52 protein-coding genes (2 of these 52 running past the window's edge) are annotated in these 56706 nt (G+C 67.7%); 11 read left to right on the top strand and 41 right to left on the bottom strand.

Annotated features, from left to right (window positions below; genetic code table 11):
• A protein-coding gene (locus Q1K09_RS00220; RefSeq protein ID WP_300342194.1) for an extracellular solute-binding protein crosses the window boundary here: on the bottom strand, positions 1-835 show its 5' portion. It extends 467 nt beyond the left edge of the window; 835 of the gene's 1302 nt are visible here — the first part of the coding sequence; the start codon lies at positions 833-835; the stop codon falls past the left edge of the window.
• Positions 836-873: 38 nt separating this feature from the next.
• The gene (locus tag Q1K09_RS00225; protein WP_300342196.1) at positions 874-2430 is read right to left on the bottom strand and encodes an alpha-L-arabinofuranosidase C-terminal domain-containing protein; all 1557 of its coding nucleotides are present in this window, start codon (positions 2428-2430) and stop codon (positions 874-876) included.
• 112 nt (positions 2431-2542) lie between these two features.
• Between Q1K09_RS00225 and Q1K09_RS00230 the strand changes: the two genes are divergently transcribed.
• The gene (locus Q1K09_RS00230) at positions 2543-4702 is read left to right on the top strand and encodes a beta-galactosidase (protein WP_300342198.1); all 2160 of its coding nucleotides are present in this window, start codon (positions 2543-2545) and stop codon (positions 4700-4702) included.
• Between the two features lie 4 nt (positions 4703-4706).
• On the opposite strand, the gene mmsB is transcribed toward Q1K09_RS00230, so the two are convergent.
• The 9 genes from mmsB to Q1K09_RS00275 form a co-directional block, all read right to left on the bottom strand.
• A complete protein-coding gene (gene mmsB, locus Q1K09_RS00235; RefSeq protein ID WP_300342200.1) occupies positions 4707-5888 on the bottom strand; it encodes a multiple monosaccharide ABC transporter permease in 1182 nt (393 codons plus the stop codon).
• Positions 5889-5901: 13 nt separating this feature from the next.
• On the bottom strand, positions 5902-7449 hold the full coding sequence (mmsA, locus tag Q1K09_RS00240) for a multiple monosaccharide ABC transporter ATP-binding protein (protein WP_300342202.1): 1548 nt from the start codon (positions 7447-7449) through the stop codon (positions 5902-5904).
• A 28-nt stretch (positions 7450-7477) separates the two neighbouring features.
• Positions 7478-8626, bottom strand: coding sequence for a multiple monosaccharide ABC transporter substrate-binding protein (chvE, locus tag Q1K09_RS00245; RefSeq protein ID WP_300342204.1), 1149 nt, complete (start codon positions 8624-8626; stop codon positions 7478-7480).
• Positions 8627-8681: 55 nt separating this feature from the next.
• Positions 8682-10199, bottom strand: a complete 1518-nt coding sequence (gene araA / locus Q1K09_RS00250; protein WP_300342206.1) for an L-arabinose isomerase — start codon at positions 10197-10199, stop codon at positions 8682-8684.
• Positions 10196-10918 carry an L-ribulose-5-phosphate 4-epimerase gene (locus tag Q1K09_RS00255; RefSeq protein WP_300342208.1) on the bottom strand — a complete coding sequence of 241 codons (723 nt, stop codon included), beginning with the start codon at positions 10916-10918 and terminating at the stop codon, positions 10196-10198. The genes araA and Q1K09_RS00255 overlap by 4 nt, the downstream gene beginning before the upstream one ends.
• The gene (gene araB, locus Q1K09_RS00260) at positions 10915-12621 is read right to left on the bottom strand and encodes a ribulokinase (RefSeq protein WP_300342210.1); all 1707 of its coding nucleotides are present in this window, start codon (positions 12619-12621) and stop codon (positions 10915-10917) included. Before araB ends, Q1K09_RS00255 begins: the two co-directional genes overlap by 4 nt.
• Before the next feature lie 124 nt (positions 12622-12745).
• Positions 12746-13732, bottom strand: coding sequence for a LacI family DNA-binding transcriptional regulator (locus Q1K09_RS00265; RefSeq protein WP_300342398.1), 987 nt, complete (start codon positions 13730-13732; stop codon positions 12746-12748).
• A gap of 34 nt (positions 13733-13766) precedes the next feature.
• Positions 13767-14258, bottom strand: coding sequence for a DUF3817 domain-containing protein (locus Q1K09_RS00270; RefSeq protein WP_300342211.1), 492 nt, complete (start codon positions 14256-14258; stop codon positions 13767-13769).
• Positions 14245-15078, bottom strand: coding sequence for an SURF1 family protein (locus tag Q1K09_RS00275; RefSeq protein WP_300342213.1), 834 nt, complete (start codon positions 15076-15078; stop codon positions 14245-14247). Before Q1K09_RS00275 ends, Q1K09_RS00270 begins: the two co-directional genes overlap by 14 nt.
• Positions 15079-15172: 94 nt before the next feature.
• Here Q1K09_RS00275 and Q1K09_RS00280 point away from each other — a divergent pair, with 94 nt between their 5' ends.
• Positions 15173-15817: a VOC family protein gene (locus Q1K09_RS00280; RefSeq protein WP_300342215.1), complete on the top strand. Its 645-nt coding sequence runs from the start codon at positions 15173-15175 to the stop codon at positions 15815-15817.
• 36 nt (positions 15818-15853) lie between these two features.
• Here Q1K09_RS00280 and panD read toward each other — a convergent pair whose 3' ends face one another.
• From panD to Q1K09_RS00295, 3 genes are all read right to left on the bottom strand, one after another.
• On the bottom strand, positions 15854-16276 hold the full coding sequence (panD, locus tag Q1K09_RS00285; protein WP_300342217.1) for an aspartate 1-decarboxylase: 423 nt from the start codon (positions 16274-16276) through the stop codon (positions 15854-15856).
• 44 nt (positions 16277-16320) lie between these two features.
• Positions 16321-17685, bottom strand: coding sequence for a DUF1461 domain-containing protein (locus tag Q1K09_RS00290; protein WP_300342219.1), 1365 nt, complete (start codon positions 17683-17685; stop codon positions 16321-16323).
• A gap of 106 nt (positions 17686-17791) precedes the next feature.
• Positions 17792-18781, bottom strand: a complete 990-nt coding sequence (locus Q1K09_RS00295) for a stage II sporulation protein M (RefSeq protein ID WP_300342221.1) — start codon at positions 18779-18781, stop codon at positions 17792-17794.
• Positions 18782-18854: 73 nt separating this feature from the next.
• Between Q1K09_RS00295 and Q1K09_RS00300 the strand changes: the two genes are divergently transcribed.
• Entirely contained in the window at positions 18855-19670 is an 816-nt protein-coding gene (locus Q1K09_RS00300; protein WP_300342223.1) for an RDD family protein, read from the top strand.
• 122 nt (positions 19671-19792) lie between these two features.
• On the opposite strand, the gene ahcY is transcribed toward Q1K09_RS00300, so the two are convergent.
• The 6 genes from ahcY to Q1K09_RS00330 all read right to left on the bottom strand — a co-directional run bounded on the left by ahcY (position 19793) and on the right by Q1K09_RS00330 (position 27985).
• Positions 19793-21274: an adenosylhomocysteinase gene (gene ahcY / locus Q1K09_RS00305; protein WP_300342225.1), complete on the bottom strand. Its 1482-nt coding sequence runs from the start codon at positions 21272-21274 to the stop codon at positions 19793-19795.
• Between the two features lie 14 nt (positions 21275-21288).
• A complete protein-coding gene (locus Q1K09_RS00310; protein WP_300342227.1) occupies positions 21289-21489 on the bottom strand; it encodes a Trm112 family protein in 201 nt (66 codons plus the stop codon).
• A 100-nt stretch (positions 21490-21589) separates the two neighbouring features.
• Positions 21590-21979 carry a DUF3499 domain-containing protein gene (locus Q1K09_RS00315; RefSeq protein WP_300342229.1) on the bottom strand — a complete coding sequence of 130 codons (390 nt, stop codon included), beginning with the start codon at positions 21977-21979 and terminating at the stop codon, positions 21590-21592.
• A gap of 72 nt (positions 21980-22051) precedes the next feature.
• Positions 22052-23908, bottom strand: a complete 1857-nt coding sequence (locus Q1K09_RS00320) for a DUF5719 family protein (protein WP_300342230.1) — start codon at positions 23906-23908, stop codon at positions 22052-22054.
• Positions 23905-27411, bottom strand: a complete 3507-nt coding sequence (locus Q1K09_RS00325; RefSeq protein ID WP_300342232.1) for a hypothetical protein — start codon at positions 27409-27411, stop codon at positions 23905-23907. Before Q1K09_RS00325 ends, Q1K09_RS00320 begins: the two co-directional genes overlap by 4 nt.
• 31 nt (positions 27412-27442) lie before the next feature.
• Positions 27443-27985: a WhiB family transcriptional regulator gene (locus tag Q1K09_RS00330; RefSeq protein WP_300342234.1), complete on the bottom strand. Its 543-nt coding sequence runs from the start codon at positions 27983-27985 to the stop codon at positions 27443-27445.
• A 174-nt stretch (positions 27986-28159) separates the two neighbouring features.
• Between Q1K09_RS00330 and Q1K09_RS00335 the strand changes: the two genes are divergently transcribed.
• Entirely contained in the window at positions 28160-28858 is a 699-nt protein-coding gene (locus Q1K09_RS00335) for a TIGR03089 family protein (RefSeq protein WP_300342236.1), read from the top strand.
• A gap of 9 nt (positions 28859-28867) precedes the next feature.
• On the opposite strand, the gene Q1K09_RS00340 is transcribed toward Q1K09_RS00335, so the two are convergent.
• The 14 genes from Q1K09_RS00340 to Q1K09_RS00405 form a co-directional block, all read right to left on the bottom strand.
• Entirely contained in the window at positions 28868-29458 is a 591-nt protein-coding gene (locus Q1K09_RS00340) for a GtrA family protein (protein ID WP_300342238.1), read from the bottom strand.
• Positions 29455-30672: a mannose-6-phosphate isomerase, class I gene (manA, locus tag Q1K09_RS00345; RefSeq protein WP_300342239.1), complete on the bottom strand. Its 1218-nt coding sequence runs from the start codon at positions 30670-30672 to the stop codon at positions 29455-29457. The genes Q1K09_RS00340 and manA overlap by 4 nt, the downstream gene beginning before the upstream one ends.
• Positions 30673-30760: 88 nt before the next feature.
• On the bottom strand, positions 30761-32422 hold the full coding sequence (locus tag Q1K09_RS00350; RefSeq protein ID WP_300342241.1) for an LCP family protein: 1662 nt from the start codon (positions 32420-32422) through the stop codon (positions 30761-30763).
• A gap of 8 nt (positions 32423-32430) precedes the next feature.
• Positions 32431-32985, bottom strand: a complete 555-nt coding sequence (purE, locus tag Q1K09_RS00355) for a 5-(carboxyamino)imidazole ribonucleotide mutase (RefSeq protein WP_300342242.1) — start codon at positions 32983-32985, stop codon at positions 32431-32433.
• Entirely contained in the window at positions 32985-34232 is a 1248-nt protein-coding gene (locus Q1K09_RS00360; protein WP_300342244.1) for a 5-(carboxyamino)imidazole ribonucleotide synthase, read from the bottom strand. Before Q1K09_RS00360 ends, purE begins: the two co-directional genes overlap by 1 nt.
• Before the next feature lie 69 nt (positions 34233-34301).
• Positions 34302-34853: a DinB family protein gene (locus Q1K09_RS00365; RefSeq protein ID WP_300342246.1), complete on the bottom strand. Its 552-nt coding sequence runs from the start codon at positions 34851-34853 to the stop codon at positions 34302-34304.
• The gene (locus Q1K09_RS00370; protein WP_300342248.1) at positions 34850-35410 is read right to left on the bottom strand and encodes a hypothetical protein; all 561 of its coding nucleotides are present in this window, start codon (positions 35408-35410) and stop codon (positions 34850-34852) included. Before Q1K09_RS00370 ends, Q1K09_RS00365 begins: the two co-directional genes overlap by 4 nt.
• 105 nt (positions 35411-35515) lie before the next feature.
• Entirely contained in the window at positions 35516-36325 is an 810-nt protein-coding gene (locus Q1K09_RS00375; protein WP_300342249.1) for a metallophosphoesterase, read from the bottom strand.
• Positions 36326-36365: 40 nt separating this feature from the next.
• Positions 36366-36707, bottom strand: a complete 342-nt coding sequence (locus Q1K09_RS00380) for a hypothetical protein (RefSeq protein WP_300342250.1) — start codon at positions 36705-36707, stop codon at positions 36366-36368.
• Positions 36708-37018: 311 nt separating this feature from the next.
• The gene (locus Q1K09_RS00385) at positions 37019-37753 is read right to left on the bottom strand and encodes a hypothetical protein (protein ID WP_300342252.1); all 735 of its coding nucleotides are present in this window, start codon (positions 37751-37753) and stop codon (positions 37019-37021) included.
• A gap of 177 nt (positions 37754-37930) precedes the next feature.
• Complete coding sequence (locus tag Q1K09_RS00390) at positions 37931-38326, bottom strand: PIN domain-containing protein (RefSeq protein ID WP_300342254.1); 396 nt, start codon at positions 38324-38326, stop codon at positions 37931-37933.
• Between the two features lie 3 nt (positions 38327-38329).
• Complete coding sequence (locus Q1K09_RS00395; RefSeq protein WP_300342256.1) at positions 38330-38599, bottom strand: type II toxin-antitoxin system prevent-host-death family antitoxin; 270 nt, start codon at positions 38597-38599, stop codon at positions 38330-38332.
• A 173-nt stretch (positions 38600-38772) separates the two neighbouring features.
• Positions 38773-39828 carry a class II fructose-bisphosphatase gene (glpX, locus tag Q1K09_RS00400; RefSeq protein WP_300342258.1) on the bottom strand — a complete coding sequence of 352 codons (1056 nt, stop codon included), beginning with the start codon at positions 39826-39828 and terminating at the stop codon, positions 38773-38775.
• A 121-nt stretch (positions 39829-39949) separates the two neighbouring features.
• The gene (locus Q1K09_RS00405) at positions 39950-40723 is read right to left on the bottom strand and encodes an SDR family NAD(P)-dependent oxidoreductase (RefSeq protein WP_300342260.1); all 774 of its coding nucleotides are present in this window, start codon (positions 40721-40723) and stop codon (positions 39950-39952) included.
• A gap of 49 nt (positions 40724-40772) precedes the next feature.
• Here Q1K09_RS00405 and Q1K09_RS00410 point away from each other — a divergent pair, with 49 nt between their 5' ends.
• Positions 40773-41465 (top strand): DUF4245 domain-containing protein, encoded by a 693-nt coding sequence (locus Q1K09_RS00410; RefSeq protein ID WP_300342262.1) that lies wholly within the window; start codon positions 40773-40775, stop codon positions 41463-41465.
• A complete protein-coding gene (locus Q1K09_RS00415; RefSeq protein WP_300342263.1) occupies positions 41462-42088 on the top strand; it encodes a carbonic anhydrase in 627 nt (208 codons plus the stop codon). Before Q1K09_RS00410 ends, Q1K09_RS00415 begins: the two co-directional genes overlap by 4 nt.
• A 52-nt stretch (positions 42089-42140) precedes the next feature.
• Here Q1K09_RS00415 and Q1K09_RS00420 read toward each other — a convergent pair whose 3' ends face one another.
• Positions 42141-42914, bottom strand: coding sequence for a thioesterase family protein (locus tag Q1K09_RS00420; RefSeq protein WP_300342265.1), 774 nt, complete (start codon positions 42912-42914; stop codon positions 42141-42143).
• A gap of 139 nt (positions 42915-43053) precedes the next feature.
• Here Q1K09_RS00420 and Q1K09_RS00425 point away from each other — a divergent pair, with 139 nt between their 5' ends.
• Together Q1K09_RS00425 and Q1K09_RS00430 are read left to right on the top strand one after the other, a co-directional pair.
• Positions 43054-43569, top strand: coding sequence for a prepilin peptidase (locus Q1K09_RS00425; protein ID WP_300342267.1), 516 nt, complete (start codon positions 43054-43056; stop codon positions 43567-43569).
• A gap of 55 nt (positions 43570-43624) precedes the next feature.
• Positions 43625-44122: an NUDIX domain-containing protein gene (locus tag Q1K09_RS00430; RefSeq protein WP_300342268.1), complete on the top strand. Its 498-nt coding sequence runs from the start codon at positions 43625-43627 to the stop codon at positions 44120-44122.
• A gap of 132 nt (positions 44123-44254) precedes the next feature.
• Here the strand turns inward: Q1K09_RS00430 and Q1K09_RS00435 are convergent, their stop codons facing one another.
• A complete protein-coding gene (locus Q1K09_RS00435) occupies positions 44255-45679 on the bottom strand; it encodes a class II fumarate hydratase (protein WP_300342269.1) in 1425 nt (474 codons plus the stop codon).
• Positions 45680-45798: 119 nt separating this feature from the next.
• Between Q1K09_RS00435 and Q1K09_RS00440 the strand changes: the two genes are divergently transcribed.
• Positions 45799-46563: a rhomboid family intramembrane serine protease gene (locus Q1K09_RS00440; RefSeq protein WP_300342271.1), complete on the top strand. Its 765-nt coding sequence runs from the start codon at positions 45799-45801 to the stop codon at positions 46561-46563.
• Between the two features lie 112 nt (positions 46564-46675).
• Here Q1K09_RS00440 and Q1K09_RS00445 read toward each other — a convergent pair whose 3' ends face one another.
• Positions 46676-47974 (bottom strand): PhoH family protein, encoded by a 1299-nt coding sequence (locus Q1K09_RS00445; RefSeq protein ID WP_300342400.1) that lies wholly within the window; start codon positions 47972-47974, stop codon positions 46676-46678.
• A 519-nt stretch (positions 47975-48493) separates the two neighbouring features.
• Positions 48494-49471: a polyprenyl diphosphate synthase gene (gene uppS / locus Q1K09_RS00450; protein ID WP_300342273.1), complete on the bottom strand. Its 978-nt coding sequence runs from the start codon at positions 49469-49471 to the stop codon at positions 48494-48496.
• A gap of 233 nt (positions 49472-49704) precedes the next feature.
• Between uppS and Q1K09_RS00455 the strand changes: the two genes are divergently transcribed.
• On the top strand, positions 49705-50313 hold the full coding sequence (locus Q1K09_RS00455; protein ID WP_300342401.1) for a hemolysin III family protein: 609 nt from the start codon (positions 49705-49707) through the stop codon (positions 50311-50313).
• A gap of 6 nt (positions 50314-50319) precedes the next feature.
• Here the strand turns inward: Q1K09_RS00455 and Q1K09_RS00460 are convergent, their stop codons facing one another.
• Complete coding sequence (locus Q1K09_RS00460; protein WP_300342275.1) at positions 50320-52521, bottom strand: DUF255 domain-containing protein; 2202 nt, start codon at positions 52519-52521, stop codon at positions 50320-50322.
• A 244-nt stretch (positions 52522-52765) separates the two neighbouring features.
• On the opposite strand from Q1K09_RS00460, the gene Q1K09_RS00465 reads away from it, so the two are divergent.
• Positions 52766-54190: a dicarboxylate/amino acid:cation symporter gene (locus Q1K09_RS00465; RefSeq protein ID WP_300342277.1), complete on the top strand. Its 1425-nt coding sequence runs from the start codon at positions 52766-52768 to the stop codon at positions 54188-54190.
• A 183-nt stretch (positions 54191-54373) separates the two neighbouring features.
• On the opposite strand, the gene Q1K09_RS00470 is transcribed toward Q1K09_RS00465, so the two are convergent.
• Both Q1K09_RS00470 and Q1K09_RS00475 read right to left on the bottom strand, forming a co-directional pair.
• On the bottom strand, positions 54374-55330 hold the full coding sequence (locus Q1K09_RS00470; RefSeq protein WP_300342279.1) for a hypothetical protein: 957 nt from the start codon (positions 55328-55330) through the stop codon (positions 54374-54376).
• A gap of 174 nt (positions 55331-55504) precedes the next feature.
• Positions 55505-56706, bottom strand: partial view of a prolyl oligopeptidase family serine peptidase gene (locus tag Q1K09_RS00475; RefSeq protein WP_300342280.1) — the 3' portion only. 850 nt of this gene lie beyond the right edge of the window; 1202 of the gene's 2052 nt are visible here — the last part of the coding sequence; its start codon lies off the right edge, out of view — the gene reads right to left on this strand; the stop codon is at positions 55505-55507.

Raw genomic sequence — 56706 nt, forward strand, 5'->3', positions numbered from 1 at the left:
TCGTATTGGACCACCAGCGGGCCAGCGCCTGGTCACCGGTCTCGAACATGGACTCTCCCGGCGCGGCGTTGGACTCCTCCTGCATCAGTGCGGCACTGGGGAAGCCGCCGTCCTGAATGAGGCCCAGCTGGAATTCGAAGTACTCTTCCAGATCCGCGGCTTCAAAGCCGATCTCGCCGTCGTCGGTCGTCAGATGCTTGCCGTTCTGGCGCAGCCAGATCTGAAAGTCGGCCGGCTGCACCGGTCCCCCGTCGCCGTAGCGGCCTTCCCCGAGGGCTCCGGTCAGCTCGATCACCAGGTCCCGGTACTCGTCCCAAGTCCACGTGGTGTCGTCGGGAATCTCGATGCCGGACTCTTCGAAGAGATCGGGGTTGGCCAGGAAGGACATCGCGTTGATACCGGTAGTCACGCCCATCTGGCCCTGCTCGGTCTGGCCGTTGGCGATGGAGTCCTCGTCCATGGCCGAGAGGTCCACCTGGTCCAGCTCCAGCAGGATGCCGCGGTCGGCGTATTCGCGCAGGTAGGTGTCGTCCATCTGGATGATGTCCGGGGTATCGCCTCCTGCAGTCTGGGTCGCCAGCTGGTCCCAGTAGCCTTCCCAGTCGGTGTATTCGTCCGAGACGCTCACGCCGGCTTCCGGTTCGCAGATCTCGATCATCTCTTGGGTGACCTCATTGCGGTACTCCGCGCCCCACCAGGCCATCCTGAGGTTGACCTCTTCCTCGCCATTGCCTCCTCCGGCGTCGCCGCCGCCGTCTCCTCCGCCGCCGCAGGCGGTCACGGCCAAAGCGGCGGTGCAGGCCGCTGCCAGGGGCATCGAATAGATACGTCGCATTGTGCTCTCCTCTGTCAGTGCGGGTGAAGGGTTCGGCTTCAGGCCTGGGGCTGAAGGTGGTCGTGGAGGTCGCCGGTGAGGCTGAGATAGCTGGCCGGCGGCAATTGCAGCGTCAGCTGTTGGCCAGCAGGGGTGTGCTGCAGCTGGGCGTGGCGGTAGGGCTGCGGCGCGACTCTCTCAGGCGCTTCTGCGGAGTTGTGGTCGGCGACGTCGCCGGCGGTGAGGATCCGTCCCTGCAGCTGTCCGATGGTGCGCCCGCGCAGGGAGACCGTCACCTGCTGCGCGGCGTCGGGGTCCAGGTTGGCTGCGGTGAGGGTGAGTTGGTCGTCCTTTGTGGAGGCGGTCAGCGAGAGCGTGTTGATGGTTTCGCCGTCGACCTCGCGCACCGGCTCCTGTCCCGGGGCGAACCTCACGTCGAGGCGCTGGGCGTCGTGATGTCCGGTGCTCATCTCGAACACGTGGTAGCTGGGGGTCAGCACCAGCTGGGGGCCATCGGTGAGGACCATGGCCTGCAGTACGTTGACCGTCTGGGCGATATTGGCCAGCCGGAGCCGCTCGGCATAGTCGTGGAATGCCTCGAAGTGCACCGCAGCCACCAGGGCGTCACGCATGGTGTTCTGCTGGTGCAGGAAACCGGGGTTGGTGCCCTCTTCAACGTTCCACCAGGTGCCCCACTCATCCAACGCCAGGCCCACCTTCCGGGTGGGGTCATAGGCGTCCATAACGGCGCAGTGCCCGGCGATGATCTCGCGGACGCGCTGCGCCTTGCGCATAGTGGTCCAGTGTTCCTCGCGGGTGAAGTCCGCGGCCTTGCCCTTGTCCGCCCAGGTGCCGGCGAAGGTGTAGTAGTGGAAGGAGATCGCCTGGTAGATGTCCTGTGGCGAGGTGTCCCCCAGACCCCGGGTGACGTGCTTCATCAGCGTCTCGGTCCAGCCGTAGTCGTCGTCAGCGGCTCCGGCCGCGATGCGGCAGAGCTTGTTCTGGCCGTGATTGCGAGCATAGGTGGCGTGCTGGCGGGCCAGGGCCACATACTGCTCGGCGCTCATCCCTCCGCCGCAGCCCCAGGGCTCATTGCCGATGCCGAGGAACTTCACCTGCCAGGGGTCCTGCCTGCCGTTGCGTCGGCGCAGCTCGGACATGGGTGCTTCGCCGCCGCGGGTGAGGTACTCGACCCACTCGCTGGTTTCACGCACGGTGCCGGATCCCACGTTGGCCGAGATATAGGGTTCGGTGTCCAGCAGCTCGCACAGGCGCATGAACTCGTGGGTGCCGAAGTGGTTGTTCTCCACCACATCGCCCCAGTGGGTGTTCACCATGCGCGGGCGCTGCTCACGCGGCCCAATCCCGTCCATCCAGTGGTATTCGTCTGCGAAGCACCCACCGGGCCAGCGCAGATTGGGGATCTTCAGGGCGCGCAGGGCCTCCACCACATCGGCTCGGATGCCCTCGACGTTCTCGATCTCGGAGTCTTCACCGACCCAGAAACCCTCATAGATGCACCGGCCCAGGTGCTCGGCGAAGTGGCCGTAGAGGTGCCGGCTGATACGTGGTCCGGGAAGATCCAGGTCGACGACGGCCACTGGCGATGCGGTCATCGTCCCCTCTTACTGCCGGCGCTGGCCCGGCCGCTAGTGTGGTGTGCATCACAGCTATTTATCGATACGGTAGTAAATCGATTCAGTGACGTCAAGGTTCAGGCAGGCAAGCATGAATGATCAGGTCCAGGTGCGTCAGGGATGGCTGGAGCGCAGCGGAAAGCCGTGGTTTCCGATCACCGGCGAGATCCACTACTCCCGCATCCGACCGTCCCGGTGGAATGAGGTGCTCGGTCTCGCCGCAGCCGGCGGCCTGACGTCGGTGGCCACCTACTCCTTTTGGCGGCATCACGAGCCCGAGCAGGGCCATTACCGATGGTCGGAGGGTCTGAACCTTCGCCGGTTCGTGGAGCTGGCGGCGGAGCACGGCCTGGAGGTGGTCGCCCGCATCGGCCCCTGGTCCCACGGGGAGGCCCGCTTCGGCGGCTTTCCGGACTGGCTGGTCAACAGCGGAGTGCCGCTGCGCTGCGATGATCGCCGGTACCTGGCCCATGTGCGCCGGTACTGGCGGCAGATCGCCGGCCAGCTGGAGGGCCTGATGCATCACCAGGGCGGGCCGGTGATTGCCATGCAGGTGGAGAACGAGCTCTTCGACGACGCCGCTCACCTGCAGACGCTGCGCGGGATCGCTGAAGACCTCGGGCTGCGTGTGCCGCTGTGGACCGGCACCGGCTGGGGCGCAGCCCAGCTGCCGGACTCCCTGCTGCCGGTCTTCTCCGGCTACGCCGACGGCTTCTGGGCGGACTCGCAGACTGAGTGGCCGGATTTCTCCCGCCCACACTTCGAGCTTTCTCAGGTGCGCGACGACTCCGGAACCGGGGAGGATGTGCGCCAAGCGCTGCAGGCACCGGGCGACGATCCCGGGTCCGAAGCCTCCGGCCCGGCATCGGCGCGCAGCGGCCCGTTCCTGACCTGCGAGTTGGGCGGCGGAATGCATGTGGCCTATCACCGCCGCCCGCTGGTCCGCGCCCAGGACGTGGCGGCGCTGGCCCTGGCCAAGGTGGCCACCGGCTCAGCCTGGCAGGGCTACTACATGTACGCCGGCGGCAGCCAGCAGCTGCATGCGCCCGGCGGCGCGGAGGAGCAGGAGTCCCAGGCCAGCGGGTACCCCAATGACGTGCCGCAGGTCAGCTACGACTTCTATGCCCCCATCGGTGAGCACGGCCAGGTGCGTCCGCACTATCACCTGCTGCGCCGCCAGCACATGTGGCTGCACGCCTGGGGCGAGCAGCTGCTGCCGATGGAGACTGTGGCGAGCCGGATCGACGACGACGGCCCCAGCTGGACTGCGCGATCCGACGGCGCCAGCGGCTTCCTCTTTGTGAGCAGCTACCTGCCCTCAGCTGCCGATGGCGATCGGAGTGGCCGGCTCCAGGCCGCCGTCCCGTTCGACGACGGCGAGCTGAGAATTCCTGCTGAGCCGGTGGAGCTGCCCGCCGGGGTCTCGGCGGCGTGGCCGCTGCGCTGCAGGCTCTCCGATGAGGTCACGCTGCGCTACGCCACCGCCCAGCTGGTCACCCGAATCGCAGCGGAGGACCGTGATTCTCCGAGCAAGGCAGATCTGGTGGTGCTCTGCGCCTCCAGCGGCGTCCCCGCCGAGCTGGTGATAGAGGACGGCACCGCGGCCGGCGAGCGCGTGGACCTTCCGGGCCCACCGGGCCGCGACTGCCTGATCCGACTGCCGGGGGTGGAGCTGCTGGTGGTTGACGAGGCCACGGCGGACCAGCTGTATGTCCTCGGACCGACCGGCCACCGGCGGATCGAGTTCTTCGATGAACCGGTCTGGCAGGATCCGCAGGCCGCCGACGGAGGCCTGCGGATCCTGCGCCGGGGAGCCCCCACGGTGCTGCTGCAGGAGCTCAGCCCGGATGCTGAGGCTCCGGAACCGCGCTCCGGAGGTCCTGCTCAGCGGCTGAGCGCGCCCGGAGATTTCAGCGGAGCCGCGCGAGTTGCCGTGCAGGTTCCCGATTCCCTGTTCGACCGCACTGACCGGCTGCTGCTGCGCGTACAGTTCACCGGCGACGTCGGCCGGGCCTGGGTGGGCCAGGAGCTGATCAGCGACCACTTCTGGCACGGCCGAGCCTGGGAGATGGACCTGACCGAGCACCGCGGTGAGATTGCCCGAGACGGGCTGCGCCTCGAGCTGCTGCCGTGGCGCGCCGATGCCGGAGTATGGGTGCACCCGTCGGTACGGGATGTGCCCGACGGCGTGCACATCCGCAGCGTCTCGGCGGTGCCGCTGCGCACCGAGCCGGTGCACCCCTCCGGGTGAGACCTCAGCGCTCGGCGGCGGCCCGCTTCTTGCTCCAGACGTCGAAGGCCACTGCGAGCACCAGCACCACGCCGCGCACCACATTCTGGGTGGACTGGTCGATGCCCATGATCTGCATGCCGTTGGACATCACCGCCATAATGAGGCCGCCGATGATGGCGCCCTGGACCTTGCCCACGCCGCCGGTGACCGCTGCGCCGCCGATGAAGGCCGCAGCGATGGCGTCCAGCTCAAACATGAACCCGGCGCCGGGCTGTGCGCTGTTGGACCGTGCGGAGTAGACGATGCCGGCGATGGCTGCCAGCACACCCATATTCACGAACAGCAGGAAGTTCACCCGGGTGGTCTTCACGCCGGAGAGCTTCGCCGCCTGCAGATTGCCGCCCATCGCGTAGATGTGCCGGCCGAAGACGGTGTGCTGAGTGATGAACCCGTAGAGCAGAACCAGCGCAGCCAGCAGAATGAGCACAAGCGGCATGCCGCGGGCGTTGGCCAGCTGCCAGGCGAAGGCCATGATGATCACAGCGACCACCAGAATCTTCACTGCGAACAGCCACAATGACTCCACCGGCTGGCGGTAGGTCAACTTCCCCATCCGGGCCCGCCACTGCTGCACGGCGAAGCCCACCACCGCAAGCGCGCCGATGAGCAGGGTGAAGACGTCGTATCCGGGACCGCCCAGCAGTCCGTTGAGGAAGCCTCCGGCGATGTCCTGGTACGCGACCGGGAACGGCGAGAGGGAGACGTTGTCCAAGGTCTGCATGGTCAGGCCGCGGAATATCAGCATGCCCGCCAGGGTGACGATGAATGCTGGAATCCCGACCACGGCGACCCAGAAGCCCTGCCAGACTCCGACCAGCGCACCGGTGATCAGGGCGGCGATGATGCCCACATACCACGGCATGCCCTCTCTGATCACCACCACCGCCGCCACAGCGCCGGTCAGCGCCACTACTGAGCCGACCGAGAGGTCGATGTGACCGGCCACAATGATCATCACCATGCCGATGGCAAGGATCAGGATGTAGGAGTACTGCAGCACCAGGTTGGTCAGGTTCCCCGGGCTGAGAAGAGTGCCTCCGGTGAGCACCGTGAACAGCGCCACGATGAGCACGAACGCTATATATATGCCGCTCTGACGCAGGTTCCGCGTCATCAGCTCCCATAGATTGGATGTCCCCGCCATAGTCGAACTCCCCTCAGTCCTTCTCCATAGTCATGAGCTCCATGAGGCGCTCCTGGTCTGCCTCGGCGGCGCTGAGCTCACCGGTGATGCGCCCGGCGGAGAGCGCATAGATGCGGTCGCAGACTCCGAGCACCTCCGGCAGCTCCGAGGAGATGACGATGATCGCCTTTCCGGAGGCCGCGAGCTTATTGATGATCGAGTAGATCTCGTACTTCGCTCCCACGTCGATTCCGCGTGTGGGCTCGTCGAGGATGAGCACCTCCGGCTCGGTGAACAGCCACTTGCTGAGCACCACCTTCTGCTGGTTGCCGCCGGAGAGCTGGCCGGTCGTCGTCATCACCGACGGCGCCTTGATGTTCATCGATCCCCGGTACCGTTCGGCGACGGCGATCTCCTCATTGGAGTTGACCCATCCGTTTCTGGCCACGCTGCTCAGCGAGGCAGCACTGATATTGCGCCGGATGTCCTCAATGAGGTTCAGGCCGTAGCGTTTGCGGTCCTCACTGACATAGGCCAGCCCGTGATCGATGGCATCGGAGACGCTGGTGATCTTCACCGGCTTGCCGTGCATGTGGATCGATCCGCTGATGTCCCGGCCGTAGGAGCGTCCGAAGACGCTCATGGCCAGCTCGGTGCGCCCGGCTCCCATGAGTCCGGCGATGCCGACAACTTCACCGGCCCGCACTGAGAGGCTGGCGCCGTCGACGATCTTTCGTCCCGGCTGGGTGGGGTGCCAGACCTCCCAGTCCTCGATCCTCAGGATCTCCTCACCGATCTCCACGTCGCGGTCGGGATACATGTTCTCCATGTCCCGGCCCACCATGCCGCGGATGATGCGCCGGGTGAGCCCGTTGCTGGGCTCGGCGGCCTCGGGAGCGTGCATGTCGATGGTCTCGATGGTCTCGCCGTCGCGGATCACGGTGGTGGAGTCGGCGATGGAGGCGATCTCCCCGAGCTTGTGGGAGATGATGATGCAGGTGACTCCCTCCTCGCGCAGTCCCCGGATGAGCCCGAGCAGGTGCTCAGAGTCGTCGTCGTTCAGCGCGGCGGTGGGCTCATCGAGAATCAGCAGCTTCACGTTCTTGCTGAGCGCTTTGGCGATCTCCACCAGCTGCTGCTTGCCCACGCCGATGGCTCCCACCGGCGTGACGGGGTTCTCGTGGAGCCCCACCTTCTCCATCAGCTCGGCTGCCCGGGCGTTGGTCTCGTGCCAGTTGATGACCCCGCCGGCGGCCCGCTCATTGCCGAGGAAGATGTTCTCGGCGATGGACAGGTGAGGGATCAGAGCCAGCTCCTGGTGGATGATCACGATTCCTTCGGACTCGGAATCGTTGATCGAGCTGAATGTCACCTCACGGCCGTCGAAGTGGATCTCGCCCTCAAAGGTGCCCCCCGGGTAGACCCCGGAGAGCACCTTCATGAGGGTGGATTTCCCGGCGCCGTTCTCCCCGCAGATGGCGTGGATCTCACCACGTCGCACGGAGAGGGTGACGTCCTTCAGGGCGGTGACGCCGGGAAATCGTTTGGTGATGGACCTCATTTCGAGGATCTGATCACTCATCGGTTCTCCTCACCCGCTCAGCTGCGCCTCAGAGCTGGCCGGATTCAACCTGCTCCTCGGTGTAGTAGCCGGATTCGACGAGGATCTCCTCATAGTTCTCCTGCAGCACCATTTCGATGTCCAGCAGGTAGGAGGGGACCACCTTCACACCGTTGTCGTAGCTTTCGGTGTCATTGGCCTCCGGCTCCTCGCCCTGCAGGAAGGCGTCAGCGGCCTCCACTGCCTGATCGGCCAGCAGACGGGTGTCCTTGAAGATGGTGGAGTGCTGCACGCCCTGGGCGATCAGCGAGATGGAGGCGATCTCGGCGTCCTGGCCGGTGACCACCGGCAGGCCGTCCTCGATGGTCTCGCCCCAGCCGTCGTTGCGCAGGGCGTTGATGATGCCGCGGGAGAGCGGATCGGCGGGCGCCAGCACACCGTGGAGCTCCTCATCGCCGCTGTAGTGCGCGGTCAGCAGGTTCTCCATGCGCTCCTGGGCGGTCTCCTGCTCCCAGCGCTGGGTGGCGGCCTGCTCGATGTCGGTCTGGCCGGAGGGGACCTCCAGAGTGCCGTCCTCCAGGTAGGGCTCCAGGGTGTCCATGGCGCCGTCCCAGAAGAAGTGGGCGTTGTTGTCATCCAGCGAGCCGGCGAACAGCTCGATGTTCAGCGGTCCCTCCGGGGCGTCCTCGGCCTCCTCGAAGTTCTCATCGAGGATGCCCAGACCGTAGAGCAGGGACTGGGCCTGCTTCACGCCGACCTCGTAGTTGTCGAAGGTGACGTAGAAGTCGACGTTCTCGCTGTCGCGGATCAGCCGGTCGTAGGCGATCACCGGGATTCCGGCGGAGGCGGCGGCCTCCAGCTGCCCCGACAGGGCGGAGCCGTCGATGGAGGCGATGATCAGCGCATCCACTCCCTGGGTGACCATCTGGTCGATCTGCTGCTGCTGGGTGGGGATGTCGTCGTCGGCGTACTGCAGCTCGACGTTGTAGCCGAGCTCCTCCAAGCCTTCCTCCACATTGGCGCCGTCGTTGAGCCAGCGCTCGTAGGTCTGGGTGGGCATGGCCACGCCCACGGTCAGGTCGCCGGCTTCGGCGTCCTCATCAGGTCCGGAGGAGCCTGCGCCCTCTCCCTCACAGGCAGTCAGCAGCAGGGTGGCCGCAGCGGCGGCGCCCATCAGCTTCAGAATGCGGCGTTGCATAGTGTTCTCCTTTGTCGGTTGTCCCCGCCGCGGCGGGGACTCGGTGCGATGTGGGTCAGAGTCCTTGGGCCAGCCGGTGGTAGGCGGCGTTCCAGCGCAGCTGCTGGGCGAAGCCGCGGCTGGTGGTGTCCTGGTCGATCACGGCCAGCTCGATGCCGGCGATCTCGGCCAGCATCTCGAATGCTTCGATCCCCACCGCGGTGGTCATCACCGTGTGGTGGGCAGCACCGGCGGTCAGCCAGCACTCGGCGCTGGTGGCGAAGTCCGGCCGGGGCTCCCAGACGGCCCGGGCCACCGGCAGATTCGGCAGCGGGGCGTCGGGGGGCACGACGTCGACGACGTTGGCAGTCAGCCGGAAGCGTTCGCGCATATCCGACATGGCCACCACGAGACCCGGGCCGGGATCGGTGTCGAAGACCAGCCGGACCGGGTCCTCCCGGTCGCCGATGCCCAGCGGGTGGATCTCCAGGCGCGGGACGGAGGTGGTCAGGCTGGGGCAGATCTCCAGCATGTGCGCACCCAGGATCTTCTCCTTTCCGGGGGTCATCTCATAGGTGTAGTCCTCCATCAGCGAGGCGCCTCCGGGAAGCCCGTAGCCCATCACCTTGGCGGCGCGGACCAGCAGGGCGGTCTTCCAGTCGCCTTCGGCGCCGAAGCCGTACCCGTCGGCCATCAGCCGCTGGACTGCCAGGCCCGGCAGCTGGCGCAGTCCCCCGAGGTCCTCGAAGTTGGTGGTGAACGCGGTGAATCCTCCTTCGGTCAGGAAGGAGCGCATGCCGGCCTCCTGGCGGGCGGCGTAGGCCAGGGACTCTCTGCGTGCTCCGGAGGGCCGCAGCTCCTCGGCTGTGTCGTAGGCGGCGTCGTACTCCGCCAGCAGCTCCTCGACCTCGGAGTCCTTCACCGCGGCGATGCGGTCGACCAGGTCATTGACCGCCCAGGTGTTGACCGAACTGCCCAGGGCGATTTCGGCCTCAGTCTTATCGCCCTCGGTGACGGCGACATTGCGCATATTGTCGCCGAAGCGGCACAGCCGCAGATTGCGCAGCTCGTCCCATCCGGCGGCGGCGCGGGTCCAGGTCCCGACCTTCTGACGGACCCGCGGATCGCTGGCGTGGCCCACCACAGTGGTGCGCCGGATGGAAGTGCGGGAGGCGATGTAGGCGAATTCGCGGTCGCCGTGGGCTGCCTGGTTGAGATTCATGAAGTCCATGTCGATCTCGGACCAGGGCAGGGCGGCCTCGGCCTGGGTGTGCAGATGAAGCAGCGGCTTATCCAGCGCAGTGAGTCCGCTGATCCACATCTTTGCCGGGGAGAAGGTGTGCATCCACACGATCACGCCCAGGCAGCGGGGGTCGGCGTTGGCCTCCAGGGCCGCGCGGCGGATGGAGTCCCGGTCCTTCAGCACCGGCTTCCACGCGATGGAGACCGGGATCTCCTCTGCCTCGTCCAGGACGGCGGCCACCGAGCCGGACTGCTCGGCGACCTGCTGGAGGGTCTCCTCACCGTAGAGGTCCTGGGAACCGGTGAGGAACCAGATGGAGCGGCCCTCGAAGGGGGAGCCAAGTGCGGTCACGATGTGCCTTTCTGCCCGTAGACGTTCTGGTAGCGCTCATAGAGGGAGTCGATCTGTGCCTGAGGGATCCGCTCCGGCTCCCCGTAGGCACGGGCGAAGTGGACGGTGCGGGCGACCTCCTCGCACAGCACGGCCGCCTTGACCGCCGCACGGGCGTCCTTGCCGATGGTGAAGGGCCCGTGCCGGTCCATCAGCACCGCCTTGGAGCGCGAGGAGCGCAGCGTCTCCACAATGCCGCGGCCGATGGAGTCATCGCCGATCAGAGCGAAGGGCCCGACTGGAATGTCGCCGCCGAACTCGTCGGCCATCATGGTCAGCACGCAGGGGATGGGCTCGGCCCGGGCCGCCCAGGCGGTGGCGTAGGTGGAATGGGTGTGCACCACCCCGCCGACCTCAGGCATATGCCGGTACACATAGGCGTGGGCGGCGGTGTCGGAGGAGGGCTGGAGGTTCTCGGCGGTGCCGTCGTCGATCTTCTGCCCGTCCAGGGTGCAGACCACCATCACATCGGCGGAGAGCTCGTCATAGGAGACTCCGGAGGGCTTGATGACAAAGAGCTCTGGGCCGCCGTCGTGGGTGGGGACCCGTTCCGATACATTGCCGGCGGTCCAGACCACCAGCTCGTTGCGCGGCAGCTCGGCGTGCAGGTCGGAGACCCGCTGCCTGGTCTCGGCCACCGCCTGCTGGAGGGGCTGCGGCAGTTCGCTCAGCACGGTCATTCTTCCACCGCCTTCTGTTCGATCTGGTCGCTGCCGGGCTGGCTGAGCGCCCGGCGCCTGATGGCTCTCAGCCGGCGCATCACGTCATTCTCGCCGCGGCCGAAGTAGTCGTGGAGCTTCCGGTACTCCTCGAACAGGGCGGTGTAGGCCTCGGTGCGCTGGGGGTCGGGCACGTAGGCCGCGCGGGTGCGCCCGCCCATCACCGATCCGGCCGTGTGCACGTCCTCATAGGCTCCGGCCGCCACTGCGGCGTGGATGGCTGAGCCCAGGGCGGGTCCCTGGGATGAGGTGATGGTGGAGATCTCCAGGCCGGTGACATCGGCGTAGGTCTGCATCAGGAAGCGGTTCTTCAGCAGTCCGCCGGCGACCACCAGTTCGCGCACCGGAACGCCGGAGCTGTTGAACGCCTCGATGATGGTCCGGGTGCCGAAGGCGGTGGACTCCAGCAGAGCCCGGTAGCCGTCTTCGGGGCGGGTGGCAAGGGTCTGGCCGAGGATGAGTCCGGAGAGCTCGTGGTCCACCAGGACGGAGCGGTTTCCGGAGTGCCAGTCCAGGGCGATGAGTCCGTGGGCGCCCACTTCCTGGGCCGCGGCCTTTTCGGTGAGCAGCTCGTGGAGGCTGATGCCGCGCTCGGCGGCTTCGGCCGCGTAGTCTCCGGGCACCTGGTTGTCCACGTACCAGGCGAAGATGTCGCCGACGCCGGACTGGCCGGCCTCGTAGCCGTAGGCACCTGCGGTGATTCCGCCGTCGACCACGCCGCACATTCCCGGCACCTCGGCCAGGGTCTCGCCGTTCATCACGTGGCAGGTGGAGGTGCCCATAATGGCGACCATCTGGCCAGGTTCGACGGCGTCTGCCGCCGGGGCGGTCACATGGGCGTCCACATTGCCCACCGCCACGGCGATGCCTTCAGGCAGGCCGGTCCATTCGGCGGCCTGTGCGGTGAGCGTGCCGGCCTTGGACCCGAGCTGGCCGATGCGGTGGTCCAGCTTGTCGCGGACGAATCCGGAGAAATCCGGGTTCAGGGCCGAGAGGAAGTCTTCGCTGGGATACCGGCCGTCCTGATAGATGCCCTTGTACCCGGCGGTGCAGGCGTTGCGGACGTATTCGCCGGTGAGCTGCCAGATGATCCAGTCGGCGGCTTCGACCCAGTGGTCCATCGCCTCGTACAGCTCGGGGTCCTCCTCCAGCAGCTGCAGCCCCTTGGCGAACTCCCATTCTGAGGAGATGAACCCGCCGTAGCGGCCGATCCACGGTTCGCTGCGCGAGTGGGCCAGCTCGTTGATCCGGTCCGCCTGTCCCTGCGCGGCGTGGTGCTTCCAGAGTTTGACGTATGCGTGGGGGCGTCCGGCGTATTCGTCCAGCTCATTCAGCGGGGTGCCGTCTGCCTTTGTGGGAACCATGGTGCAGGCGGTGAAATCGGTGCCGATGCCGATCACCCGGCTTGGGCTGACACCGGCATTGTGCAGAGCCTCCGGGACAGCGTGCTTCAGCACACTGACATAGTCGGCCGGCACCTGCAGGGCCCAGTCCGGCGGCAGCTTCTCACCCTGGTGTGCGGTGAGTTGGGAGTCCATGACGCCGTGCTCATACTCATGGACGGCAGTGCCCAGCTCCGCACCATCGGAGACCCGCACCACCAGTGCGCGTCCGGACAGTGTCCCGAAGTCGACACCGATGACGACTGCGTCTTCAGCCGGCATCTGTCTGCGCCTCCATGTGTGCTCAGCCCCCAGTGCGAGTGATTGGTCTCACGTGATATGCGTCTCAGAGATGTTAACGTTCACATGGGCTGTGGTGTCAAGTTCTCAGGGTGTGCTGGTGGGCTCAGCTGGGTGCAGTGGAGCCCCGGGCAATGAGCTGAGGCGCGATGAAATTCGGCACCGAGGTCAGATGCTCGGAGTCGTCAAGCAGCAGCTCCAGGGCAGCGAGGCCGGCGTCTTCGAAGGGTTGACGCACCGTAGTCAGCGGCGGAGAGAAGTATCCGGAGGCCTCGACGTCGTCGAAGCCCACCACGGAGATGTCTTCGGGCACCCGGATGCCGCGCTCCTCCAGGGCCCGGATCAGTCCCAGGGCGATGAAGTCGTTGGCGGCGAAGACGGCATCAGGCAGATTCCGCCCGGCGATCAGCTCCGCGGCGGCGGTGTAGCCGTTCTCCGCGTTCCAGCCGCGGGCCTGGACCATGGGCGGGGCCTTCAGATCCGCCACTGCCAATGCCTGCCGCCAGCCGACGACCCGCCCCTTGGCGTCGAACCAATCCATGGGCCCGGAGATATGGGCGATGCTGCGGTGGCCCAGCCGGATCAGATGCTCGGTGGCGCGGCGGGCGCCGAGCTCCTGGTCGATGCCGGCCACGCTGAGGTTGTCCGCCGGCCACAGGCCGGAGGTGACGATGACCACCGGGGTCTTGGCCGCCAGCTGTTTGGCGGCCTCGGCCAGCGCCGGCACCGGCGTGATGACCACTATTCCGTCGATGCCGTGGCTGAGGAAGAACTCCAGGGTGGACTCCACCGTGTCCGGCCTGGCGTCGTGGATGATGCTCAGGGCGGTGGCGTAGCCGCGCTCCCGGGCGGCCTTCTCAATGGCCAGGGTCATGCGGGTGGGCCCGAAGTCGGTGTTGCCCTGGCTGACCACCCCGATCATGCCGGTGCGGCTGGTCTTCAGGGCGCGGGCGTGGCTGTTGCGCCGGTAGCCCATCTCCCGCATGGCCCGCTCCACCCGTCGGCGGGTATCGGGAAGAACCGCCTCCGGGGAGTTCAGTGCGCGCGAGACAGTCTGGTGGGACACGCCCGCACGGCGAGCCACGTCCACCATCGACGGCGGCCTGCCGCCTCGCGCTCGAACCACGTCAGTAGCGTCTCACAGCATCGGGATTCTCGGTCAGCTCCCGCCGGACCTCACCGGCGATGCGCCGCTCGACGATGAAGCTGAGGAACGGCACCACGCCGCCGAGCACGATGGTGATCAGCCGGCCGAGCTTCCAGCTCATCAGGTACCAGAGCCGGAAGCCGGCGATGACGTAGACCACGTAGATCCATCCGTGGATCACCGCTACCCAGTAGGAGATGCCCTCTCCCCCGCTGACGGAGTCCTGTGGGTGGAATCCGAGGCTGTTGGGCTCGCCGTCGATGGTGGTGCCGCCGGCGTAGAGCTCGTAGCCGAACCCGTAGTCCATGATCATCTTGGCCACCAGGATCAGCAGCATGATCCCGGTGACGAAGGCGAAGACCCGGTAGAAGGTCAGCGAGCCGCTGATCTGGTCCAAAGTGCCGGCGAACCGTCGGGTCTTCGGCCGCGGCGGGGCGGGTGGGATGTCCGGGTGCTCGTCATTGATCGTCATCAGTCGTCCTTTCGGCCAGCCGGCGCTTGCGCAGCTGCTCTGCGCGCCACTGCTCTTCCCATTCGCGGTCCAGGCGCTCCTCCTCCAGCTGCCGCAGGTGGGCGTCTTTGACCATCCTCCACCACAGGTAGAACGCGAAGGCCGCAAAGACGATCCATTCCAGGGCGTAGAAGAGGTTGAGCCAGTTGATCTCGCTGTCCTCCGGCTGCGGACCGACCCATACCGTCTCCAGCGGAGATCCTTCGGCCGCGGTACCGGTGAAGTCCACCACGAATCCGGAGTAGGAGTCGGTGTCCCACAGGTTGATCAGCTCGGCCACCGAGAGTGTCGGCAGCACTCCGGCCGGCATCTCGCGCGGTCCGGGCCCCGGCGCCTCGGTGGGCAGCAGCCGCCCCTGCAGGCTCAGCTGCCCCGAGGGCGGTTCTCCGACGTCGTCGTAGGTCTCTGACCAGCCGCGGACCACCGGGATCACTTCGCCGCCGGGGGCGCCGTCGACCGCGAATGCAGCCACCGCCCAGTAGCCGTTCTCCCCGTTGAACAGCCGGTCTGCGATCATCACCTGGGTGCCCTCTTCGAATCGGCCGGTGAGGGTGACGATGCGGTCCGCCTGCGCCGTGGTCATCGCCCGGCCCGGTTCGTAGATCGCGGTCAGCTCCACCGGGGTCTCTGTATCTGCCGGCGTCTGTCCGCGCTCTGTGCGGGACTGGTCGAACTGCCAGGCGGAGAGCACCACGAACACGCTGGCCAGCACCAGGGCGAGGATCAGCAGGGCGATCCACTTGGGCTGGCGGGCAGTCGCCATCATTGACGAAGAGGGCACCGTTCAAGGATACGTGGGGCGCCGCGATGTTTTCTACGCGAGGTAGAAGAGCGCCGATTTCTGCTCTGCCCCGTGCGGTGTCAAGATGGGTTCCATGATGCGACTGGACCACGTCTCCTTTGCGGTCGGCCCCGATGGCATGGACGCCACGGTCGAGAGAATCACCGATGCCCTCGGTGTGGACCGGGTCAAGGGCGGCATTCACCCGCGCTTCGGCACGGCCAATGCCATCATCCCGCTGGCCAACCGCCAGTATCTGGAGGTGGTGGAGGTGCTGGACCATCCCAGCGCTGACAAGGCGCCGTTCGGTCAGGCGGTGCGCAACCGCTCGCAGATCGGCGGCGGATGGATGGGCTGGTGCGTGACCGTGGACGACCTGACTCCCTTTGAGGAGCGGCTGGGTCGGCGCAGCGTGCCGGGGAACCGCAAGTTTCCCGACGGCCAGGAGCTGACCTGGCAGCAGATCGGCATCAAGGGACTGATTGCCGATCCTCAGGTGCCCTATCTGCTGCGTTGGGATGAGGGCACCGAGCACCTGCATCCTTCGCGCGCATACGAGCCGCAGGCCAAACTGGTGAAGCTCTCAATCGCCGGCTCCCCGCAGCGGGTGGCTGACTGGCTGGGTGAGCCCGACGCTGATCCGTTCGACGACGTCGCCGTGGAGTGGGTGGCTCCGTCGGGGACCCCGGGGATTATGAGCGTGACATTCGAGACCCCCAAGGGCAGCGTCACCATCTGAGGCCCGGCCTGGACGGCTGCTGCGAGGCAGTGACGCTCAGTTGAGCGTGGCGCTGCGCGGATCCATCTGGTCAGCCGCCCCGGGCACCGGCTGTGCCAGATCATCGCCGAGGGCGACGATGCGGTTGTTCTCATCGACGTGCACCACACGGGCACGGTGCTCGGCGATCTCCGCCTCGGTGCCCATCTGGTAGCTGATGATGATCACCAGGTCCCCGGGGCTGACCAGGTGCGCGGCTGCTCCATTGATGCCGATGACGCCGGATCCGCGTTCGCCGGCGATGGTGTAGGTCTCCAGGCGGTTTCCGTTGGTGATGTCCACCACCTGGACCTTCTCGCCCTCCAGGATTCCGGCGGCGTCCAGCAGCTCGGCGTCCACGGTGATGGACCCGACGTAGTGCAGATCTGCGTGGGTGACGGTGGCGCGGTGGATCTTCCCGCCCAGGACTGTTCTCAGCATAGCCCTGACATCATCTCAGAGGCCGGCCTCGGCCGCCAGCTGGGTCAGCTCGCGGCCGAGGAGTTCAGCTCTTCGATCAGCTTCTCGCGGCGGCGCTGGTGCACCTCCGCCAGGCGGTCTGCCCGGCGGGCGCGCCGCCGTTTGGTGGGCCAGGTGACCAGCAGCGCCACCAGGCTGAACAGCAGCACCAGTGCGGCGATCCAGATGCCGGCGTCGATCCAGAACTGGGTGGGGTAGAGCCGGATCAGCGTGTAGTCGTCGGGGAAGGCCCAGTTTCCGCTGAAGAACACGGTGTGGAACTCAGTGAAGAACCGCTGCCAGTCCAGGAAGGCGAGCACGGCCGCGGCGATCATCAGCGCGATGGTGCCCCAGGCGCCGGCGAAGACGCCGCGGGCGAACCCGCCGGGACGCCATGAGCGCAGCAGCAGCGCGAAGATCAGGGTGAGCACCAGCAGGCCGAGACCGACCAGCATGGCGATCCAGACCAGCTGCTTGACATCGACCATGTGGGCGACCTCGTTGAGGTCATCGCCCGAGGAGGTGAACAGGGGTTCGCCCTCAGGCCCGGTGAGGTCTGCAAGGTAGCGGTAATTGGCCAGGTTGAACAGGAAGTCCATGCCGTAGGAGCCGTAGAGCATACGGTCCTCCAGGGTGAAGCCGTGGGCGTCGTCGGGGAACCCGGGACGCTGATAGGTGACCCAGAGGAAGACCGGAGTGCCGACCAGCCGGATCGCGGCGACCACGAACAGCACGGGGGTGAAGATGGCGATCAGCACGGTGAGGAACCGGGAGATTCCGCGCTTGGACTTGGTCACCTCCTCCTCGATGTCAGCCTCGGTGATCTCTTCATTGGAGGCGGCGTGCTTCGCCGGCGAGGCAGCTGTGCCCGTCGCCGGGGCTCGAGCCGGCATGGTGCCGGAGGTGGTGCCCACCCCGACTCCGGCAGCCCCCGCGGCGGCCGGGCCTGCTGCGGCCTGACCTGCGGGCGCGGCCTGCTCAGCCGGGGGCACAACGGTGGTGGGCTGCTCCTGAGCAGAGGCCGGAGCGTCGGCCGAGGCCGCTTGGGCCGCATCGACCTTGTCGGCCGAGGATGCGGATCGGGCCGCGGCGAGCTCCTCAGAGAGCGACCGGGTGGCGGAGTCATCCTGCGGGGGCACCGCAGTGGTGGGCTGTTCGCCGGCGTCGGCGGGCGGCGCGGCGGCAGGCTCCGTCGAGGCAGAGGGCGAGGCGCTGCCGTCGTCGTCGTTGTCCGAAGGGCTGGGGGTCGGTTCCTTCTCCAGCCGGTCCTCCGGGAAGTCGGGCTCCTCGGATGCGAAGGCGCCGTAGTCGAGTCCGGACTCGAACTCCCTGTCCCGCCCTTCGGCGCCGCCGGGTTCGGAATCGCGCGTCTCGTCAGGGTTCTGGCTCATCTTTCGCCTCTCCACGCATTGCTGTCCAGTGACCAGCCTAGAGCCAGGATTCGCGGCGATGTGGGACCGTGCGCGGAGAGTCGCGGGCTGAGCTGGGGCGAATGGTTCAGGCTGTGAGTTCGTGGTCGCCGGATTCGTGCTGACCCAGGTCTCCGGTGACCCCTGCCCGGTGGGCTCGGGAGCCCAGGATCAGCGCGTATGCCCAGTAGCCGGCCAGCACTGCCGCGCCGATGCCGATTCGCAGCCAGTCCGGCCACGGTGCGGGGGTGACGAAGCCCTCCACCACGCCTGCGACCAGCAGCACCAGAACCAGGCCGATGGCTACCGTGATCAGCCGCCGGGCCTCACCGGCGAGCGCGGAGAGCCGGGTGCGCTGCCCCGGAGCCACCCAGGCCCAGAAGATCCGCAGCCCTGCCGCGGCTGCCACGAAGATGGCGGTGAGCTCCATCAGTCCGTGCGGCAGAATGCTGAGCCAGAAGTCAGCTGCTGCTCCTTGTTCGTACATCACACCGGCGGCGATGCCGACCGAGACGCTGTTGACCCCCAGGATGAACAGGGGCCAGATGCCGCTGACTCCGAAGGCAACGCACTGGGCGGCGATCCAGGCGTTGTTGGTCCACACCTGAGAGGCGAAGGACGAGCTGGGGTGCTCTGAGTAGTAGTCCACGAACCCCTGCTGGGCATACTGCTGACGCGCCTCCGCGGGCATGATCATATCCAGCTGGGGGTGCTGATGGGTCCAGTATCCCGCTGCCGCTGCCACCGCCAGGAACAGCACTGCGATGACCACGGTCAGCCAACGCAGCCGGTAGAACGCCACCGGGAGTGTCTGGGTGAAGAAATAGGCCATGGCCGTCAGCGGGTTCTCTCCCCCGCCGGTCAGATGCGCCCGGGCCCGGCCCAGCCGCACCGACAGCTGAGCGGCCACGGGAGAGTCCGGCTCGGCGGCCTGCACTATTGAGAGGTGAGTGGAGGTCCGCTGGTAGAGCAGCAGCAGCTCATCGGCTTCGGCGGCGGAGAGCCGGCTGCGGCGGGCCAGCCGGTCCAGTCGGTCCCATTCTGGCTGGTGCACCGCGATGAACGCGTCAGTGTCCACCTGTGGCCTCCTTCAGCCGGTGTGCTGGCCTTCTGCTCCACCCTACCGGCGGGCCAGCGGCTAGGCTGGATCCATGGGCAGCCGCAGTGTGATCACCGGGGAGGCAGTGGCACTTGATCTGCCTTCTGCCTCGCTGATCACCCGGGGCGCCTCGCTTCTGGTGGATCTGATCCTCTACTGGGCCATATTGGCAGCAGTGGTGCTGCTGAGCTCGTTCACCGTGCTCAACGCGGCTGACCCGGCTCTGCAGGCTGCGCTGGGCCTGGGGGCGATGGTCCTGTGCCTGGTGGTGGTGCCGATCGCGGTGGAGACGCTCTCGCGCGGGCGCTCGGTGGGAAAGCTGATCTTCGGCATCCGGACTGTGCGCGACGACGGCGGCTCGGTACGGCTGCGTCACTGCACAGTGCGGGGGCTGGCCGGGTTCGGCGAGATTTACCTGACGATGGGGCTGCTTCCGCTGATCACCGCGATGTTCACCGAGCGCACCAAACGCTTGGGCGATGTGATGGCCGGCACCTATGCGGTGCGGATGCGGCACCCCGCAGTGCCGCCGATGATGCTGCCGGTGCCCGCGCCCATGGGGGCCTGGGCGCAGATCGCTGATATCGGGCGGGTTCCCGATGAGCTGGCTGCTCGCGCGGCCCGGCTGCTGCGCGCCCTGCAGCAGGGCGGATCGAAGGTGAACCTGCCGGCGCTGACTGCTGCCGCGGATGCCTTGGCCGCTGATATGCAGCGGCATGTCTCCCCTGCTCCGCCGACGACGTCGTCGGTGGAGTTCCTCTCAGCGGTGATGGCCGAGCGCCGCAACCGGGAGTATCGGCGCCTGCGCCGGCAGGGACAGCGCATCGCCTCGCTGCAGCAGCGCATCCATGCCCTCCCCTACCCCTGAACGGCCCGGCAACGCGGCCGAGAGCGGCCGGGGCTGTGCCCGGCCGCGGGGCCCTTCAGGCGTGAAGGCCGCGGTAACGCGGCCGAGAGGCGGCGCGGCATGTACGCGCCGCCGGGACCAACTCAGTACCTATAGTGCTCAGGCTTATAGGGGCCGGCTACGTCCACACCGAGATAGTCGGCCTGGTCCTTGGTCAGCTCGGTGAGGGTGACTCCCAGCGCGTCCAGGTGCAGGCGAGCAACTTTCTCATCCAGCAGCTTGGGCAGCACGTAGACCTCATTGCCGTAGGCGTCCTCCCCTGAGCGTCCGCTCTTATGCGATGCGGCGAACAGCTCGATCTGAGCCATCACCTGGTTGGTGAAGGAGGATGACATGACGAAGCTGGGGTGGCCGGTGGCATTGCCCAGGTTCAGCAGGCGCCCTTCGGAGAGCACAATGATGGAGCGTCCCCCGGAGTTGGGGAAGACCCATTCGTGAACCTGCGGTTTGATCTCCACCTTCTGGATGCCTGGGATGGCTGCCAGCCCGGCCATGTCGATCTCATTGTCGAAGTGGCCCACATTGCCCACGATCGCCTTGTCCTTCATCTGCTGCATATGCGCGGCAGTGATGATGTCTTTGCCGCCGGTGGTGGTGATGAAGATGTCGCCGCTTCCCACCACCTCGTCCAGGGTAGTGACCTGGTATCCGTCCATCGCGGCCTGCAGCGCGTTGATCGGGTCGATCTCGGTGACCACTACGCGGGCACCCTGGCCGCGCAGCGCCTCTGCGGCTCCCTTGCCGACGTCGCCGTAGCCGCAGACCACGGCCGTCTTGCCGCCGATGAGCACGTCGGTGGCGCGCATAATGCCGTCCGGCAGCGAATGGCGGATGCCGTACTTGTTGTCGAACTTGGACTTGGTGACCGAGTCGTTGACGTTGATGGCCGGGAAGAGCAGCCGGCCCTCGCCAGCCAGCTGGTAGAGCCGGTTGACTCCGGTGGTGGTCTCCTCGGTAACGCCGCGCAGCTGCTGGGCAATTCCGGTCCAGCGCTGCGGATTCTCCTGCAGGGAGCGGCGCAGGGTCTCCAGGATGATCGAATATTCGTGCGGGTCGTCCTCACCGGCCGAGGGCACCGCGCCGGCGGCTTCGAACTCCACCCCCTTGTGCACCAGCAGAGTCGCGTCTCCGCCGTCGTCGAGGATCATATTGGCTCCCTGGGAGGGATCCTGGTCCACTCCGGGCCAGGCGAAGATCTGGCTGGCGGTCCACCAGTACTCCTCCAGCGTCTCGTTCTTCCACGCGAAGACGGGGACGCCCTGCGGATCCTCTGGAGTTCCGTGGGGACCGACGACGACGGCGGCCGCAGCCTCGTCCTGGGTGGAGAAGATGTTGCAGGAGGCCCACCGCACCTCAGCCCCGAGGGCGGTGAGGGTTTCGATCAGCACCGCGGTCTGCACGGTCATGTGCAGGGATCCGGCGATCCGGGCGCCGGCCAGCGGCTGGGTCTCGGCGTACTCTTCGCGCAGGGCCATCAGTCCGGGCATTTCGTGCTCGGCCAGACGGATCTGGTGCCGGCCGGCCTCGTGCAGGGAGATATCGGCGATCTTGTAGTCGAAGCTCATGTGCAGGTCCTTCTTTATGGTGCGGGTGCGGCCAGCAGGGTGGGTACGCCGTGGCGGATCGGGTAGCGGCGCTGCGGGTCTTCGACGGCGATGAGGGCGTCGCCCTCCTGCCGCAGCGGGCTGCCGGTGACCGGACAGCGCAGGATGTTCAGGATCTGCGGATGGATCTGCGCCGGCGGACGCTCAGTGTGCTCGGGCCGGTGGTCGGAGGGCATAGTGCAAGACTATCGTCCGCATCTGGTGCGCAGGTTCCCCGATGTTCATCTGCGGACTCATCCAGGCGCACGCGCAGAGCGCGGGTGGGTTGAGGCGGCTCTATTCGCGCAGCAGACGGAGGTGGCCCCGGGTGATGCCGGGGTCGCCGTCGGGCGGGGAGAGTGGGCGGGGTGCTTCCCGTGCGGGGGCGGGCTGCCGGCTCTGCGCGGTGTCGGCGGCCTGCCGCGGATGCTCCCGGACTGCCTCGGCCAGGGCCAGCAGGTCGTCGCCGGCATCCTCGGCGCCGCTGGGGTAGTCCAGGCGCAGCACCTCCCACCCGCGGGGCGGGTTCACCGAGTCGGCATGGCCGGCGCAGAGGTCATAGGTGTGGGGCTCGGCGTAGACGCTGATGGGCCCGACCACAATGGTTGAGTCTGCGTAGGAGTAGGTCAGGGTCGCCACGGCGGGGCGGTCGCAGCTGCTCTTGGTGCATCGACGCTTGGAATCCACAGCCACCGAGCCTACCCATCTGGTCGGCAAACTGGGCGGAGGCTGGGCGCAGCCGTGTCACCGCTGAGAGCGTCAGCCGAAGCGCAGCGGGACGTACTGCTCGGTGGGGCTGATGGGCTGCAGTGCGCCGATGCTGAAGTGACCTTCTTCGGTGCGGGTCAGGGTGCCGACCCTCGCCGTTGCCTCCACGTCGGTGACCACTACGGCGTAGAGGTCCTCCAAGCCGGCGTCCTGGGCCTGTTCGGTCAGCTCCTCTGCGGAGACCTGGGTCGGCTGGCCCTCCTGAAGGGTGAGGGTCACGTCCTCTGTGTCCGCGCCTTCGGAGTCCAGCAGCCGGTAGCTGATCCGGCCGGCGCCGAAGAGCCGCAGCTCGGTCTCTCCGGTGGGCGGCAGCACGGCGCCGTGGCCCGGCTCGGCTTCGGTGACCGGCGCCGACCAGCTGAAGTCCGGTGCTGGTTCGGTCTCCTCCTCCACGGTCTCCGGCTCCAGCAGCTCTCCGGTGATGGGGTCGGTCTGGGCCGGCATCTCGGTCTCCACGGTGACGGGTTCGCCGTCCCCGGCGCTGCGCACGGCGGCCACACTGGGCTGCTCGGTGCGGACTACGACGTCGTAGGTGCCCGGCTGCAGTCCCTCGAGGTCCACTACTGCCAACTGTCCAGCTTCAACGGTGAAGACTCCCGGCGTCTCGATGGGCGCCTGTCCCTCGGCGCCGAAGACCTGCAGCTCGACTGTGCCGCCCTCCTCCCCCGGGGTGTGGATCCACAGCCGGGGAAGCTGGTCGGCCCCTGCCGGTACGGCCAGCATGTGATGTTCGGTGTCCGGCGAGGATTGGGCGGGAAGCAGCTCAGTTCCCAGTCCCGCGCTCCCGCTGGCTTCGGAAGAGGCCATATGTGCTGCCACCGGGGCGCCGGAGGCCTGCATGTGCACCGCGATATGGGAGGCTCCTTCCGTCAGGGCCGCCATGCTCACGCTGCGGGTGGACTCGGCCGGCACCACCAGGGCGACGGCTCCGAGGCTGCCTGTGGGTCCGGAGAAGTCGTAGGTGGTGACCTCCACGCGGGCGTCACGGTCGTACGGATTGCTCAGGGTCAGCAGGGAGGTCGCGCCGGCGCCGGTGGCCGGGCCCAGGAACCATGCGCTGCGCTGAGGAGGGGCGCATGGTGCGGTGGCCAGTCCCGTCAGGCCGCCTTGGGCTGCGTGATAGCTGAAGCCGGCCGCTGCTGCGGGGGCCAGCTGCGGCTCCGTCTCGGGGCTGGGCTGCACCTGCAGCACTGCCGGGAGGTCTGCCTCCTCCAGGCGTTCGGCGACTCTCGGCCGCTCTGCCAGCAGTCTGCTGGGCTCGGCCTCCGCTTCGCCTCCGGAGGTGAAGCTGTTCTCGGCGCCGGGACCCTGGTGGGTGAGCGAAATCCAGTCGGCGGCGGGAATGGTGCCCTCGGATGCGCCGAAGAGGAGGCCGGAACGGATGGACTCGACGGACTCGTCGCGTTCGTCGTAGTCCAGCACGCCGGTCTCGCTGAGCTCATCCGGGGCGCCTGGGGTCGGCGGGCACACCAGCCGCTCGACCGATGACGGCGCCGCCACATAGGTGGCCGGCACCTGGCGGGCCTCGTCATCAGGTGGGGAGGTGGCATCGGAGGCGGCTGAGCCGGCCAGTACGGCGAGCAGGCCCACACCGGTCAGTCCGGCGGCCACGCGGACAGGAGCCGGCCGGCGTCCGGCGGCAGAAGCCTCAGTGGGCTGTGCGTGATCTCCGTATCCGGCAGATGTCCCGGCGGCCGGTGCGGCTGCGGAGTCCGGGCGCTGCGGCAGGTTCTCCGGGGGCGCCTGATCGTGGGCTTTCTGCTGCCGGCGGGCCTGGCGCTGCTGCTGCTTCAGCTGCTTGGCCCGGGCCCGGCGCTGGGCGCGGATGCGTCGGCTCAGCTTGCTCATGCGCTCACCTCCAGGATCCTCCAGCTGCGCGGCAGCGGCACCGCGATCAGCACAAAGAGCACCAGCAGCCCGGCGATGCCCAGCAGGATCGGGTATTGAAAGTCGGAGCGGTGGGTGATGCTGATCTGCGCCGGATCGCCGCCGGCGGCTTCCGAGGGGAGGAAGTACTGCCGCATCCACGGCATCTGCTCTTCCTGGACTCCGAGCCGGTCGGCCGTAACGGTCACCAGCACCTCGTCGTCGATGCGTCCCCGCCATCCGCGGGCCCGCTCGGTGGCCACTTCCACGAAGTACGCGGTCTCCGGATCCAGGCGCAGCGGTTCACCCTCGGAGGTGGTGATCTCACTGAGATCCGCCTGCACGCTGTGGTGGTGACTGGGCAGCAGCGCCACCGTGTTCCCCTGGTCATCAACGATCCGCGCCCAGGCGGTGGAGGCGCCGGAGGCCCCGGGGCCGGCCGGCAGCTCCTGCTCGGGGGTTTCGGCCCGCCACAGGGTGCCGAACTCGGTCTCACCTACTCGGGCCAGACCTCCAGCAGTGTCGGCAGCTTCACGCAGCCCCGCGCCCCGGGTGACCAGCACATGTCCGATGCCCAGCTCGGCCATCAGCTCGGCGACGTCGTCGGAACCTTCAGCCACCAGGGCGGCTACCAGCTCGGCGAGCCGCTGGCTGCTGGGGCTCAGCGTCCGGGGAGCGGGCTCCTCCGGAGTGATCGGGCCGATGCTCTGCGCCGCCCACAGCGGCAGTCCGTCGGCCGCGGCGGCGGTGCGGGCCTTGTCCAATGTGGGGCCGTAGCCGGAGACCACCTGGGCGCTGACCCCGGCGGGTCCGCTGCCGAGCATCAGTGTGCGTGTGGCAGCCGGGGATGCTCCCTGATCTGCGGCAGTGGCCGGCAGGGACCTGCTGCTGCCGCGCTGGACAAGCACCGGCTCGGTGTTCACCGCAGTGACGGTCTGGTCGGACAGTTCGGCCGAAGGAAGCATCCTCGGGGCAGCCCAGAAGACACCGGCAGCGAAGATGGCCAGCACCAGCAGAGTGGTGGCCACCGGAGAGAACAGCCCTCCCAGGGCGGATCCGCTGCGCTGGGAGACATCGAGAGCGCTCAGCGCTGCTGCGACCAGGCACAGCACCGCAGCCGAGACCAGCGGTCCCGGATAGGCCGGCACCAGTTCGCCGAGGCTGTGCCCGGCGCTGAGTCTGGTGGCCACCGCGGAATAGCCCAGCAGGCCCAGCAGGATCAGTCCGCAGCTGAGCACCACCCCGCGCCGACCGGCGGCGAAGAGCGCCAGCAGGGCGATACACAGCAGCGGTCCGCCGATCAGCAGGGCCAGCCGGAGGCTCCAGAAGCTGCCTTCGAAGACTGACGGCAGCCAGGCGGCTGCGCCGTCGGCGCCCGGCAGGCCGGCGGCGGCATCGAATGCTTGGGAGAAGCCCAGCAGCTGCTGCCACACCGGAGCGGGGGTTCCAGCTTCGGAGGCCGCCACAGCCTGCCCGGGCTCGGCCAGCAGGGTGGCCGCCAGATTGGCTCGGCGGTCGAAGGCGGAGAAGAGCATGGGGGCGAACAGTGCCAAGGACGGCACGGGAACCAGCCACAGCACTCGCCCGGCCCGGCCGGCCACCAGCGGGGCAGCCGCACAGATCAGCACCGCAGGCACCAGCAGCACCGGCGCGGAGGCGGTCACCGCCGCCATCAGCAGTCCGGCGGCGGCAGCGGTCTCCCAGCCGGTGGCCAGCCTGAGCGAGGCCGCTCGGCGCGCAGCGGGGCCGGGGGCGGCCCGCCGGCGGGACTCCACGGCCCGGACCGCGGCCAGCACCAGCACCGGAAGCAGAATGTGGGCGATGACGGGGCCGAGGCGCCCCTGTCCGACGGCAGTGTGCAGCGCGGGAAGCAGGCCCCAGATCAGCCCGGCCACCACTCGGTGGAAGGCGCGCCGGCTCCACAGCGCGGCAGCCCACCAGGCGGTCAGGGCGCTCAGCGGAGCAGCCAGGATGACCACCCACAGCAGCACCGCAGAAGCATGTCCGGCCGAGAGCACCGAGAGGATCAGCAGCACCAGGGTGAAGGGGTCGGCCGCGGCCCGTTCGCCCAGCGAATCGGCAACCAGGAAGGAGGTGGTGTGGTGCCAGACCTCGGCGATGGAGCCGGATACCGGCAGCGCGGCTCCGCCGGCCAGCGCCTCAGCAGTCAGCAGCTGGCGGAACCCCACTAGGGAGACCCCGGTCAGGGCGGTGAGCACCAGGAACAGGCCCAGCCGGTCCTCGGAGCGGCGCGTGTGCATCTGGTCGAATTCGCCGTCGCCGCTGTGCTCCAGCGCATCGGCGGCAGCCGCGCCCGCGGTGCGTCCCTGGGGAAGACCCACAGTCTCAGCGGTGGTCTCCCGGCGCCGCTGGGCGCGCACCTGCTCCGCGGTGAGGATGCCTGCGCGCACCTCCTGGCGTCCGCGCTGCTGCTGACTGCGGGCCTCCTCGGGGCTTGATGCGCGTGCCGCGGCGACTCGACGGCCGGCTCTGCGGTGGCTCCGCAGATGCGCCATGGCGCTGAAACGACACAGCGCTGCCACGCTGGTGCCCAGCTGCACTGCGGCGGCATCAGGCGCTTTGCAGACCATCAGCGCGATGAGCCGCAGCAGGGCCGCAGCCCACTGTCCCAGCCAGACCAGCGGCACAGCCGGGGCTGGAGCCTCGGCCAGCCGCAGCCGGATCTGGGAGCTGCGCTGCTGAGGGGGCAGCCAGAGGCTGCCGCCCAATCGGTGCACCAGCTCGCGCTGCGGGGGGTCTGTGCGCAGAACCCGGGCGTAGGGCTCCACCACGGTGCGGACGCCGGCTTCGCGGGCACGTGCGCAGAACTCCACGGCGGCGTACTCCGCCGACAGCATCGGATTGAATCCGCCCAGATCCCCGAAGGTACGGGCTCTGACCAGCATGCCGTGGGCGGAGACTCCGGGGACCTCATCGTGGCCGTCGTACTGGCCCTGATCCAGCTCGCGGGGCTCGGTTCTGGTCAGCACCTCGCAGCTGCGGGAGCGCCAGAGCCCGACGTTGACCAACCGGGACGGCTCGTCATGGTGGACCTGTTTGGCCCCCACGATGCCGATCTCTTCGTGGGTCTGCTCGTCGGTGACTGTGAAGACCCGGTCCTCCAGGCGGCGGAGCGCATCGGGATCCGGCACCGCCCCGGGGGGCAGAATCCACAGCCACTGATAGTGGGGACTGAAGCCCTCCCCCAGCTGGCGCTCCAGGGTCCGCCACACGTGGGTGGACTGGACCCCTGCAGGACCGGCGGTGCGGGTCTGGCGCGCGTGTCTGCGGTTGGTGATCAGCTTAGACCGCAGGGAGCGGGAGATGTCCTGCGCCCCGGCCTCGGGCGGCGCCGGCAGGTGCACCACCGCGTCGGGACCTCGGGTCTGGGCCTCCAGCGCGGCGGAGAGCCGCTGGGCGCTTTCGTCGTCAGTGTCGAGGACGACGGCGGCAATATGGAGCTGAGCAGCAGCGGGGCTGCTCACCGAGGCATCCTCGTCTCGGGCCGGACCACAACTATGCGGACCTCTTCTTCAGCTTCCGGCGCTCCCGCTCAGAGAGTCCGCCCCAAATGCCGAATCGCTCGTCATTGGCCAGCGCGTAGTCCAGGCATTCCTGCTTCACGGTGCAGGCGGCGCAGACCTTTTTGGCGTCGCGCGTGGAACCGCCCTTCTCGGGGAAGAACGCCTCCGGATCGGTCTGGGCGCACAGCGCATCCACCTGCCAGGCCAGCTCACCTTCGATCTGCTCGGCCGGGATCAGGGTCGGAAGGCCCAACCATAGTGGTTCGGAGGTTTCTGCCGGGTTCTGCTCACTGCGGCGCGAGGGTGCCTCGCTGAGTGCGGTGACTGTGGAGTCGGCGTCGGCCTCGGCCTGCTCAGCCGCCGCCAGGAACGCGGTAGCCTGATCCTCCAGAGCTGTTCCGTGTTCCAGGGACTCGGCCGCGGCGGGGTCGGCAGGGTCGACGAACCAGTCCGACGGGACGTCCAGCCCGCTTCTGCGGACGGGTGCTTCGTCCTGCTCCGGGCTGACGTCCGTCAGCCGCTGTGCCTTCCCCATAATGGTGGGCCTCCCCGATGTTGCCTGACGCTTTCGTGCTCGAACTCTGCCCCTAATTACACTGGTGTGAGTAATCATCCGTCAAGTGTTCTCGGCGCGTCGCACACTGACCCGTTCCGCCTCAGCACATCCCGACTCCGGTCCCGATCAGGGGCTCTACCAGGAGGTCTGACAATGGCAGCTCTGAACCTTCAGCACCGGTCCCAGCCCGCGCCTGCGGACTTTCCCGGACTGCTGGACCTGCTGGCTCAGCGGCCGGCGCCGGCGGTGATCTGGTATTCCGGCGACGGCGACAGAGTGGAGCTTTCCGGCAGGGTGCTGGCCAACTGGGTGACCAAGCTCATCGGTCTGTTCGACCAGGAGAGCGAGCTGAGCCAGGGCGATGCGGCCGTGGTGGATATGCCTGCGCACTGGAAGGCCTGCGCTGTCTCCTTGGCGCTGGGCGCCGTGGGGGTGGAGGTGACGGCGGCCCCAGCGGATGCAGGAGCGGCCCTGGTGGTCTCCGACCGTCCGGATGAATGGCTGGCCGGCAGACTGCCGGCCGGCGCAGAATTGGCTGCGCTGTCCACCGGGATGCTGGACGAGTCCTTCCAGTCGGCCACCGGCGAGCAGATTCCGCCGTGGGTGCTGGACGTCTCCGCGGAGGTCAGGAGCTTCCCTGATCAGCTGCTCTCTCCGCTGGAGCCGCATGAGCTTCCGCACCGGGACCGTCCTGCCTCGGCGCCGGTGCTGATCACCGAGTGGAAAGACGGATCCTACGAGGAACTGGTCGCCGCGGCGGCCCACAGTGTGCCCGTGGTGCTCTTCTCTGGGGAGCCGGCCGGAGAGCACTGGGAGCAGATGCGCCGCAATGAGGGTCTCTGCGGAGACTGACCGGCGGCCCTAGTCCCGCGGGCGGCCGGGAGCCTGGGCGTCCTCCCCGCCAGCACCGGGGTGGTAGAGGATGTCAGCATCTGCGATCAGGTGCGGCGATTCGGCGGAGCCGGTGCGTGCGGCCGACTCGGCGGCCGCGCTGCGCGTCGGGGTGGACTGCGGGTCCCCGGTGAACACCCAATACTTGTACGCCACGAACCGGAAGCACATAGCCACCCCCATCCCGACGATGGATCCGGAGATGAACGAGGCCTGTGCCGACTGCAGCCCGAGGATGTAGTAGCTGAAGAACACACAGCCGGACTGGATGGCCAGGCCGATGAGGTTCATCAGGATGAACAGCAGCAGCTCACGCGTTCGAGTGGTGGTCCGCTTATGCCGGAAGGTCCAGTACCGGTTGCCGATCCAGGCGAAGACCGTGGCCACCGCCACTGCGACGGCTTTCGCCTTGACGTGGGAGTCGTCCATCGGGCCGGTGATCAGCCACAGATAGACCGCAGAGTCGATGAGGAAGGCGACTCCGCCGACAGCGCCGAATTTCGCCAGCTCTCTCCACAGCGCACGGACCAGTCCCAGCGCTTTGTCCCACAGTCCGATCATTGAGCTGCCTCCTGACGTGCCTTCTGCTGCGGCGGCGGGGCGACGGCTACGAACATCTGAGCCGAGTCCCCATGGAACCATGCCGGTTCCCCGGCGGGGATGAACACTGATTCGCCGGCGGCCACCCCTCCCAGCGGGGAATCCACCTGACCGGCGGTGATCAGTGCGATGGCCGGGCCGGTGAACGTGAGACGGTGTTCGCCCGAGGAGGGCGGAAACTCTAGGCGGTGCAGTTCGAACTCCTCGGCAGGGGGACGGTAGATCAGCTGGCGCTCTCGGACTTCCGGGGTCACCGCCGGCGGCGGCAGCGGCTCGGTGCTGACCACGCGCAGCAGTTCGGCGACGTCGATGTGTTTGGAGGTCAGTCCGCCGCGCAGCACATTGTCAGAATTGGCCATCACTTCTACCGCTGTCCCGCCCAGGTAGGCGTGCAGCTGCCCGGCCGGAAGAAACAGCGCCTCGCCGGGAGCCAGCTGCACCCGCTGCAGCATCAGGGCCACGAACAGGCCGGGATCAGCGGGGAAGGCGGCGCAGATCCGCTCGACGGTGTCGGCGGCCGGCTGCGGAAGCTGACCGGTGAGCGGGCCGAGCTCTGTAAGCGCGGACGCGGCTTCACCCAGCGGCGCGGCGGAGCTCTCCAGCGCGATGCGCAGCGCGGCGGCGACGTCGTCGTCCTCGAGGCAGCGGCACAGCGGCTCCAGTGCTGAGCCGTGGCCGGCGTCGTGCTCGGCCAGCAGCCGCTGGACGGCGCGAAGGTCGGACGCGGAGTGCTGCGGCGGGCGAATACCGCACAGCGCAGCGAACTCGGTGAGCGCCACGACAAGTTCGGGCTTGTGGTTGGTGTCCACGTAGTTTCGCTGCGGGGACGCCACGGCCACTCCGGCCGCGTCCTCGGCGGCTGAGCCTGCGCGGGCCTGCTCCTTGGTGGGATGAGCTTGGATGGACAGCGGCGCGGCGACTGCCAGAACTTTCATCAGGAAGGGGAGCGTTCCGGCGGCGGCCCACGGCCCCAGATCCTGGGGGTGCTTCGCCAGGTGGGTCGGCAGATCGCAGCGGGACCCGCCCTGATTGAGGATCTGCGAGGGAGCCTTGGGGTGGGCGCCCATCCAGAGCTCCGCCTGGGGAGTCCCCGGGGGGTCCCAGCCGAAGAGCTCGCTGAACGCTGTGGTCGACCCCCAGGCATACTCCTGGACGGCGTTGCTCATCCGAAACATCGGAGAAACCTTACCAGCGCGTTCTGGGGTCTCCGCTGAGCGCGGGCGGGGCGACTGTGCCGCTGTGACGGATCTCCCATCCTCCGCCTCATGCGGGACTGCATTCGCCGTTGCCGCTGGCGGCCTGCTCCAGGATGCCGACTTCGCCGCGCTCCTGCGCCTGAATCAGGTACTCCACGGTCAGCGGGCTGCCGTCGGGCTGGGTGAGCTCTGCCGGGTCCTCAGTGTGGTCCGCGGCAGGTTCGTCCTCGGCGACGGCGGGGTCGCTGTGGTCGGGGCTGGGACCCGGAGCTGTGCCCTGGTCCTCCGTGGTATCAGCTGCCGGCGCCTCGGTCTGCTCTGCTTCGTCCTGCTGGTCGGCGTCATCGCCGTCGTCGGAGTCGGATTCATTGGCGATCAGCTCGTCGACCCGGGCGTGGATCTGCTCGAAGTCCGGGTAGGTGGAGAACAGTCCGCCGGCCCCGGTGAAGTCCGGCGGGCCGAGGGTCAGCCGTTGGGGTGTGTGCTCCTGGGCATCGGCGGCCAGGTCCAGCAGGCTGCCCAGCTGGGACTGCGGCAGGTTGGTCTCCACCAGGTTCTCTCCGGCGGTCATGATCTCAGTGAACCGGGTCAGCAGCGTCTGGGGCGTGAACTGGGCGATCATCGCCTGCTGGATGCACTGCTGGCGCTGGATCCGGTTGTAGTCGGAGCTGAATGTCCTCGACCGAGCGAACGCCAGTGCCTCCTCGCCGTCGAAGGTGTGCACCCCAGGCTCCCACCAGGTGTCGCCCCAGCCGGAGCCGTCGGGCCGCTGCCCGCGGTAGGGCACCCAGCCGCCGGACTCGACGGTGACCCCGCCCATGGCATCGATCAGTTCGGCGAATCCGCCCATGTCCACCATGACGTAGCCGTGCACGGTCAGGTCCAGGGTTCCGGAGACGGCGTCCATCATGGCTGCTGCCCCGGGGTCCTGGGCCTCGGGGTACAGGTGGGCGTAGTTCTCGTTCACGTCCGGGTAGAGGAAATTGATGATGCATTCGTTCCCGCAGTTGTAGCCTGCGGGATAGATCTGCTGCATCGGGGAGTCCTCGGGGAACTGGGCGTTCTGGAAGTTCCGCGGGATGGAGAAGATGATGGTCTCGGCGGTGGACTGGTTGACCGAGACCACGTGGATGGAGTCCGGGCGCAGACCCTGGCGTCCCTCTTCTGCGTCGGCGCCCATCAGCAGGAAGTTGTAGCGTCCGTCCTCGGCGGGGATGGCCGCTCCTCCGGAGAAGATGCCGGCCAGGGCGTGCCGACCCTGATTGAGCATATGCGCCCCGTACCCCAGGCCCCCTGAGGTCAGCAGGGTCAGCAGCACCAGAGCCACTGCGACGATCGGCTTCATCCCGGGAGCCAGGGATCCGATGCGGATCAGCCGGAAGGTGTCGAACCAGAGGATGAACCATCCGATGGCCAGTGCTGCCAGCAGCACCGCCCCCAGCCACATGAGGAACGGCTGGGTCAGGGCGGTCAGCAGGGCGCCGCGGATGGTGAAGTACATGATGCCACCAGCCAGCAGCAGGAACCAGCAGCCGACGGTGACCGCCAGGGCGGCCCGGCCCAGTCCCCGCCAGCCTGCGGCGATCTGCGCTCCGCCGGGCACCAGCAGGGTGAGCAGGATGAGAATGACCGCGCGGCGTCCCCGGTCACGCACGGTGGCCCTGCGGGGATCGCGCAGCACGTCATGGCCGGCGCGGAATTCGTGGTAGGTGATGCTGGGTGTGGTCACGGTGGGCGTCAGTCCTGGCCGGTTCCGGTGCGGGCGGTGTAGGTGGACAGCTGGGAGGCTTCCTGGCGCAGTGCTGCGCCCTTGGCATGGGCCGAGGCGGCCAGCTCTTCAGCGAATTCGGTGAGCTGACCGCGCAGCTGGGCGGCGAACTCGTCTCCCCCGGCGGCCAGGGTCCGGACTGCCAGCAGGCCTGCGTTGCGCGCTCCGCCCACGGAGACGGTGGCCACCGGAACGCCGGCGGGCATCTGGACGATCGACAGCAGGGAGTCCATGCCGTCTAAGTGCTGCAGCGGCACCGGCACTCCGATCACCGGCAGGGGGGTGACAGAGGCGAGCATGCCGGGCAGGTGCGCCGCCCCGCCGGCGCCGGCGATGATCACCCGAAGGCCGCGGGTGTGCGCCTGCTTGCCGTAGTCGATCATCTCCTCCGCCATTCGGTGGGCGGAGACGACGTCGGCCTCGAAGCCGATGCCGAACTCTTCCAGCGCCTCGGCGGCGGCCTTCATGGTCGGCCAGTCAGAGTTGGATCCCATCACGAGTCCGACCAGGGGGCTGGGGGTCATCAGGATGCTCCTTCGACGATGATCTCAGCGATCTCAGCGGCCGTGCGTCGCGCCCGCTCCAGACGGCGCGTGGCGGCGTCGTCGTCCTCCTGCGGACGGGTGGTCTGGCTGAGGATATTGATGTGGCCGACCTTGCGGCCCGGCCGGGGGTCTTTGCCGTAGAGGTGGATTTTGGCCGATGCCGAGCGCTGCATCGCCTCGGCCACTCCGGCGTGAAGGTTCTGGCTGCTTCCGCCGAGCAGGTTCTTCATCACCGCGAACCCGCCGGCTCCCCCGGCCACTGCCGCAGCTCCCAGCGGGAGGTCCAGAACGGCGCGCAGGTGCTGTTCGAACTGGCTGGTGAGGCTGCCGTCCATGGTCCAGTGACCGGAGTTGTGGGGGCGCATGGCCAGTTCGTTGACATAGATGCCGGCGGCGGTGCCGGTGGCGTCGTCGGGCTCTGCGACCTCGAAGAGCTCCACCGCGAGCATGCCGGTGACCTGAAGCTGCTCAGCGATGCTGCGGGCGATCCGTTCGGCCTCGGCCAGGTGCTCCTGGGAGGTATGTGGTGCCGGGGCGATGACCTCGTCGCAGACTCCGTTGGTCTGTGTGGGCTCCACGACGGGATAGGCCGCCACGTCCCCTGAGGGGCGACGCGCCACCTGGGCGGAGAGTTCGCGGGTGTAGGGCATGCGCTGCTCGGCCAGCAGACCGGTGCCGGCCTGCTCGGCTCGCCGCAGCCAGGAGGAGACCTCCTGGCCGGAGACCTCCTGCCGGGACTGAAGAACCATCACGCCCTTGCCGTCATAGCCGCCCCGCGGAGTCTTCAGCACCACCGGCCAGCCGGAGGCATCGCCGAACCGGATCAGCTCGTCCGCCGAGTGCACCTGTGTCCACCGGGGATTGGGCAGCCCGAGCTCCTCGATCCGGCGGCGCATGGCCAGTTTGTCCTGCGCGTAGAGCAGGGCGTGGGGGCCGGGGTTCATGGGGATCCCCGCCTCCGCCAGTGCTGAGAGCACCTGGTCCGGCACGTGTTCGTGGTCGAAGGTGAGGACGTCCAGCCCCTGGGCGAAGGCCAGCACATCGTCGGCGCTGCGGTAGTCACCCAGGGTGGTGCGGGCGATGACCTGGGCCGCCGAGGCGTGGTGGGAGGCGGCCAGCAGGTGCAGTTCGATGCCTAGATGCGTGGCGGCCGGCGCCATCATGCGGGCCAGCTGGCCGTCGCCGAGCACTCCGACGGTGGGCGGGGAGGAAAGCTGCGCGGTCACAGTGCACCATTATGTGGCACCGTGCTGGGCATTCCCGCAATCACCACACCGGCGGCTCACACGGGCCGGCTACTCCCCGGTCAGCCCATCGATTGATTCGCGGATCAGGTCGGCGTGGCCGACGTGCCGGGCGTACTCCTCGATCATGTGCAGCAGGATCCAGCGAAGGCTGACCCGGGTGCCGCTGCTGCTGGCCTTGGCCGCCAACTGGTCCAGCCCGCCGTTCTGCAGAGCCTGGTCCACATGCCGGCGGGAGCGAACCATGGCGTCCTCCCAGAGCTGGAAGAGCTCCTCCGGGGAATCCTCCGCCGCCGAGTGCCAGCCCCAGTCGAAGTCGGCGTCCCAGTCGACGTCGCTCCAATACGGGTGCGGAGCTGCGGCGTGCAGGCACTGGGAGAACCAGATGTCCTCCACCAGGGCCAGGTGCTTGAGCATCCCACCCAGAGTCATGGTGCTCGGCGGCAGGCTGGTGTTCAGCTGCTCCCGGGTCAGGCTTTGAGTCTTCCAGCGCAGCGTCTGACGGTGGAACTCCAGGAAGGCGACCAGCATGTCCAGCTCAGCGCCGGCCGGCGGCGGATCCTGCCGCATAGTGGGTTCGGCGGGGGCCTCGTGGTGACTCACAGCTGTGCCAGCACCTCTTTCCAGACGGATTTCCAGGTGGTGATCTGATCGGCCGAGGCAAGCTTGGAGTGCTGAACCGCCACAGTGGACTTGCCTCCGGGTTTATCCGATATGGTCACCGCCACCCGGGTGCCGTCGGCCAGCTTGGCACGCCAGTAGCGCCATTTTTCGGTGGCTGAGGTGGTGGGGGCCTCCTCCAGGGGGACTCCGCCGAAGGAGTCCTGGCCCTCGACCACCTGCTGCCACCGGGTCAGGGCGGCGTCCTTGTCCCCGGGGTAGGTCTTGGAGGCACTGGCCGCGAAGTCCCCGGTGCTAGACCGCCCGGGGATGCGCAGACCCTTGTGGTGCTGGTACGCGATGGCCACGCCCTGGGCCCACCAGCCGCGGCTGCTGACATGCTCAGGCATCTCCCGGTAGGTGATTTCGGCGATCTGGGCGTGCTTGAGCTTCTCAGCTCCAGCCTCATCCAGCAGCGCTACCCACTCGTCCCAGCTGATGCCGCTGGCCCGTTCGATGCCCGCGGTGGAGGCCTGCCTGACGTCTGATGCCTCTGCCATGGCCCCACCCTATAACGGCTCGAATATGGCCACCAGGGGTGCGGCGTCGGCATCACCGGGTGCAGACTCCCACAAAGTCCAGGAGCCGACGACGGTGCGCGACCCTCACCCACTTCCGCTTGTTTCCGGGTCGACGACGTTCGCTTGGTAGGTCCCCTCCGCGATCGAGTACCGCAAGAGGTTCGCCCGGCCTGTGTACTCGGCGGATCCGTCGATGTAGTAGTGGCTCTCCCCATCGAAGAAGACCCCATGGGAGCCGTCGGGGTGGATGCTTGCAGTGGCGACGTGGCCGGCAATAATCGTCTTGACGAAGGACCCGAAGGTCGGCGGGAACTTCTCGGTGAACATCCGCTCCGGCGTCGCTGCTTTCCAGAGATCTCCTGCATCCTCGTTGACGCCGGCGTGGACGAAGATCTGAGCATCGGTCTCGTAGCAGCGCGGCAGGGCGTGCAACCAGTCCAGCAGCCCGGCGTGGCGACCGCGGATGGCTTGTTTGATACGGCGGTTCATCGTCGGCCCGTCCAGTGCGGAGGCGTCGCTGGTGGGGTCCTGGTGCCCGAGGGCCTGAGCGAGCTCCAGCGGTTCCAGAAAGGACTTCACCGTGACCAAATCGATGTCTGTCATCAACCAGGAGAGATCGTGGTCCTGTGCGTCGAACCAGTCGAGGAACCAGTCTTCGTGGTTTCCCCGCAGCACGACGACGCGCTCCGGGAACCGCTGGTGAAGGTGGCGCACCGCGTACAGGACCTCAGCGCTCTGCGGGCCCCGGTCGATGTAATCGCCGAGGAGGACCAACTGGGCACCGGAGTCGCCCTCGAGATCGACCAGCTCCAACGCTGCCTGTAAGCAGGGGAGATGACCGTGGAGGTCACTCATCGCATAGACACGCTCGATCTCTGTCCGGCCTTCTCCCATCGGCTCTCTCCTCGCTCTTCGTGCATTCAGTCAGCCCGGGCTAGAGCCCGATCTCCTCAGAGGTTCTGGTCTGGCCCGGAATCTCCAGCTGGGCACGCGACTGGCTGATGAGCCGACGCCCCGCATCATCGCTGAGGTCCATGATCGGGGCTTGGCTCCTGAGCTCGCGGGCCTCCTCCGCCGAGACCTCGGAGAAGACCACGATGACCGTGTCCATGAGCTCGGGGAAGTAGAAGTCCGAGGCCGTCTCCCGGTCGAGATTCCAGGTGCCCAACTCCCGGACATAGGTGTAGACCTCGTCCTGGTCGTCGTCCACCGCGTGCAGGGCGAAGCCTCTGAGGCTTCCGTCTTTCTCCTTGATTCTGCTGGTGAAGAACCTCATCACTGCTCCTCGCTTCGCCGGCATGGTCGAGACTGCGCACCTGGGTCGCGTTGTCCTCATCGATGATCAGCCCCAGCCGTACGTCCTTCGCGCGCGGTCACGATGAGGTCGCAGTCTTCGTAAGCTGCCATCAACCTCAGTCTCCCATCAGGCACTGACACGGATGAGGGGCGCGAGAGCTCTCATTCCTGCACCAGCCCCGGGGTCAGACCGCTGGTTCAGGCAAGGGGTGAGTTCGCATGGTCAGAGGAGGCAACCAGCACGCTGCGCCCTGACCCCTCCCCCTCAGCCGGACAGCTCAGCAACAGTGGTCAGTCGCTGTGAAGTTCGTACCCCTCGCGCGCGACGCTGAATCCGGTGCCGACCTCCACCGACCAGCAGTCGACACCTGTCTGGTTCACGGTACAGACGAAATCACCGTTGCTCACCGCCTGGCCGTAATCAAGGACGCGCTCCTGCGGCATAAGCGACTCTCCGCAGTAAGTGCGAGTGGCACCCTCCGCTGAAGCCGCGACGGTCGCATGAGCGTCGCAGTCCTCATCAAGAGCGAAGTCGAACTCGTTGATGGTGCAGGCTACACCGGTGCTGTCCATGAAACAGTGAATATTGCCGCTGGGAGCGGAGAACGCGTCCCCCTCAATGACCCCGTCGGGAATGAACCCAGCCTCGCCCTGCCAGTCAGCTTCCTGCGCCGCTGCGTCAGCATTCTCATCACTGGGACCAGGTGAACCGGTGGTGCTCAGAGAGACGACCGCCACGCCCAGCACCACACCGATCCCTGCGATGGCCAGGCAGCCCAGAGCTCCCCGGCCGTCGGCGGATAGGAAGAAAGTCCCGATCCAGACCGCAGTTCCGAGGAGCGCAAGCCCGAGCGTCATCCCTTCCCTCGTCACCATATAGGCGATCCAGAACACCGCTGCGAAGAAAAACCCCGAGAGCCGCAGCGCCACGATCCCCGCCCCAATGGGATTCATCGCCATCGCGATGACCGCCCCAATGATCGAGAGCACTATCCACGCGCCGAAGAAGCCGATCAGGAAAAACATGTCGTTCACCCCTTACAGGAATTACCCTACGAGATGTCTTCCGGCAGAGTCTGGGCCCCTGGTCCTTCTCCACACGACGGCAAGGAGGTGACCATGTACACGAACCCAGCACCTGAGGAGGTGTGGCCCCGGGGGTACATGCCCACGGGGGCCGTCCACTACCGGCCTTTCGAACGGTCAGCTGGACGCCACAGGATCGGCTGTATCGAGCCCGAGATGTTCAGCCACAGCCTTCATGTTCACGTCATGAGTCGCGACCGTTACCGATTCTCCGATCAACAATGCGGTAGCAAGATGCAAAGCATCACGTGTCTTAGTGTGCCGCTCGATCGATTCCGCGACCGTGTGAGTCTCACGAGTAATATCGAATAGCCCGACGCGACTGAGCAGCGGCTCCGCGTCTGCCAGTGGCCTCTCGTCGCGCCGCAGCACGCGCACCACCTCGGTCCGCAGCAACCGCGACGATACGTAGTGCGCATCGAGCGCATCCATCCACTCCTGCAGGCGTACACGTTCGGGAACATCGAGGATCGTTCGAAGCGCCACCGAAGAGTCGAGATAGACGATGTCCACGGTTCAGTGGCTGCCCTTCATGTCATCGAGCAACGCATCGACGTCCTTGGACTCGTAGCGAGGTCCACCGACAACCTCGGGCCACGGCACGCGCTTTGACGCCGGGGGCGCGTAGCGCCCCTGCCGCTCGGCTCGGGCAAGCGCGTCGTCCTGGCCGCGGTAGGAGCTCACCCGCCAGCGAGGCTCACCGCGCTCGGTCACGATCACTTCGCCAACCTCCGCGACCTGCGCGAGCACATCCGTTGTGCGCTGGTTGAGATCACGCTTCGTCACTGTCGACGTGAAACCATGGTTCTACCCGTGTCTGACACTGGCCACGCAGGATGTCGAGGACGGTACCTGCGGTGCCTGGACGTTCTTCGGCAGAGGGGGCAGGTGCTCGGCGGTGATGGAGCAACTCGTGAGAACAGCAGCCCGCATAATCCGCGGACCAGGCGCTTTGCGCTCTACCTCGTGTAGGACTCCCACTTCCGGCGGCGGTGCTCGGCCTCCACGATCCGCGTGGTGCCGGACTTCGAGCGCATCACGATCGACTGGGTGGTCACCCGGTCGCCGCGGTAGCGCACCCCGCGCAGCAGATCGCCGTCGGTGATTCCCGTGGCGGCGAAGTAGCAGTTGTCGCTGGTGACCAGCTCCTCCGTGGTGAGGATGCGGGAGACATCATGCCCGGCGTCGATGGCCTTCTGCTTCTCCTCATCATCCTTGGGCGCAAGCCGCCCCTGGATCACACCGCCGATGGCGCGGATGGCGCAGGCGGTGACGATGCCCTCGGGAGTGCCGCCGGCACCCATGAGGACATCCACATCCGTGCCTTCCCGCGCCGCGGCGATCCCGCCGGCCACGTCCCCGTCCATGATGAAGCGGGTGCGCGCTCCGGCCTCGCGGATCTCTTCGACCAGCTTGGCGTGCCGGGGCCGGTCCAGCACGCACACGTTGAGCTGGTCGATGCTCTTGCCGGTGGCCTTCGCGATCAGGTGCAGGTTCTGCTTCACCGGCAGCCGCAGGTCCACCATGTCTGCGGCCTCGGGCCCGGTGACCAGCTTGTCCATGTAGAACACGGCCGAGGGGTCGAACATCGATCCGCGCTCGGCCACTGCCAGCACCGAGAGCGCGTTGTTGTACCCCAGGGCGGTCAGGCGGGTGCCGTCGATCGGGTCCACGGCGACGTCGGCCTCCGGCCCGGCACCGTTGCCGACCCGCTCCCCGTTGTAGAGCATCGGGGCCTCGTCCTTCTCGCCCTCCCCGATGACCACCACGCCGTTGAGGTTCACCGTGTCCAGCAGCGAGCGCATCGCGTCCACTGCGGCGCCGTCGGCCCCATTCTTGTCACCGCGGCCGACCCAGGCGCCGCCGGCGATGGCGGCGGCCTCGGTCACACGCACCAGCTCCAGTGCCAGGTTGCGGTCCGGTTCGGAGTCTCCCACCGCCAGCCGCGGGTTCAGCTGGGAGAAGTTCTGGTTCTGGGCCTGGTCGTCGTCCTGCGGCGCAGTCTCTGTGCTCACCATAGTCCGCCTTCGCGTCTCGTGGGTGTCAGCCGACGTCGTTGTCGGCTTAGGTGCCAGCATATCCATCTGTGCGCCTGCGGCGCTGACCCAACCCAGACTGCGGACTGCGACGGCGGCTTCAGCGCGGCTCCAGCCGCACGGCGCCGTCGAGCCGGATCACCTCACCGTTGAGCATCGGATTGCTCACGATTTGGGTGACCATCTGCGCATAGTCCTCCGGGCGTCCCAGCCGCGGCGGGTGCAGGGTCTTCTCCGCCAGTGCCTGCCGCGCTGCCTCAGGCAGCTTGGCCATCATGGGGGTCTGGAACAGCCCCGGTGCGATGGTGACCACCCGGATGCCGGCCGGTGCCAGTTCGCGGGCCGCCGGCAGGGTCATGGATGCCACCGCGCCCTTGGACGCGGAATAGGCGATCTGGCCGATCTGGCCCTCGAAAGCGGCGACCGAGGCGGTATTGATGATGACGCCGCGGTCCTCGCCGGCGGGCTCATTCTGGCGCATGGCCTCCGCGGCGTGGGCCATGATGTTCATGGTGCCGCCGGTGTTGATGGCCAGCACTGTGCTGAAGGTGCCGTAGTCCAGCGGGCCGTCCCGTCCCACCAGCTTGCCGGGGGTGGCGACGCCGGCGCAGTTGACTGCCACCCGCAGCGGACCGTGCTGCTGGGCGGCTTCCACCGCGGAGGCTGCGGTCTGCGGGTCGGTGACATCGCCGGGGTGGAAGTGGGCGCGCGGCCCGATGCTGCGCACCGCCTCGGCGCGCTGCTGCGAGTCCTCGGCGTCCGGCAGGTCCACCACCACCGTAGTGGCTCCAGCCTCATGCAGCGCCGCCGCCGCTGCCGCCCCCAATCCGGAGGCCCCTCCGGTGATGATCGCGCTTGCCCCGTACAGGTCCATGGTCCGCTCCTTGAGACGTCGTCGTCGTTTCGATGCGAGAATACAGGCTGTGACAGACCCGAATGCAGAGACTCACCCTCCGGACCGGCCCGCTTCAGCGGCGGCCGGGGACTCCGCGAGCTCCGAAGAGCAGCCGATCCCGCAGCTGACTGAGGCGCAGGCCAAGCGGCTGGCCACTCCCATGATGGGCATGGTGATCACGATGGGGGCGCTGGTGCTGGTGCTGGGAGCGCTGTGGTTCATCAATCCCGAGCCGGATGTCACCTATACGCGCGACGAGGATGTGCCGGCGGCAGCGGCCTGGACCGATGAGGTCACCGAGTATTCGCCGCTGGCCCCGCAGGTGCCTCCGGACTGGTCGGCCAACTACGCCCGCTGGGAGTCTCTGCCGGAGCACGACCTGGAGGTCTGGGAGGTCGGATACACGACCTCAGAGTCCAGCTTTGTGGGCTTTGCCCAGACCGATGAGGCCACTGAGTCCTGGATCAACGCGGAGACCGACCAGGCCGAGACCACCGGAACCGTCTCGCTGGGCGGGTTCGACTTTGAGACGCGGCAGAAGGACGAACGGCGCTACTATGTGCTGCGCGCCGAGGACAACACTGTGGACGGCACCACCGTAGTGATCGGCGGGGACGCCTCTGACCAGGAGTTCTCCCGCGCCGTCGAGGCCATTGCGGAATCGATCGGGCGCGAGGTGCCGGCTGCAGACCCCGAGACCGACCAGGAGCAGACCCCATGAGCACTGCGCAGCATTCCCAGCCGAGCCCCGCCGAAGCCTGGCGGCTGCTGAAGGAGGGCAATGAGCGGTTTGTCACCGGCGAGGTGGCCCACCCGAACCAGAACGCCGCCCGTCGCTCCTCACTGACCGAATCCCAGCACCCGATGGCGGTGATCTTCGGCTGCTCCGACTCCCGCCTGGCTGCTGAGATCATCTTCGACGTCGGCCTGGGCGACGTCTTTGTGGTGCGCACCGCCGGTCAGGTGATCGACGACGCGGTGCTGGGTTCGCTGGAGTTCAGCGTGGATGCGCTGCAGGTGCCGCTGATCGTGGTGCTCGGCCACGATTCCTGCGGGGCTGTCACCGCCGCGGTGGACGCCGCCGCCAGCGGCGAGATGCCCTCGGGCTATGTGCGTGACCTGGTGGAGCGCATTCTCCCCTCGGTGCTGGCCGCCCAGCGCTCAGGGGCTGAGAACGTCAATCAGACCGTGGAGGAGCACGTCAAGCAGACCGCCCAGCGGCTGACCAACCACTCCCGGGTGCTCCATGAGGCCGTCTCAGCGGGCCGCACAGCGGTGATCGGGGTGACCTACCGGCTGGCTGAGGGGCGGGCCGATGTGGTCTCCATCCTCGGCAGGATCTGAGTCACCATCCTCGGCAGGCTCTGGGCCGGCGTCGTCCTCCGGTGCGGAGGGGCTAGGCCTGAATCGGCCGCACGGTCAGGCTCTGGCTCATCACGCCGACCGGGCCTTCGGCGTCGTGCACCACGCTGTGGGTCACCCCCATGCCGGTGGGGCCGAAGCTGACCGAGGTGTCATAGCCGACCCAGCCGGCCTGCGGCATCCGCAGGAAGCTGATGGTCAGGTCCAGGTTCGGGAACGCCACCTGCGTCGGCTCAGCCCGCGGGGCCACCCCGTTGGCGGTGTCCAGCAGTCCGCAGAAGCGGGCAAAGTCGCTGACCTCTTCCTCGGCGACCAGGGGGTGCTCGGTGCGCAGCCAGGCCTGGGCCCGGCCTGCTCCCAGCGGCCGACGCCGGCCGTCCAGGGAGGCGATGAAGCCCCCGGGCCAGACCTCGGTGGCGCCCCAGGGCTGCATGGATTCCCGGTCAGCGATGGGCTCCAGCGTGGTCTCCTGCACGCTGGTGGTGTCGAACTGCGCCATCAGCCAGGCGCGCAGCCGTGCGGCGGGCCGGCCAGCGCTGCTCAGGGTGACCTCCACCAGCTGGACGGTGCGGCCGGAGCGCACAGTCTCGGCCTGCAGCGAGACTGCCCCGATCGGCAGGGTGCCCAGAATGTCGTAGGACAGCCGCGCCGGCTGGAGGCCGGGGGCCTCGGCCTGCCGGTGCTTCTCCAGCACGTGGGCCATCAGCCCCAGAGCCGGGGCGATGTGCTGCTCCTGGGTGTTCCACGCTCCCCCGGTGTGTTCGGTCGCCTTGTACTCCAGCTCGCCGGTCCTGACGAAGTAGCTCACTGACACCTCTGCTTTCTGGCTGATGGGACGGTCCGGACAGTCACATCAGCTGAGATTACGGCCTGCAGCTGCCGCGGCGCCACCAGCGGGCCGCCCCCTGCACTTCCCCGCGCCGAGTCCGCCTGCCTACAGTGTCACAGTGATTCCTTTCATCGGTGAGCTGCTCACCTCCGGATCCGCGGCGGCCATTCTGGCCGGTGTGCTGCTGCTGTTCGGCGGTGCGGTCTACGCGGTCTGCGGCACAGCCCTGGCGTTCATCGACACCCGGGAGCACCGGCTGCCGAACCGGATCATCTACCCGTGGGCCGGGATCACCTTCGGGGTGCTGATCCTGGTCTCCTTCCTGCTGACCGACCCGCACGGCCTGGGCCGCGCTGTCACCGCAGGACTGGGGTGGGGCCTGCTGTTCCTGCTGGTGCGGCTGATCCACCCTCCCTCGATCGGCATGGGGGACGCGAAGCTGGCTGTTGTGCTCGGGATGTACGCCGGGTTCCCCGGCTGGGACACCTTCGCGGTGGCTGTGGCGGCCTCCTTCCTGCTGGGCGGCGCGGTCTCTGTGGTGCTGCTGGTGGCAGGCCGGGCCGAGTCCACCAGCAGGATCGCCTTCGGGCCGTTTCTGATCCTCGGCACCGCGGTGGCCCTGAGCTTCTCCTGAGCCGCTCGGGCCAGACCGTAGGCTGGTGGGACCACCCGGACAGGAGGACCGCCGCATGCCCACCCCGGAATTCATCCTTCGGCTGCGCCGCGAGATCGGCCACAAGCCGCTGCTGCTTCCCGGAGTCACTGCCGTGGTGATCCGCCGCTGCGATGACGGCGGCACCGCGTTGGAGACTCCAGAAGTGCTGCTGGTGCGGCGGGCTGACAGCGGCGCCTGGAGTGTGACCTCCGGGATCCTGGAGCCCGGCGAGCAGCCTGGTGCCACCGCCGCCCGGGAGGTGCTGGAGGAGACCGGAGTCACCGCTGAGCCGGTGCGGGTGGCCGGGGTCAGCGATCACGGCCAGGTGATCTACCCCAACGGGGACGAGTGCTGGTTCACCGACATCACCTTTGAGATGCGCTATCTGAGCGGTGCGCCGCGGGTCGCCGACGACGAATCCACCGAGGTCGCCTGGTTCCGCGCCGATCGGCTGCCGGAGCCGTTCACCGAGCGGCACCGCGAACGCATCGATTGGGCCCTGGACGCCGGCGCCGCGGCCCGGTTCCGGTGATTGGAAGCTCCCGACGACGGCCGGGGCGCTTGGCTGCCGGCAGGATCAACCCTTGCGCCCGGAGGGCTCGTCGAACAGCAGCGGGGGCCGCCCCATGGTGTGGGCGGCCCCCGCTGCTGGCTTGGTTCCGGCTCAGCCGGGGTGGGTCATGGACATCACGTCCAGGGCGGAGTTGAGCTGCTCCTCGGTGAGCTCGCCGCGCTCCAGGTAGCCCAGCTCGATGACCGCGTCGCGGACGGTGAGCTTATTCTTCACCGCATGCTTGGCGATCTCAGCGGCCGCCTCATAGCCGATGTACTTGTTCAGCGGAGTCACCACCGAGGGCGAGGCTCCGGCCAGGAAGGCGCAGCGCTCCTCATTGGCCGTGAGTCCCTTGATCATCTTGTCGGCCATCACCCGGGAGATATTGGAGAGCAGACGCACCGACTCCAGCAGGTTCTGCGCCATGACGGGGATGCCCACGTTGAGCTCGAAGGCGCCGTTGGTGGATGACAGCGCCACAGTGGTGTCATTGCCGATCACCTGGGCACACACCTGGATGGCGGACTCGCAGATCACCGGGTTGACCTTGCCGGGCATGATGGAGGATCCCGGCTGCAGATCCGGGATGGCGATCTCGCCAAGTCCGGTGTTGGGGCCCGAGCCCATCCAGCGGAGGTCGTTGTTGATCTTCATCAGCGAGTACGCGATATTGCGCAGCTGCCCGGAGGCCTCCACCAGACCGTCCCGGTTGGCCTGAGCCTCGAAGTGGTCGCGGGCCTCGGTCAGCGGCAGCCCGGTGTCCTCGGCCAGGTGAGCGATGGCCTTCTCGGCGAAGCCCAGCGGAGTGTTGATTCCGGTTCCCACGGCGGTTCCGCCCAGCGGGACTTCCGCCACCCGCGGCAGCGAGGCGTCGATCCGCTCAATCCCGTAGCGCACCTGGGCGGCGTAGCCGGAGAACTCCTGCCCCAGGGTGACTGGGGTGGCGTCCATCAGGTGGGTGCGGCCGGACTTGACGACCTCGGCGAACTCTCCGGCCTTCTCCTCCAGAGCGGAGGCCAGGTAGTCCAGGGCCGGCTTGAGGTCGTTGATCAGCGCCCCGGTGGCCGCCACGTGCACCGAGGTGGGGAAGACGTCATTGGAGGACTGTGAGGCGTTGACGTGGTCGTTGGGGTGGACCTGGGTCTCAGCACCCTTCTCCTTGAGGAACTCGTTGGCCAGGGTGGCCAGCACCTCATTAGTGTTCATATTGGAGGAGGTGCCGGATCCGGTCTGGAAGACGTCCACCGGGAAATGCTCGTCGAACTGGCCGGTCTCCACCTTCTCCGCGGCGGAGACGATCGCTTCGGCAAGGTCTGTCTCGAGCACACCGAGCTCGGCATTGGCCTTGGCGGCTGCCTTCTTCACCTGCGCCAGCGCCCGGATGTGGGTCCGCTCCAAAGTCCGCCCGGAGATCGGGAAGTTCTCCACGGCGCGCTGGGTCTGTGCGCGGTAGAGCGCATGGGCAGGCACCTTCACCTCGCCCATAGTGTCTCGCTCAATACGGTATTGGGTCTCTGCTGCGGTGTTCTCGCTCATATGCCCATCCTATGGCAGTGGACTTGCCTGCCGCGAAGCCTGACGGCGGCGCGAATCAGGGTCAGTTCAGGGTGCTCTCAGGGCCAGCTGCCGGCGTCGTTGTCCGTAGCATGGTCTCTATGAGCGCGTCCGGCGATTCCTTCCGTGCCATCGGCAGCGACTTCACCGCGATGGTGAAGCGCACCTTCATCCCGGTGCTGCTGCCGCTGGCGGCCATGTGGGTGCTGTTCTTCGTCTCTCTGGCGCTGGGGAACTGGTTCAACCGTTCTCTGGCGCTGGAGGCACGCAGCCTCTCCGGCCTGGTGGGCATCGTCTTCATGCCGCTGCTGCACGGCAGCTTCGCCCATCTGCTGGCCAATACGATGTCCTGGCTGGTGCTGGGCGGGATGACCTCGCTGCTGACCCGCCGATTCACCTCCGTGATGGTGATGCTGTGGCTGCTCTCCGGCGCCGTGCTGTGGCTGATCGGCTCCCCCTGGGTCTGCCACGCGCCGCAGGGCGCCTCCTGTGTGGTCAACCACGTCGGGGCCTCCACTGTGGTCTATGGCTTCGCCGCGTTCATCGTGACCTACGCGATCCTGGCCCGCCGCTTCCTGGCCATGCTGTTCGGGGTCTTCGTGGCTTTCGTCTACGGACTCTCGATGCTGATCGGCATGCTGCCGATCACCCCAGGGGTCTCCTGGACCGGACACCTTTCGGGCGCGATCGCCGGGGTGGCGGTGGCCTTCATGCTCACCAAGGAGGCCCGCGCTCAGCGCGTGACGGGTGGACCGACCTCTGCCCAGCTGAGCCGGCCGCAGCAGCGGATGGGTCGTTCCCGCCGCCGGGGCAAGGACGACGACGGCGACGGTATGGAGATCGACTACTCCAAGTACCTCGACTGACAAGCACCTGGACTGATCAGTTCGAGGCCGCTCGCCAGTCCCGCTCCAATCCAGAACAAAGCCACTCGCTGTGCTTTGTTCTCACATCCGGCCCTGAAGCTGTCCTGTCTCCTCAACTCTCCTCGAGCAGCTCGGTGACCAGCGCCGCGATCCGGCTGCGTTCGGAGCGGGTCAGGGTCACGTGGCCGAAGAGCGGGTTGCCCTTGAGGATTTCCACCACAGCGGCGACTCCGTCATGCCGGCCGACTCGCAGATTGTCACGCTGGGCCACATCGTGAGTGAGCACAATCTTGGAGTTCTGCCCCATCCGGCTCATCACCGTCAGCAAAACGTTCTTCTCCAGGGACTGCGCCTCATCGACGATCACCCAGGCATCGTGCAGGGACCGGCCGCGGATGTGGGTCAGCGGCAGCACCTCCAGCAGCCCGCGGGCGACGACCTCCTCCAGCACGTTCTCGCTCACCAGCGCGCCCAGGGTGTCGAAGACGGCCTGGCCCCAGGGGTTCATCTTCTCCGCTTCAGTGCCGGGCAGGTAGCCCAGGTCCTGGCCCCCGACGGCGTAGAGCGGCCGGAAGACCACGATCTTCTTATGCTCACGTCGCTCCAGAACCGCCTCCAGGCCGGCGCACAGGGCCAGCGCCGATTTACCGGTCCCGGCGCGACCACCCATAGAGACGATGCCGATCTCGCGGTCGAGCAGCATATCGATGGCCAGGCGCTGCTCCGCGCTGCGGCCGTGCAGCCCGAAGATCTCCCGGTCTCCGCGCACCACCTGCACGTATTTCCGGCTGGTCGCATCGATCTTCACCCGGCCCAGGGCCGACCCCTGGCCGGAGGTGATCACCAGGCCGGTGTTGGTGGGAAAGTCCTGGGCCTCCTCCAGTTCGATCTGCTCGCCGTCGTAGAGCTCACTGACCTGCTCCTCAGTGGCGGTGACCTCGGCCAGTCCGGTCCAGCCGGAATCGGTCACCCACTCGTTGCGGTACTCATCGGCGTCCAGCCCCATGGCCGAGGCCTTCACCCGCATCGGCAGGTCCTTCGACACCACGGTGACATCGCGCCCTTCATCGGCGAAGCTCTTGGCCACTGCCAGGATGCGGGAGTCATTGTCGCCCTGGCGGAAACCGACCGGCAGCACCTGCTCGTTGATGTGATTGAGCTCTACCAGCAGGTGACCCCCGGCGTCGTTGAGGCTGATCGGCCGGTTCAGCGCCCCGTTGGTGGTGCGCAGCTCATCCAGCAACCGCAGGGCGGAGCGGGCGTAGTAGCCCAGCTCGGAGTCATGCCGCTTCTTCTCCAGTTCGGAGATCACCACAATCGGAATGACCACCTCATGCTCGGCGAACCGCAGCACAGCCTTCGGATCGGAGAGCAGCACGGAGGTGTCCAGCACATAGGTCTTCTGCGCCACAGCGGAGGCGACGGCGGATTCGAGGTCCTCAGCGGCGGCGGAGGTGTTCAGAGAGGCCACAGTATCTCCAGACCGGAGATCGTCCCGGGGCTGAATCAATGCAGAGCACCGCCGGCGAGTCGAAGTCTTCCCCTACCTCGACGGCGCCGTCGTCCTCCTCATCGACTGCAGCTGGAGACGAGTCTCCGCATCGATAGTCGGATGGTGGTCGGTCGGCCCTCAGCCACACACGCAGCCAGGGACCGTACCGGCCCCTTCTGCCGCCTGGCATAGAGTCTGGGCCTTCCGGTCAGTGTTCTGACAGTCACCAATCTAGGCACCGCGCGGCCGGAATCCGGGAAGAAACACCCAACCCTTCGTGACATCTGCGTAAACAATGCGTGACGCCGGCCTGCGCGCCGCCGGAGCGCATCTCCGGCGGCGCCGCCCCCTTGCCGAGTCCCACGGCCGGCCTGCGCGCGGCCGGAGCGCATCCGCCGCCGGCACCGGAACCTGCCGCATCGCGTGCCCGCGCCGCACTCAGCTGCCGAAGCGGCGCTGCCTGCGGGCGTAGTCGCGCAGCGCCCGGATGAAGTCCACGCGGCGGAAATCAGGCCAGAGCGCTTCGCAGAAGTAGAACTCTGAGTAGGCCGACTGCCACATCAGGAATCCGGAGAGCCGCTGCTCACCGGAGGTGCGGATGATCAGGTCCGGATCGGGCTGGCCGCGGGTGTAGAGCCACGAGGAGATCGACCCGGGGGTCAGCTCTTCGGCCACCTGCGTCAGCGTCTGTCCGCGCTGTTCGGCATCGAGCAGCAGGGCTTTGACGGCGTCGACAATCTCCTGGCGCCCTCCGTAGCCGACTGCGACGTTGACGTGCACTGCCGGCTCCTCGCGGCCGCGGACCACTTTGGCCGCAATCCGCCGGATCGAACCGGTGGCGGTGGAGACCGCCGAGGACGACGCCGGCTGGTCGCCGGCTTGGGACTGCGCGGTGCCGGAGCTGCCGTCGCAGTCGGGCCCTGCTGCCTGGCCGGAGTCGCTGGCGTCGTCGTCGGCCAAAGCGCGCAGCCTGGAGGCCAGCGCCTCCGGCAGCAGCTCCGGCTGGCCCACCGGGTGCACACGCACCCGCCCTCCCCCGGGCCGGGACTCAGCCAGCCGGTCCAGGGTGTCGCCGATGATCTCCATCAGCTGCTCCAGCTCCTGGGGCGAGCGGTTCATATTGTCGGTGGAGAGCATGTAGAGCGTCACCGTGGGGACCCCGAGTTCGGCGCACCAGCCGATGAACTCCACAATTTTGTCGGCACCGGCTAAGTGCCCGTCTGCGGTGGGAGTCCCGGCCAGTTTGGCCCAGCGCCGGTTGCCGTCGACCACCACGCCCACATGGCGCGGGATCCGGTCAGGGTGCAGATCCTCGATCAGCCGGCGCTCGTAGATGCCGTAGGCCAGGTTCTTCACCCGCGCTGGCAGCACCGTGCGGTCCTGCAGCCAGCTGTACCGGCGTACGCTGCGTTCCATCGCCTGCCCTTTCCACGGCGCTGCGGGGGTCGGAGTCCACTCTAAGTGACACCGGCTGAGTCGAGACTCACTCTCGAAGTTACCGACCAGTCACATATACTGGTTCTATGGATCATCCGGGCAGCCTCCCACCAGAGAGCCGTGAGCGTTCCGCGGCCGGAAGCGAGCAGCCCACCGGCGGCACCGCTGCGGCGGACCGACTCTTCGACAGTGACATCCCGCTCAAACCTCGGATGCGCGGATGGCTGCACGCCGGCATGGTGCCGCTGGCCCTGGCCGCCGGGATCGTGGTGGTCGCATTGGCCCCCGGGGCCACACTGAAGACGGCATCGGCGGTCTACGCAGTCACCGGCCTGCTGCTGTTCGCCGTCTCTGCCACCTACCATCTGGGGCGCTGGTCACCGCGGACCGCCCGCCTGCTCAAACGGCTGGACCACACCAATATTCTGCTGATCATCGCCGGGACGTACACGCCGCTGACGCTGGCGATGCTGCCGGAGCCGAAGGATCTGATTCTGCTGATCAGCGTGTGGGTCGGAGCTGTCGGCGGAGTGGCGTTCCGGCTGTTTTGGACCTACGCCCCGCGCTGGCTCTACACAATCTTCTACATTGTTCTGGGCCTGGCTGCGGTGGTCTTCCTCGGCGACTTCTTCGCCGCCGATGCCGCTGCGGCCGCACTCATCTGCCTGGGCGGGGTCGCCTACATCACCGGAGCAGTGTTCTACGCGATGAAGCGGCCGAACATCTCCCTGAACTGGTTCGGGTTCCACGAGCTGTTCCACGCCTGCACGCTGGTGGGTTTCCTCTGCCACTACGCAGCGATTCTGCTGGCCATTCTCTAAGGCGGATCAGCTCAGCGCCCGCAGTGCGGCCGGCAGCGACGACGACGGCGCCAGGCAGCGTGCCTGTCCCGCCTCATTGAGGCAGATGCTGACCTGCAGGGCTCGTCCCTCTGCCACCGCATCCTGGGCCACCGGCTCCACCGGGATGCCCAGCAGCGCGGCCTGGCGGCGCAGCGGGGGCAGGTCCGCCGGGGCCGCTGCGAGGACCCGGACAGCGGGAGAGCCGCGGACGATCCGGTGTGCGGCCAGCAGAGAGCCCCCGGCGGCCAGCGGCGCGCGCGGGGCGATGGTGGGCAGATGATGCAGCAGATCGGCGGCACGCACCCCGAGGGTGTGCCCGAGCGCTTCGGCGCGCTGCAGGGCTTGGGCAAGCGCTGCGATGCTGCTGGGCTCCGGCCCGTCCACTGGAGAGGCGTCGGAGGCGCCGTCCTGCGCGGCGCTGAGTGCCTGATCGTCGTCTGCGGCGTCGAGCACCCGCACCGACTCGGTGTCACCGGTCTCCCCCGGCGGCTCGCGGTGCACCAGCTCCGCCAGGATCCAGCGCAGCACGCTGAGGCCGCGTTCCTCCCAGCGGTGGCTGCCGGCTCCGGCTGAGGCCAGCGCGAAGCAGGCAGAGGCGGTGTGGGCATGGTCAGCCAGGGTGCCCGGCTTGCCGGAGGATGTTCCTGCGTAGGAGGTGCGGGCGATCCAGACGCGTGGTTCCGCCTCACCGGAGGACTCCTGGTGGGCGTGGATCTCCCAGAGCCGGGCTGCGATCTGCTCGGCGAAGTCCAGAACCTCGGGGTCCTCCCAGATGCTGGAGGCCAGGGCCGCAGATTCCACTGCCTTTGCGTTCCAGGCCGCCACCACTTTGGCATCGCGGCTGGACTGCCGGCGCTGTGCGCGGATGCTGAGCAGCTGCGGCAGCACAGCCTCCCAGAGCTGGCGCTGCTGGTCATCCAGGGGCTGGTCGAAGTGCAGGGTGCGCGGCGTGTGCTCGGTGATGTGGAGGGGCTCACCGGAGCGAAGGGCGTGCTCATCGGCGGGGACACCGCTGTTCAGAGTGATCAGCTGATCAGCCTGCTCGGCGGAGAGCCCGGCATCGGCTGCCACCTTCCGCAGTTGCTCGTCGCTGAAGAGATAGGTGGCGCCCTCGGCGTGATTGCCCTCCTCGTCGACGGTGTCCGCGTCCAGGCTGGAGGCCAGCAGCCCCTCCTCGGTGAGCATGCGGGCACGCAGCCAGCCGATGGTCTGCCGTGCGGTGCATTCGGCATCGTGGCGCTGCCGCTCATCAGCGGCTGGGTGAGCTGAGGCTCGGGCGTAGCTGCCCAGCAGCTGGGCGTTGTCGTAGAGCATCTTCTCAAAGTGCGGCAGCGACCAGGCCCGGTCGGTGGCGTAGCGGGCGAAGCCGCCCTCCACCTGGTCGAACAGCGCTGAGCGCGCCATGGCCTCCATCGTGTGCAAGGCCAGACCGCCGGCGCGGTCGTGGTCCTGAGCCTGGGGCTCATCCCGCTCGGGCACCCAGGCCGCCTCCTCCAGAAGCCAGCCCAGCAGCGGAGAGGGCGGGAACTTCGGTGCGGCGCCGAAGCCGCCGTGCACCGGATCTTCCTGCTCCACAAGAGCCGCCAGCGCGTCCCGGCTGATGGCTGTATAGGCCTGCGCGTCCAGAGTCCACCCGCCGCCGTCGTCGTCGGTATGGACCACGGTGGCCAGCTGTCCCTGGCGCCGTCGCTGCTCCCCCAGGGCCTGTGCAATCTGCTGAGCTTGGTCCTCCACCTGCTCGCGGCGCTGGGTCCAGGCCTCCCACACCGCCTGGCAGACCTCCCTGAAGGATGGAATCCTTCCCATTCGCTGCGGCGGGAAGTAGGTGCCGGCGTGGAAGACCCGGCCGGCGGGGGTGGTGAACACGCTCATCGGCCACCCGCCTTGGCCGGTCATCGCCTGGGTGGCGGCCATATAGGCGTCGTCGACCTCGGGATGCTCCTCACGGTCGACCTTGATGCACACAAAGTGCTCATTGAGCACCGCTGCGACAGTCTCATCCTCGAAGGATTCGTGAGCCATCACATGGCACCAGTGGCAGGCGGCGTAGCCGATGGAGACGAAGACCGGCACGTCCCTGCGGGCGGCCTCGGCGAAGGCCTCCGAGCTCCAGCGGCGCCAGTGCACCGGGTTTTCGGCGTGCTGGCGGAGGTACTGGGACTGTGCATCGGAGAGCTCATTGCCCATGGTCACCACGCTACCGCGCCACGCAAGGGGCGGCACCTGGATACCGATGGCGGCACACAGCCTCCCGAAGCTGCTCCGCCCGCCCACGGGGTTCGGAATCCCAGGCGGCAACACACCCCCAGGGGGGAAGGCGACGACGCGCTCACGAGGCGAGTCTGACGCATTGCGTAATACACGGAATCTGTGGAGCTCGGGCCGGGTTAGCCTTCCTCGTCACCTCTGATCACCTGTGAAACGGAGAGCCATGTCCGCGCAGAAGCAGACACTTGAAGAATCCTCGTCCTCGCCGCGCCGCCGGCTGCCGGTCTGGGCCACGTCCTTCGGCAACCAGATCCTCGCTGCACTGGTGCTTGGCCTGCTGGTGGGCCTCGCGGCCCGCGCCCTGGACCGCGGAGCCGAAGAGCCCAGCTGGCTGACCGCCACGGTCACCGAGATCGGCGATGTGTATGTTGCGCTGCTGCGCGCTGCAGTGGTGCCCCTGGTCTTTGCTGCGGTGGTGACCTCCATTGCGCAGCTGCGTCATGTGACCAATGCGGCGCGGCTGGCCGGCCAGACCCTGGTGTGGTTCGCGATCACAGCATTCATCTCGGTGCTGATCGGACTTGTGATCGGTCTGATCGGGCAGCCGGGCGTGCACACCGGCGTCACCGAGGACGCTGCCGCCGAACCGGGCCGCACGGGATCCTGGCTGGGCTTCCTTGAATCGATGGTGCCGGCCAACTTCCTGGGACTGACGGCCAACTCCTCGGTCGACGCCGAGGGGGCGGTCACGACCGGCCTGACCTTCAACGTGCTGCAGATCCTGGTGATCTCGATCGTGGTGGGTATTGCCGCCATGCGGGTGGGGTCCAAGGCCGAGCCGTTCCTGAACTTCACCTCTTCTCTGCTGGCGGTTATCCAGAAACTGCTGTGGTGGATCATCCGGCTGGCTCCTGTCGGCACGCTGGCGCTGATCGCCAAGGCAGTGGCCAGCTATGGATGGGATGCACTGACCTCGCTGGGCACCTTTGTGCTGTGCGTCTACATCGGCCTGGTGCTGGTGTTCGCCATCGTCTACCCCGCTCTGGTGCGGGCGAATGGACTGTCCATCCGGCAGTACTTCTCCGGCGTCTGGCCGGCGGTGCAGCTGGGCTTTGTCTCTCGGTCCTCGATGGGCACACTGCCGCTGACCCAGTTCGTCACCGAACGGAATCTGGGTGTGCCACGCTCCTATGCCTCCTTCGCTGTGCCCCTGGGTGCGGTGACCAAGATGGACGGCTGCGCGGCCATCTACCCAGCGATCGCCGCAACGTTCGTCGCCCAGTTCTTCGGCATCGACCTGGGTCTGACCGACTACCTGCTCATCGTGTTCGTCTCGGTCATCGGCTCAGCAGCCACCGCGGGGACCACCGGCGCCACCGTAATGCTTACCCTGACGCTCTCCACCCTGGGCCTGCCGCTGGAGGGGGTCGGCCTGCTGCTGGCCATCGATCCGATTGTGGACATGGGGCGCACCGCGCTCAATGTGGCCGGGCAGGCTCTGGTTCCGACGATCGTGGCCAAGCGCGAGGGCATCATGAGCATGGAGCGCTACTCGGCCGCTCGCAAGGGAGTGCCCTTCGACCTGGAGGACGATGAGCCTGAAGCGGTCCGCCAGGAGGATTCCAAGTCGGCCGGCCCCACCGGTTAGGGCACTTCCCCGTGAGGTTGTGAGCGCGGGCTGATGACGCCCTCCCCCTCCTCCCCCGTCGAGTGGCGGATCTACTGCGGCAAATCGGCAGAATTCTCGCAGCAGCCGCAATAGATCCGCCACTCAATGCCGGGCGCGAGGCTCCACAGGCTGCCGGCCGGCTGCGAGCGCGGGACAGAATCCTCAGCCGATCAGACCCCGGGTGCGCAGCAGCTGGCCCACGATCGCAGCTGCGGTGCGAAACTGTGTGCGCCAGTGCTCCCGATGGAAGTGCAGGATCTCCCACCCGTGGGCTCGGAAGACGTTGTCGCGCTCCTGGTCGCGCCGGTGCTGCTCCGGCGAGTAGTGCGTGGCTCCCTCATACTGCAGGGCAATCTTCCACTCCGGGTAGCCGAGGTCCGCAGCCGGCGAGAGCGGCGACGTCGGGATGGCGGGCACCTGCAGCTGAGGCTCGGGCAGTCCGGCATCGACGATCGCCAGACGCAGCAGGGTCTCGGCCGGTGAGTCGGCTCCCACCCGGATATCAGCCAGGGCGGCCAGGGCTGTGCGCCGTCCGCGTACTCGTCGGGTAGCCGTCACCACCTCGGCGAGCTCTTCAAGGGTGGCCCACGGCTCTGTCCGCTGCTCATACTCCGGGTAGGGCCGGCGCACCAGTTGGTCCCCCAGAATCACCAGGTCCCGGTGCGTGCAGGCTTCTGCCAGCTCCAGCCAGTTGCGTGCCGCTGAGCTGATGGCCGCTCCCTCCCGGGTGACCACGTCCTTCTGCCGCACGGCCCGCCGATGCCCCACTACGCCGTTGCGCTGGATGCGAGTGCCCGGACTCGGCGGCTGACTCAGGTGGACCCTGCGCTCAGCTGCAAGCCGCCGCGGCAGCACCAGACCCCGCATCTGGGCCGCGGTGGAGTCGGAGATCCACACCTGGGGCATCTCGGCGGCCAGGGCCCGGGCAATGAGGTGGTGCCGCCGTTCCGGGGGCGTGCGCTCCACCAGCTCAGCCGAGGCGTGGACTCCCCCGCCGAGCTGCACGACGTCGTCATAGGTCAACCGCCGCGCGTCCACCCCGCAGCGGTGGGCGCCGGCCAAGGTGAACGGCGCACTCTGAAGCGCCTCAGGCAGGGGTCGACGGCGTGACTGCGGCATGTGGCCAGTCTCGCCCGAATGCGCGAAGTCCGCTGGCGATTTCCACAGCCCTCATCGAGTGGCCGATCTACTACCGCTCAGGGCGCTTAGCGCCCGATCATCGGTAGTGAATCGGCCACTCAACGCGGTGGGCGGGCCCCGGGGGCTCAACGCGGTGGGCGGGCCGCCATCGGCTCAGCGGGTGGGGCCGGTGAGCTCAAGCCGTGGGATGCCCGGCGGCTCGAAGCCGAAGATCTGGCCGAAGAAGCTCAGCGAGGCCTCCATACTGGCAATGATGTTCTCAGCCTTGCGAAAGCCGTGCTGCTCCCCTTCGAACAGCAGGTAGGCGTGCGGAATGCCTTTGGCCAGCATCGCGTCCCGGAAGGCTTCGGCCTGATTCGGTGGCACAATCGGGTCCTCGTCGCCCTGCAGCAGCAGCACGGGGCAGTTCAGCGAGTCCACGTGATTCAGCGGCGCTCGCTGCCGGTAGATCTCCGCGTCCTCCGGGTACCGGCCGATCAGCTGGTCCAAGTAGCGGGATTCGAAGTCATGGGTGTCCTGCGCCAGCGCCACAGCGTCTGCCACGCCGAAGCTGGAGACCCCGGCGTGGAACGTATCGGTTCGGGTCAAGCAGGCCAGAGTCGTCCACCCTCCGGCCGAGCCGCCTTCGATGCCCAGCCGCTGCGGATCGGCTACCCCGGTCTCCACCAGGTGGCGCATCACCGTCACCGTGTCCTGCACGTCGACCACGCCCCACTGCCCAGCCAACCGGTCGCGGTAGGCCCGACCGAAGCCGGTGGACCCGCCGTAGTTGATGTCCACCACCCCGATGCCCCGGCTGGTGTAGTAGGCGATGCCCAGGGACAGTCCCACCGGTGCCTTCGCCGTGGGCCTGCCGTGAACATGCGCCACAAAGGGCGGCAGCTCCCCCTCCGGAGCAGTGCAGTCGGCGTTGCGCGGACGGTAGAGCACCGCATGGACGGGTTGGCCATCATCACCGGTGACTGTGATCGGTTCGGGCACTGGCAGCACGGCGGGATCCGGGGAGTCCGAACGCGAGGACCGGATGGTGCGCGGCCTGCTGGAAGAGACTGTCGCTTCTCCCGGGTGCACCGAGATAGTGCTGATCGCGGCGAAGGATTCGGGGGTAGTTCCCAGCAGAGCCACCAGTCCGTCCCCGCGGGGCACGGCTGCGGAGATCGCAGTGTGCGGCAGATCCAGCGGCGTCACGCCTCCGGCCTCCAGGTCAAGCACCCCCAGGGCATCGGTGGCCTGCCCGTGGATGGTCAGCGCAGTGTCACCGTCGAGGAGGCTCAGCCAGCTGGCCCCCAGCTGCCACAGCGGACCGGCGTACTCCTGTTCGTCGGCCAGCAGCTGCTGCGGCGCTGCGCCGATCC

The sequence above is a fragment of the Nesterenkonia sp. genome, from assembly GCF_029265375.1.
Classification (GTDB): domain Bacteria; phylum Actinomycetota; class Actinomycetes; order Actinomycetales; family Micrococcaceae; genus Nesterenkonia.

Bases quoted from the DNA above. Each gene is read 5' to 3' on its own strand.
- Q1K09_RS00290 (WP_300342219.1), bottom strand. From the start codon at position 17,685: ATGAGCCAGAACCCTGACGAGACGCGCGATTCCGAACCCGGCGGCGCC.
- Q1K09_RS00340 (WP_300342238.1), bottom strand. From the start codon at position 29,458: ATGATCGGACTGTGGGACAAAGCGCTGGGACTGGTCCGTGCGCTGTGG.
- Q1K09_RS00230 (WP_300342198.1), top strand. From the start codon at position 2,543: ATGAATGATCAGGTCCAGGTGCGTCAGGGATGGCTGGAGCGCAGCGGA.
- Q1K09_RS00405 (WP_300342260.1), bottom strand. From the start codon at position 40,723: ATGGACCTGTACGGGGCAAGCGCGATCATCACCGGAGGGGCCTCCGGA.
- Q1K09_RS00435 (WP_300342269.1), bottom strand. From the start codon at position 45,679: ATGAGCGAGAACACCGCAGCAGAGACCCAATACCGTATTGAGCGAGAC.
- chvE (WP_300342204.1), bottom strand. From the start codon at position 8,626: ATGCAACGCCGCATTCTGAAGCTGATGGGCGCCGCCGCTGCGGCCACC.
- Q1K09_RS00280 (WP_300342215.1), top strand. From the start codon at position 15,173: ATGATGCGACTGGACCACGTCTCCTTTGCGGTCGGCCCCGATGGCATG.
- manA (WP_300342239.1), bottom strand. From the start codon at position 30,672: ATGTTTCGGATGAGCAACGCCGTCCAGGAGTATGCCTGGGGGTCGACC.
- panD (WP_300342217.1), bottom strand. From the start codon at position 16,276: ATGCTGAGAACAGTCCTGGGCGGGAAGATCCACCGCGCCACCGTCACC.
- Q1K09_RS00455 (WP_300342401.1), top strand. From the start codon at position 49,705: ATGCGCGGATGGCTGCACGCCGGCATGGTGCCGCTGGCCCTGGCCGCC.
- uppS (WP_300342273.1), bottom strand. From the start codon at position 49,471: ATGGAACGCAGCGTACGCCGGTACAGCTGGCTGCAGGACCGCACGGTG.
- Q1K09_RS00440 (WP_300342271.1), top strand. From the start codon at position 45,799: ATGAGCGCGTCCGGCGATTCCTTCCGTGCCATCGGCAGCGACTTCACC.
- Q1K09_RS00310 (WP_300342227.1), bottom strand. From the start codon at position 21,489: ATGCCCTCCGACCACCGGCCCGAGCACACTGAGCGTCCGCCGGCGCAG.
- ahcY (WP_300342225.1), bottom strand. From the start codon at position 21,274: ATGAGCTTCGACTACAAGATCGCCGATATCTCCCTGCACGAGGCCGGC.
- mmsA (WP_300342202.1), bottom strand. From the start codon at position 7,449: ATGAGTGATCAGATCCTCGAAATGAGGTCCATCACCAAACGATTTCCC.
- Q1K09_RS00415 (WP_300342263.1), top strand. From the start codon at position 41,462: ATGAGCACTGCGCAGCATTCCCAGCCGAGCCCCGCCGAAGCCTGGCGG.
- Q1K09_RS00380 (WP_300342250.1), bottom strand. From the start codon at position 36,707: ATGAGGTTCTTCACCAGCAGAATCAAGGAGAAAGACGGAAGCCTCAGA.
- araB (WP_300342210.1), bottom strand. From the start codon at position 12,621: ATGCCGGCTGAAGACGCAGTCGTCATCGGTGTCGACTTCGGGACACTG.
- Q1K09_RS00330 (WP_300342234.1), bottom strand. From the start codon at position 27,985: ATGGGGAAGGCACAGCGGCTGACGGACGTCAGCCCGGAGCAGGACGAA.
- Q1K09_RS00255 (WP_300342208.1), bottom strand. From the start codon at position 10,918: ATGACCGTGCTGAGCGAACTGCCGCAGCCCCTCCAGCAGGCGGTGGCC.
- Q1K09_RS00270 (WP_300342211.1), bottom strand. From the start codon at position 14,258: ATGACGATCAATGACGAGCACCCGGACATCCCACCCGCCCCGCCGCGG.
- mmsB (WP_300342200.1), bottom strand. From the start codon at position 5,888: ATGGCGGGGACATCCAATCTATGGGAGCTGATGACGCGGAACCTGCGT.
- Q1K09_RS00225 (WP_300342196.1), bottom strand. From the start codon at position 2,430: ATGACCGCATCGCCAGTGGCCGTCGTCGACCTGGATCTTCCCGGACCA.
- Q1K09_RS00385 (WP_300342252.1), bottom strand. From the start codon at position 37,753: ATGTTTTTCCTGATCGGCTTCTTCGGCGCGTGGATAGTGCTCTCGATC.
- Q1K09_RS00460 (WP_300342275.1), bottom strand. From the start codon at position 52,521: ATGGGCAATGAGCTCTCCGATGCACAGTCCCAGTACCTCCGCCAGCAC.
- Q1K09_RS00335 (WP_300342236.1), top strand. From the start codon at position 28,160: ATGGCAGCTCTGAACCTTCAGCACCGGTCCCAGCCCGCGCCTGCGGAC.
- Q1K09_RS00265 (WP_300342398.1), bottom strand. From the start codon at position 13,732: ATGGTGGACGTGGCTCGCCGTGCGGGCGTGTCCCACCAGACTGTCTCG.
- purE (WP_300342242.1), bottom strand. From the start codon at position 32,985: ATGACCCCCAGCCCCCTGGTCGGACTCGTGATGGGATCCAACTCTGAC.
- Q1K09_RS00300 (WP_300342223.1), top strand. From the start codon at position 18,855: ATGGGCAGCCGCAGTGTGATCACCGGGGAGGCAGTGGCACTTGATCTG.
- Q1K09_RS00465 (WP_300342277.1), top strand. From the start codon at position 52,766: ATGTCCGCGCAGAAGCAGACACTTGAAGAATCCTCGTCCTCGCCGCGC.
- Q1K09_RS00430 (WP_300342268.1), top strand. From the start codon at position 43,625: ATGCCCACCCCGGAATTCATCCTTCGGCTGCGCCGCGAGATCGGCCAC.
- Q1K09_RS00375 (WP_300342249.1), bottom strand. From the start codon at position 36,325: ATGGGAGAAGGCCGGACAGAGATCGAGCGTGTCTATGCGATGAGTGAC.
- Q1K09_RS00470 (WP_300342279.1), bottom strand. From the start codon at position 55,330: ATGCCGCAGTCACGCCGTCGACCCCTGCCTGAGGCGCTTCAGAGTGCG.
- Q1K09_RS00320 (WP_300342230.1), bottom strand. From the start codon at position 23,908: ATGAGCAAGCTGAGCCGACGCATCCGCGCCCAGCGCCGGGCCCGGGCC.
- Q1K09_RS00370 (WP_300342248.1), bottom strand. From the start codon at position 35,410: ATGGCAGAGGCATCAGACGTCAGGCAGGCCTCCACCGCGGGCATCGAA.